General features: G+C 72.2%; 47 protein-coding genes and 1 pseudogene (2 of these 48 running past the window's edge). 26 read left to right on the forward strand and 22 right to left on the reverse strand.

The genetic code is table 11. From position 1 onward, the window contains the following. From ABFX46_RS05545 to ABFX46_RS05555, 3 genes are all read right to left on the reverse strand, one after another. A protein-coding gene (locus ABFX46_RS05545; RefSeq protein WP_346040247.1) for an SAM-dependent methyltransferase crosses the window boundary here: on the reverse strand, positions 1–89 show its 5' end (the start). The gene continues 736 nt to the left of window position 1, outside the view; only the first 89 of its 825 coding nucleotides appear in the window; its start codon is at positions 87–89; the stop codon falls past the left edge of the window. Positions 90–181: 92 nt separating this feature from the next. Next, positions 182–592, reverse strand: coding sequence for a RidA family protein (locus ABFX46_RS05550; RefSeq protein WP_346040248.1), 411 nt, complete (start codon positions 590–592; stop codon positions 182–184). Positions 593–661: 69 nt separating this feature from the next. Continuing rightward, complete coding sequence (locus ABFX46_RS05555) at positions 662–1,066, reverse strand: VOC family protein (protein ID WP_346040249.1); 405 nt, start codon at positions 1,064–1,066, stop codon at positions 662–664. 202 nt (positions 1,067–1,268) lie between these two features. Here ABFX46_RS05555 and ABFX46_RS05560 point away from each other — a divergent pair, with 202 nt between their 5' ends. Both ABFX46_RS05560 and ABFX46_RS05565 read left to right on the forward strand, forming a co-directional pair. After that, a complete protein-coding gene (locus ABFX46_RS05560; protein WP_346040250.1) occupies positions 1,269–2,747 on the forward strand; it encodes a hypothetical protein in 1,479 nt (492 codons plus the stop codon). Positions 2,748–2,815: 68 nt separating this feature from the next. Further along, on the forward strand, positions 2,816–4,711 hold the full coding sequence (locus ABFX46_RS05565) for an endonuclease/exonuclease/phosphatase family protein (RefSeq protein ID WP_346040251.1): 1,896 nt from the start codon (positions 2,816–2,818) through the stop codon (positions 4,709–4,711). Positions 4,712–4,826: 115 nt separating this feature from the next. Here the strand turns inward: ABFX46_RS05565 and ABFX46_RS05570 are convergent, their stop codons facing one another. Continuing rightward, positions 4,827–5,339, reverse strand: a complete 513-nt coding sequence (locus tag ABFX46_RS05570) for an MmcQ/YjbR family DNA-binding protein (RefSeq protein ID WP_346040252.1) — start codon at positions 5,337–5,339, stop codon at positions 4,827–4,829. Between the two features lie 68 nt (positions 5,340–5,407). On the opposite strand from ABFX46_RS05570, the gene ABFX46_RS05575 reads away from it, so the two are divergent. The 6 genes from ABFX46_RS05575 to ABFX46_RS05600 all read left to right on the forward strand — a co-directional run bounded on the left by ABFX46_RS05575 (position 5,408) and on the right by ABFX46_RS05600 (position 15,328). After that, positions 5,408–5,758, forward strand: a complete 351-nt coding sequence (locus tag ABFX46_RS05575) for a CU044_2847 family protein (RefSeq protein ID WP_346040253.1) — start codon at positions 5,408–5,410, stop codon at positions 5,756–5,758. 8 nt (positions 5,759–5,766) lie between these two features. Continuing rightward, positions 5,767–7,452 carry a VMAP-C domain-containing protein gene (locus tag ABFX46_RS05580; RefSeq protein WP_346040254.1) on the forward strand — a complete coding sequence of 562 codons (1,686 nt, stop codon included), beginning with the start codon at positions 5,767–5,769 and terminating at the stop codon, positions 7,450–7,452. Continuing rightward, a complete protein-coding gene (locus ABFX46_RS05585) occupies positions 7,453–8,424 on the forward strand; it encodes an AAA family ATPase (protein ID WP_346040255.1) in 972 nt (323 codons plus the stop codon). Continuing rightward, positions 8,414–13,444, forward strand: coding sequence for a caspase, EACC1-associated type (locus tag ABFX46_RS05590; protein ID WP_346040256.1), 5,031 nt, complete (start codon positions 8,414–8,416; stop codon positions 13,442–13,444). The genes ABFX46_RS05585 and ABFX46_RS05590 overlap by 11 nt, the downstream gene beginning before the upstream one ends. A gap of 42 nt (positions 13,445–13,486) precedes the next feature. Then, positions 13,487–14,062 (forward strand): TetR/AcrR family transcriptional regulator, encoded by a 576-nt coding sequence (locus tag ABFX46_RS05595; RefSeq protein WP_346040257.1) that lies wholly within the window; start codon positions 13,487–13,489, stop codon positions 14,060–14,062. Positions 14,063–14,140: 78 nt separating this feature from the next. After that, the gene (locus ABFX46_RS05600) at positions 14,141–15,328 is read left to right on the forward strand and encodes a Cmx/CmrA family chloramphenicol efflux MFS transporter (protein ID WP_346040258.1); all 1,188 of its coding nucleotides are present in this window, start codon (positions 14,141–14,143) and stop codon (positions 15,326–15,328) included. Between the two features lie 52 nt (positions 15,329–15,380). Here ABFX46_RS05600 and ABFX46_RS05605 read toward each other — a convergent pair whose 3' ends face one another. The 4 genes from ABFX46_RS05605 to ABFX46_RS05620 form a co-directional block, all read right to left on the reverse strand. Then, a complete protein-coding gene (locus ABFX46_RS05605; RefSeq protein ID WP_346040259.1) occupies positions 15,381–16,568 on the reverse strand; it encodes a hypothetical protein in 1,188 nt (395 codons plus the stop codon). 182 nt (positions 16,569–16,750) lie between these two features. Further along, positions 16,751–18,820, reverse strand: coding sequence for a M6 family metalloprotease domain-containing protein (locus ABFX46_RS05610; RefSeq protein WP_346040260.1), 2,070 nt, complete (start codon positions 18,818–18,820; stop codon positions 16,751–16,753). Positions 18,821–18,960: 140 nt separating this feature from the next. Continuing rightward, on the reverse strand, positions 18,961–19,443 hold the full coding sequence (gene rraA, locus ABFX46_RS05615; RefSeq protein ID WP_346040261.1) for a ribonuclease E activity regulator RraA: 483 nt from the start codon (positions 19,441–19,443) through the stop codon (positions 18,961–18,963). Between the two features lie 28 nt (positions 19,444–19,471). Next, a complete protein-coding gene (locus ABFX46_RS05620) occupies positions 19,472–19,927 on the reverse strand; it encodes an Lrp/AsnC family transcriptional regulator (RefSeq protein WP_346040262.1) in 456 nt (151 codons plus the stop codon). A gap of 207 nt (positions 19,928–20,134) precedes the next feature. Here ABFX46_RS05620 and rocD point away from each other — a divergent pair, with 207 nt between their 5' ends. The 6 genes and pseudogenes from rocD (at position 20,135) to ABFX46_RS05650 (ending at position 26,211) form a co-directional block, all read left to right on the forward strand. Next, complete coding sequence (gene rocD / locus ABFX46_RS05625; RefSeq protein ID WP_346040687.1) at positions 20,135–21,301, forward strand: ornithine--oxo-acid transaminase; 1,167 nt, start codon at positions 20,135–20,137, stop codon at positions 21,299–21,301. A 217-nt stretch (positions 21,302–21,518) separates the two neighbouring features. Further along, on the forward strand, positions 21,519–22,487 hold the full coding sequence (locus ABFX46_RS05630; RefSeq protein WP_346040263.1) for an LCP family protein: 969 nt from the start codon (positions 21,519–21,521) through the stop codon (positions 22,485–22,487). Positions 22,488–22,595: 108 nt separating this feature from the next. Beyond that, positions 22,596–23,222, forward strand: a complete 627-nt coding sequence (locus tag ABFX46_RS05635; protein ID WP_346040264.1) for a PadR family transcriptional regulator — start codon at positions 22,596–22,598, stop codon at positions 23,220–23,222. Further along, a complete protein-coding gene (locus tag ABFX46_RS05640; protein ID WP_346040265.1) occupies positions 23,219–24,835 on the forward strand; it encodes a DHA2 family efflux MFS transporter permease subunit in 1,617 nt (538 codons plus the stop codon). Before ABFX46_RS05635 ends, ABFX46_RS05640 begins: the two co-directional genes overlap by 4 nt. Positions 24,836–25,094: 259 nt before the next feature. Further along, a pseudogene (locus ABFX46_RS05645) lies at positions 25,095–25,166 on the forward strand (helix-turn-helix domain-containing protein); the annotation flags it as partial. A gap of 394 nt (positions 25,167–25,560) precedes the next feature. Next, positions 25,561–26,211 carry an RNA-guided endonuclease TnpB family protein gene (locus ABFX46_RS05650; RefSeq protein ID WP_346040266.1) on the forward strand — a complete coding sequence of 217 codons (651 nt, stop codon included), beginning with the start codon at positions 25,561–25,563 and terminating at the stop codon, positions 26,209–26,211. 195 nt (positions 26,212–26,406) lie between these two features. Here ABFX46_RS05650 and ABFX46_RS05655 read toward each other — a convergent pair whose 3' ends face one another. From ABFX46_RS05655 to ABFX46_RS05665, 3 genes are all read right to left on the reverse strand, one after another. After that, a complete protein-coding gene (locus ABFX46_RS05655) occupies positions 26,407–26,901 on the reverse strand; it encodes a DUF6113 family protein (RefSeq protein WP_346040267.1) in 495 nt (164 codons plus the stop codon). 38 nt (positions 26,902–26,939) lie between these two features. Beyond that, positions 26,940–27,845, reverse strand: a complete 906-nt coding sequence (mshB, locus tag ABFX46_RS05660) for an N-acetyl-1-D-myo-inositol-2-amino-2-deoxy-alpha-D-glucopyranoside deacetylase (RefSeq protein ID WP_346040268.1) — start codon at positions 27,843–27,845, stop codon at positions 26,940–26,942. 82 nt (positions 27,846–27,927) lie between these two features. Beyond that, positions 27,928–29,370 carry a serine/threonine-protein kinase gene (locus ABFX46_RS05665; RefSeq protein WP_346040269.1) on the reverse strand — a complete coding sequence of 481 codons (1,443 nt, stop codon included), beginning with the start codon at positions 29,368–29,370 and terminating at the stop codon, positions 27,928–27,930. 176 nt (positions 29,371–29,546) lie between these two features. Between ABFX46_RS05665 and ABFX46_RS05670 the strand changes: the two genes are divergently transcribed. Beyond that, positions 29,547–31,628 (forward strand): S9 family peptidase, encoded by a 2,082-nt coding sequence (locus ABFX46_RS05670; protein WP_346040270.1) that lies wholly within the window; start codon positions 29,547–29,549, stop codon positions 31,626–31,628. Positions 31,629–31,704: 76 nt separating this feature from the next. Here ABFX46_RS05670 and ABFX46_RS05675 read toward each other — a convergent pair whose 3' ends face one another. Together ABFX46_RS05675 and ABFX46_RS05680 are read right to left on the reverse strand one after the other, a co-directional pair. Continuing rightward, positions 31,705–33,432 carry an ABC transporter ATP-binding protein gene (locus ABFX46_RS05675; RefSeq protein ID WP_346040271.1) on the reverse strand — a complete coding sequence of 576 codons (1,728 nt, stop codon included), beginning with the start codon at positions 33,430–33,432 and terminating at the stop codon, positions 31,705–31,707. Further along, entirely contained in the window at positions 33,429–35,180 is a 1,752-nt protein-coding gene (locus ABFX46_RS05680) for an ABC transporter transmembrane domain-containing protein (RefSeq protein WP_346040272.1), read from the reverse strand. The genes ABFX46_RS05675 and ABFX46_RS05680 overlap by 4 nt, the downstream gene beginning before the upstream one ends. A 301-nt stretch (positions 35,181–35,481) precedes the next feature. Between ABFX46_RS05680 and ABFX46_RS05685 the strand changes: the two genes are divergently transcribed. The 5 genes from ABFX46_RS05685 (at position 35,482) to ABFX46_RS05705 (ending at position 40,624) form a co-directional block, all read left to right on the forward strand. Next, positions 35,482–36,744, forward strand: coding sequence for a PP2C family protein-serine/threonine phosphatase (locus ABFX46_RS05685; RefSeq protein ID WP_346040273.1), 1,263 nt, complete (start codon positions 35,482–35,484; stop codon positions 36,742–36,744). A 201-nt stretch (positions 36,745–36,945) separates the two neighbouring features. Next, positions 36,946–37,635 (forward strand): succinate dehydrogenase cytochrome b subunit, encoded by a 690-nt coding sequence (locus ABFX46_RS05690; protein ID WP_346040274.1) that lies wholly within the window; start codon positions 36,946–36,948, stop codon positions 37,633–37,635. A gap of 2 nt (positions 37,636–37,637) precedes the next feature. After that, positions 37,638–39,575 carry a fumarate reductase/succinate dehydrogenase flavoprotein subunit gene (locus ABFX46_RS05695; protein WP_346040688.1) on the forward strand — a complete coding sequence of 646 codons (1,938 nt, stop codon included), beginning with the start codon at positions 37,638–37,640 and terminating at the stop codon, positions 39,573–39,575. Positions 39,576–39,595: 20 nt separating this feature from the next. Then, the gene (locus tag ABFX46_RS05700; protein WP_346040275.1) at positions 39,596–40,348 is read left to right on the forward strand and encodes a succinate dehydrogenase/fumarate reductase iron-sulfur subunit; all 753 of its coding nucleotides are present in this window, start codon (positions 39,596–39,598) and stop codon (positions 40,346–40,348) included. Positions 40,349–40,399: 51 nt separating this feature from the next. Further along, complete coding sequence (locus ABFX46_RS05705; protein ID WP_346040276.1) at positions 40,400–40,624, forward strand: hypothetical protein; 225 nt, start codon at positions 40,400–40,402, stop codon at positions 40,622–40,624. A gap of 33 nt (positions 40,625–40,657) precedes the next feature. Here ABFX46_RS05705 and ABFX46_RS05710 read toward each other — a convergent pair whose 3' ends face one another. The 6 genes from ABFX46_RS05710 to ABFX46_RS05735 all read right to left on the reverse strand — a co-directional run bounded on the left by ABFX46_RS05710 (position 40,658) and on the right by ABFX46_RS05735 (position 47,285). Further along, positions 40,658–41,626, reverse strand: coding sequence for a LysR family transcriptional regulator (locus ABFX46_RS05710; protein WP_346040277.1), 969 nt, complete (start codon positions 41,624–41,626; stop codon positions 40,658–40,660). A 63-nt stretch (positions 41,627–41,689) separates the two neighbouring features. Continuing rightward, positions 41,690–42,376: a Crp/Fnr family transcriptional regulator gene (locus ABFX46_RS05715; protein WP_346040278.1), complete on the reverse strand. Its 687-nt coding sequence runs from the start codon at positions 42,374–42,376 to the stop codon at positions 41,690–41,692. Positions 42,377–42,700: 324 nt separating this feature from the next. Beyond that, positions 42,701–43,471 carry a succinate dehydrogenase/fumarate reductase iron-sulfur subunit gene (locus ABFX46_RS05720; RefSeq protein WP_131938264.1) on the reverse strand — a complete coding sequence of 257 codons (771 nt, stop codon included), beginning with the start codon at positions 43,469–43,471 and terminating at the stop codon, positions 42,701–42,703. Then, positions 43,468–45,471: a fumarate reductase/succinate dehydrogenase flavoprotein subunit gene (locus tag ABFX46_RS05725; protein ID WP_346040279.1), complete on the reverse strand. Its 2,004-nt coding sequence runs from the start codon at positions 45,469–45,471 to the stop codon at positions 43,468–43,470. Before ABFX46_RS05725 ends, ABFX46_RS05720 begins: the two co-directional genes overlap by 4 nt. Before the next feature lie 12 nt (positions 45,472–45,483). Further along, a complete protein-coding gene (locus ABFX46_RS05730; RefSeq protein ID WP_346040280.1) occupies positions 45,484–46,314 on the reverse strand; it encodes a hypothetical protein in 831 nt (276 codons plus the stop codon). Between the two features lie 356 nt (positions 46,315–46,670). Beyond that, entirely contained in the window at positions 46,671–47,285 is a 615-nt protein-coding gene (locus ABFX46_RS05735) for a helix-turn-helix domain-containing protein (protein WP_346040281.1), read from the reverse strand. A gap of 132 nt (positions 47,286–47,417) precedes the next feature. On the opposite strand from ABFX46_RS05735, the gene ABFX46_RS05740 reads away from it, so the two are divergent. Both ABFX46_RS05740 and ABFX46_RS05745 read left to right on the forward strand, forming a co-directional pair. Continuing rightward, positions 47,418–47,954, forward strand: coding sequence for a hypothetical protein (locus tag ABFX46_RS05740; RefSeq protein ID WP_346040282.1), 537 nt, complete (start codon positions 47,418–47,420; stop codon positions 47,952–47,954). A 5-nt stretch (positions 47,955–47,959) separates the two neighbouring features. Continuing rightward, complete coding sequence (locus tag ABFX46_RS05745; protein WP_346040283.1) at positions 47,960–48,517, forward strand: OmpA family protein; 558 nt, start codon at positions 47,960–47,962, stop codon at positions 48,515–48,517. 61 nt (positions 48,518–48,578) lie between these two features. Here ABFX46_RS05745 and ABFX46_RS05750 read toward each other — a convergent pair whose 3' ends face one another. Next, positions 48,579–49,427, reverse strand: coding sequence for a serine/threonine-protein kinase (locus ABFX46_RS05750; protein ID WP_346040284.1), 849 nt, complete (start codon positions 49,425–49,427; stop codon positions 48,579–48,581). 187 nt (positions 49,428–49,614) lie between these two features. Between ABFX46_RS05750 and ABFX46_RS05755 the strand changes: the two genes are divergently transcribed. Next, complete coding sequence (locus ABFX46_RS05755) at positions 49,615–51,504, forward strand: LCP family protein (RefSeq protein WP_346040285.1); 1,890 nt, start codon at positions 49,615–49,617, stop codon at positions 51,502–51,504. A gap of 4 nt (positions 51,505–51,508) precedes the next feature. Here ABFX46_RS05755 and ABFX46_RS05760 read toward each other — a convergent pair whose 3' ends face one another. Together ABFX46_RS05760 and ABFX46_RS05765 are read right to left on the reverse strand one after the other, a co-directional pair. Beyond that, positions 51,509–52,126, reverse strand: coding sequence for a prepilin peptidase (locus tag ABFX46_RS05760; RefSeq protein WP_346040286.1), 618 nt, complete (start codon positions 52,124–52,126; stop codon positions 51,509–51,511). 65 nt (positions 52,127–52,191) lie between these two features. Then, the gene (locus ABFX46_RS05765; protein WP_346040287.1) at positions 52,192–53,538 is read right to left on the reverse strand and encodes an OmpA family protein; all 1,347 of its coding nucleotides are present in this window, start codon (positions 53,536–53,538) and stop codon (positions 52,192–52,194) included. 835 nt (positions 53,539–54,373) lie between these two features. On the opposite strand from ABFX46_RS05765, the gene ABFX46_RS05770 reads away from it, so the two are divergent. The 3 genes in view from ABFX46_RS05770 to ABFX46_RS05780 are tightly spaced (at most 12 nt apart) and all read left to right on the forward strand, a layout consistent with a single transcriptional unit that may run on beyond the window. Continuing rightward, positions 54,374–54,664, forward strand: coding sequence for a DUF4282 domain-containing protein (locus ABFX46_RS05770; protein WP_346040288.1), 291 nt, complete (start codon positions 54,374–54,376; stop codon positions 54,662–54,664). Positions 54,665–54,676: 12 nt separating this feature from the next. After that, positions 54,677–57,022 (forward strand): protein kinase domain-containing protein, encoded by a 2,346-nt coding sequence (locus ABFX46_RS05775; protein ID WP_346040289.1) that lies wholly within the window; start codon positions 54,677–54,679, stop codon positions 57,020–57,022. Then, positions 57,019–57,671 carry the 5' portion of a response regulator receiver protein gene (locus ABFX46_RS05780; protein ID WP_346040290.1) on the forward strand. The gene runs 475 nt beyond the window's last position, so only the first 653 of its 1,128 coding nucleotides appear in the window; it begins with the start codon at positions 57,019–57,021; its stop codon lies beyond the right edge, outside the window. The genes ABFX46_RS05775 and ABFX46_RS05780 overlap by 4 nt, the downstream gene beginning before the upstream one ends.

Here is a 57,671-nt window from a genome sequence, read left to right on the forward strand (position 1 = left end):
GCGTCATAGACCCTGGCGGGATGGGGGATGCTCGTGTTGATCCGGGAGAGGGTGTCCTGACCTGATTCTTCTGGCAGATCTGATGCCACGAACGTCTCCTCAGCACCGCCATTGGCATTGCGCCGTCCAGCATAGGGCTGCCGCGCCTTTTCGAGGCCGGATCGCCTTTCTTGCCGACGTGTTAGTCGGGGAGCGCGACGGTGAGGTCCACCTCGACCAGTTGGTCCGGGAAACCGAGCTGCGCGACGCCCAGAAGGGTGCTGGCGGACGTGAACGCCGGGCCGAGGGCGGAGGCGGTGAGGCGGCTCCAGGCGGTGCTGAGGTCCTCTCTCACGTCGCTCCGCACGTAGATCACCGAGCGCACCACGTGCTGCGGCTCGGCGTTCACCGCCGCCAGGGCGGCGAGCGCGTTCGCGACGATCTGGTCGACCTGCGCCTCGATGGATCCGGTGCCGACGAGGGTGCCGCTCGGGTCGAGCGGGCACTGTCCTGCGAGGTAAGCCGTCCGACCGGTCTCGACGACGGTGATGTGGTGGTAACCGGGCGTCTCGTGCAGGGTCTCGGGGTTCATGCGGGTGATCTTGGCTGCCATGGCCGCAAGTCTGGACAGGAGGCGACGGGCGGTGCATCCCATTTTCCGCGTGGGAGCCGGGCCGGGTGCTCAGGCCATGTCGGCGGCCGTCATGCCGGGTGGGTGGCCGGGAGGCCACTGGACGAGTTCGATCTTGTAGCCGTCCGGGTCGGTCAGCCAGGACGTGCGCATCCCCGGGGCCGGGGCCGCCGGCGGCTCGGCCGGGACGCCCTCGGCGGCGAGGTCGGCGATCGTGGCGTCCAGGTCGTCGACCTGGACGACGAGGTGGTTGACGGCGCCGGTGTCCGTGACCGGTCTCGCGGGGTCGTGGACGAGTTCGAGGCTGACGAACGGGTCATCGGGCAGCTTGAGCATGGTCAGGCTGCCGAACTGGGTCTCGGGGACACTGCCGAGCCGGGTGAATCCGAGTGCGGTGTAGAAGGCGAGCGAGCGCTCCAGGTCGCTGACCCGGAGCCCGAGGTGCAGCATGCGCATGGCCCGGCAGCCTAGTGCCACCCGTGCGAACCCGGGGCGGGCCCCGGACGTCGGAGGAGGGTGACAAGTGCGCTGGTAGGATCTCGGACGATGCGTGGGCGGTAGCGGTGACGCAGCCTGGTGGCCCGCCCCGGCGTGATACGGCCGACATTCACTCGGCGCGGGATTCCGTCCGCCCGCACGTCCACAGTTAGGTTCCCCGGTGCTGCTCTCCCCTCTGGCCGATCGTCGTCCTAAGGCCGGTGCGTTGCTGGCCGCCGCCAGGGGCAACTGGTTGTTCGCCGTGGTGCTGCTCGCGGGTGTCGTGCTGCGGGTCGTCACCATGCTCGGTTTCCGGGGCGTGCTGTGGTTCAACGACAGTTACGACTTCCTGCGGATCGCCGACGATCCGTTCCCGCATCCGCTGCGGCCGTCCGGTTACGGGCTGTTCCTGTGGGCGTTGAAACCGTTCCACAGCTTGGCGCTGGTGACGCTGGTGCAGCATGCGGCGATCGTCGGGCTGGCGGTGGTCGGCTACCGGATGCTCGTCCGCGACTTCGAGGTGCGGCGGACGTGGGCGGCGCTGGCCGTCACGCCGATCCTGCTGGACTCGTACCAGATCGAACTGGAGCATCTGCTCCTGTCGGACACCTTGTTCACCGTGCTCATCTTCGGGGCGCTGCTGGTGCTGGCCAAGCCGGGGGCGGCCGGGTGGCGGCGCGCGGCGGTGGTGGGCGCGCTGCTCGGGATCGCGGCCGTCACCCGGACGGTCGGCGTGCCGCTGTTCTTGATCGTCGTCCTGTACCTGCTGGTGCGGCGGACGAGGTGGCCCGCCTATGCGGCGCTCGCGGTGACGTTCCTGCTGCCGGTGGGCGCGTACGCGACGTGGTTCCAGCAGGAGCACGGCCGGTTCGGGATGACCGGGGTGGACGGCATCTTCCTGTGGGGGCGGACGGCCGCGTTCGCCGACTGCGACGCGCACACGCCGCCCCCCGACCTGGCGAGCCTGTGCCCGTACGGGGCGAAGGGGAACCGGCCCGCGTCGTCCCACCAGATCTGGGAGGCCAATTCGCCGACCGGGTGGTCCAACGGGCGGGCGTTCGACGCGGAGACCAACGCGCGGGCGCAGCGGTTCGCGCTGTGGGCGATCCGGAACCAGCCGCTCGACTACGCGCGGGTCGTCTCGTACGACTTCTTCGTCCGGACGTTCTCCTGGCACCGGTCGCAGTACCCGACGGTCGGGACGGAGGCCAGGTACCACTTCCCGACGAAGCCGACCGCGCGCAAGCCCGACCTGCCGGTGCTCGGCGGCGGTGACCGCCGGACGGTCGTGTACGAGTACTCGCACGGCACCGGGCGCACGCACATCGTCGACCCGTACGCCGGTGTGATGCGCGGCTACCAGGAGCGCGTGAGCGTGCCCGGGACGGTGCTCGGGGTCGTCCTGCTCATCGGCGCGGCCGGGATCGTGTGGCGGCGGGCGCGCGCGCGGACCGCGCTCTTCTGGACGTCCGCGGTCGCTCTGCTGGCCATCCCGCCCATCACGGTCGATTTCGACTACCGCTACATGCTGCCCGCGCTGCCGTTCGCGTGTTTCGCCGCGGCGATGGCCTGGGGCCGCCGTGCCCCGGAGGCCGGTCCCGGACCGGAGCCGGAGCCGGCCGGGGAGGCGGAGCGGGCGGTGGAACCGGCCGACGCCTGATCCCCGCCTCTTGCGTCCGCACCCGCCATACGTGAGACTTCCTCACATTCTTGGGCGGGAGGGCGCAGATGATGTCGCGTATCCGGTGGGACGTCCTGCTGGGCGTCGTCGTGCTGGCGGACGTGCTGCACGTCTTCCTGCCGTCGCTGATCACGCTGGTCGGCAAGGCGGGCGAGACACCGGCCGAGGTCATGGGCGCGTACGCGCTGGTGTGGTTCGCGGCCGCGTTCCTGACCGTCCCGCTGGCCCGTTTCGTTCCGGGTTCGTGGCTCGTCACCGGGGGCGGGGGCCTGCTGGTCGCCGCCCGGCTGGTGCTGCAGGGCACGGACGGCGGTGACGCCCAGCTCTACGCGGCCAGCGCGGGCCTGCTCGGCGGGCTGGTGTGGCTGACCGCGACCGCGATGACCGTCCGGGACGCGGCGCCGGTCATGACGGGCTTCGCGGGCGGGCTCGCGGCGGCGACGGCGCTGCACGCGGCGATCGAGGGCATCGACCTGGTGTGGCGGGCGGGCGTCGTGCCCTGGCTGCCGCTCGCCGTCTACCTGGCCCTGTTCGCCTTCGCACTGACCCGGCGGCCGTCCGGCGGCGGCCCGGAAGCACCCGCCGAGCCAGAAGCGCCCGGCGCCGCGGAAGCACCGGGCGCGCCCCGGATCTGGCTGGCCGCGGGGCCCGCGTTCCTTCTGTGGGGCATCTACACCGGCAACGCGGCGCACGCCCAGGCCAGCGCGGGATGGTCCGGGGGCGTCGCGGCGGCGGTCGTCGTGGGCGCGGCCGTCCTGTCGGTGGCGGTCGCGGCCCGTCCCCGGTTCTGGACGCGGCATCCCCTCGTTCCGGCGGCCGGGCTCGTCCTGTCGGCGGTCGGCTTCGCCGCCGGGCGGGCCACGGTGGACGGCGTCCACGGCGTCTCCCCCGGCTGGACGGTCGGCGCCCAGGTGCTCGGGCAGTTCGCGCTCGCGGGTTGCCTCGGGTGGGCCGCGTCCGTCCCCGGCCCCGACCGGCCCGGCAGGCGCGGGACGGCGATGGCGGGCGGCTGGCTGCTCTTCGTCGTGCTGATGTTCGCCTACTACTCCGCCTACGACCTCGGCACGCCGAACCGCTGGGTGCCGGTCGCGACGGCGTTCGGGGTCGCCCTGCTGGCCGTCCGCGCCCCGGCGCCGCGGCGTGAGAACGGCCTGGAGGTCTGGGCGGCGGGCGCGGCGGCCGCCGCCGTGCTGGCGGTCGCGGCCGCCCCGCTGTGGCGCGACACCGGGCCGAGTTGGCGGCCGGTCGACGACGGCGGCCTGCGCATCGCCGCCTACAACGTGCGGATGGGCTACGGCCTGGACGGGACGATGACCGTCACCCGGCAGGCGGATGTCCTGCGCGCCATGCGCCCGCACGTGGTCGTCCTCGGCGAGGTCGACCGGGCGTGGCTGCTGAACGGGGGCCGCGACTCGCTGCGGCTGCTCTCCGAACGGCTGGGGATGCGCGCGGTCTGGGCCCCTGCCGGGGACGAGGTGTGGGGCGACGCGCTGCTCACCGATCTGCCGGTCACGTCCGTCCGGAACACGCCGCTGGTGAAGGGCGGGCCGACCGGCGCGCAGGCGCTCTCGGTCGGGCTGCGCTGGCGGGGACGCGACATCACGGTGATCGCCACCCACACGCAGCCGCCGTCGGACTGGTCGGACCTCGGGCAGGCCGAGCAGCTCGCCGGCCTCGTCCGCGACGCCGGGAAGGACGGCCGCCAGGTCGTCCTCGCCGGTGACCTCAACCTGGAGCCGGGCAGCCGGCCGTGGCACACGCTGATCGGCGCGGGGCTGACCGACGCGCTGGCGTCGTCCCGTCCGTTCGCGACGCCGGTGACGGGGTCGGCGCCGATCGACCACATCCTGGTCACGCCCGGCCTCGCGGGGCACGACGCGACGAACGAGGACGCCTCCTGCTCCGACCACCCCGCGATCGCCGTGACGCTCACCGCCGGATGAGTACATGATCTACACCGCCCGGGACGGGCCCGGCACCCGGGCCGTTCCCCGGCGCGACCGCGACCGTGCGGCGCTGCTTCCAGATGCGGTTCTCGACGACGACCGAATGGCACGACTACGAGACCCGCCTGGTGGATTGCCCGCCGGGGAGGCCCCTGGATTTCGGGCCGTGGCCGAAGACGCCGGAGATTCCGTCCGAGAAACTGGAGAAGGCGCTGCCGCGCGTCCCGGCCGGGGGCAGGGCGGACGAGGCGAAGGTCCGGGCCGCGGTCGCGTCACTACTAAGGTCGCCGAGACGGGCGGCGGCGACCTTCTTCGGAACGACCATCCGCCACGCCTCGATGACCAGTTCCCGCATTTCGGGCTCGTCGAGCGCGGACGTCCACGCGTGCACCCAGTTGAAGCGCAGATCGGATTCACGGGGAAGGTGGAACTTCTCCGGCTCGGAGGCCACCAGCGCCTCGCGCTCCTCCTTCGGGAACGCGAAGCCCATCACGGTCTCGTCCCGCGAGAAGGCGACATAGACGATGGACCCGACCCGGAACTTCACCTGGTCCCTGATGAGATGCTCCGACGTGCGCGGCAGCGTCCTCGCGAGCGCCCGCACCTGCTCAACCGTGATCACCATGTCCTCCTGTGGCCGCTCTCCCCCGAGCAAACCATTCCCCATCGCATGATCTTGATAGGTTTGCCCGCGTGAACGAACTGGTCCGCTGGCAGACCGAGCACGGCACCATCGTCGTGGAGAGCGACGATCGGGAACCGGGATTCCAGTCGGTGTCCCGCACCGGGGAGATCTTCCGCGAGGCCGCCGGCAAGTTCGAGGACGCCTTCGACAACGTCCGGGAGGCGGCCCAGTCGGCGCTCGCGGCGCTGCGCGGCGGCGACCTGAACCCCGACGCGGTCGAGCTGGAGTTCGGCGTCAAGCTCAACGCGGCGGCCGGGGCCGTCATCGCGAAGACTTCCGTCGAGGGACAACTCAAGGTCAAGATGACATGGGGGCGGCCGAGCGCGGGAGCCGGGACCGGAGCCGCGGAGGAGGCGTAGCGGGGATCGTGGACGACTGGCAGTGGCGCGCCTGGGTCGGCCACCCGTCCGGCGGCAGGCTGGGCGCGGCGTTCCTCATCACCGAGAACCGGCTGCTGACCTGCGCTCACACCGTCCGGGGGCTGGACGAGGCGCGCGTCGGATTCCCGGGCCTGCTGGAGGACCTGCCCGCCACGGTGGTCCGGTGCGGTGACTGGGAGCGCGAAGGCGACCCCGGCGACGTCGCCGTCCTCGAACTGAGCCGGCCCGTCCCGTACGAGCCGGCGCGGCTCGCCGACCCGGGCGGCCTCCACGAGCACACCGTCACCGCACGGACGTTCGCCGTCTGCGGCTTCCCCCGGCGGAGCGACCAGAACGAGCGGCACGCGACCGTGACGACGTCCCCGCACCGCGGCATGCGGCGCGAATGGTGGGAGCTGAAGACCGGGCCGGGCGACTGGCTGGAGGAGGGCTACAGCGGGTCGGCCGTGTACGACGCGGACACGGGCGAGGTCATCGGCATGGTGACGAACGCCGAGCTCCGGTACGGCGACCGCGCCGACCTCGGCTGGATGCTCCCCCTCCCGCACATCCGTACCTACTGGGAGGAACTGGACGACCTGCTGCCGCTGCGCTGGCTCACCCCGGACGCGCGCCGCGAGCTGCGCGAACTCCTGCGCGGCGTGCGCTTCACCGATCCGCTCGCCGCCGACCTCGAACGGATCACCGGGCGGCGGGCGTTCGGCGGGTTCCGGTCCGCGTGGGGGTCGGTGCGGTATGTCGCGGAAGGATGGGCTGAGGAGCGGCTCGTCCGCTATGTCGCGGCGCTCGGCCCGCACCTGCCGGATCCGGCGCGCGGGCGGCTCACCACCTGGTCGGCCCGGCATCTGCGCGGCACGGCCCCCGCTCCGGCCGCGGCTCCGGCCGCGCGGCCGGAGCCCGCGTCGGTGATCGTCCGGCTGGAGCGGGTCACGTTCGGCAACGCCTTCGACGTGACCGTGCACACCTGGGTCGACGGCGCCGCGGGCGCCTCCCTGCCCACCGAGCGGGTGCCGGAGCGCGGCGTGCGGGCGGCGGTCGAGGCGGGCGTGGCGGCGCTGGCGCCCGCGCTGTTCGACCGCGACTGGATGATCGAGTTCGCGGTGCCGGAGGGCTGGCTCGGCAAGCCGTTCGAGCAGTGGTACCTCGACCCGCGCAAGAGGATCCCGATGCGCCGGTGCCCGGTGGTCGTGCGGGACGTGGACCGGCTGCGGCCCGACTCGATCCGGCGCGGCCTGGCCCACCACCGCTGGCGGCTGCTGACCGAGCGCGGCCGCAGCGACCCGCGCCCCATCGCCTGCGACGCGCCGCGCAAGGCCCGCGAGTTCGAGGAGTGGCTGGAGGCGAACGTCGACTTCTGCGTGCTCGTCTACGGGTCGCGTCCGGTCAAGGGCTGGCTGACGGCCGCGCTGAACAACGGCATTCCGGTCATGCTGTGGACGCGCACGCCCTGCGACGCGCCGTCCCACGAGGACTGCCGCGGGCATCGCGTCCTGGACGAGTTGACCGCCGCGATCTGCGACGAGCACCCGATCGACCTGCCCCGGGTGGCGCTCGCCCTGCGCAAGGCCGCGCTCATCGCCCCCAAGGACGAGCCGCACTGCGGACGCGACCTGACGCTGCTGTGGGACGACCCGTCCCGGCTTCCCGATCCCCCGCTCGCCATGGAGGTATAGGTGCCCGACTGGCTGCTCTACACCGGGAGCCGTCGCCCGCACGACGGCATCGACCGGCTGCCTCCACCGCCGCCCTGGCGCGCGTTCGACGGCGAGCCCGTGCTGCCGTCCCCGGGCGGCTCGTCCGGGAACGAGCATCAGGCGACCACGTACCGGCCGTCGGACGATGCGGTGCAGCAGGTCAACGCGGCGCTGTATCTGCGTCGCCCGCTGCTGGTGACGGGACCGCCCGGTACGGGGAAATCGACGCTGGCCTACGCGGTGGCCCACGAACTGGGTCTCGGGCCCGTCCTCCACTGGCCCATCACCAGCCGGACCACACTGCGCGACGGCCTCTATCAGTACGACCCGCTGACCCGGTTGTACGCGGCGGGACGGGACAACGCGCCCGCCGACGAGGACATCGGCCGCTACATCCGCCTCGGACCGCTCGGAACGGCGCTCCTCCCCTATGCGCGGCCCCGCGTGCTGCTCGTGGACGAGATAGACAAAAGCGACATCGACCTGCCCAACGACCTGCTCACCATCTTCGAGAAGGGCGAGTACGAGCTGCCGGAACTGACCCGGCGCGCCGACCCGGCCGCCGAGGTCATGACCGCCGACGGGCCGGGCTCCCGGGTGACCGTCACGGCCGGGACCGTCCGCTGCAGCGCCTTCCCGCTGGTCGTCATGACCAGCAACGGCGAGCGCGAGTTCCCGCCCGCGTTCCTGCGCCGATGCGTCACCGTGGAACTGCGGCAGCCCTCGGGAAAGGCCGAGCTGGCGGCGATCGTGCGGGAGCATCTGGGCGCACTGGCCGACCAGAGCGACGACCTCGTCCACCGCTTCTTCGAGCGGTCGTCGTCGGGCACCCTGGCGACCGACCAGCTCCTCAACGCCGTCTACCTGTGCCGCCACGCCGACACCGAGGACCGCCGCGCCCTGGCCGACCGCATCATGCCCTACCTGACCGGCCCGGTCGATGACGATTGACCGGCTGCGGGAGGCGCTGTCGGCGCTCGGGCCGCCGCCGGACGCCCGCGAGCTGAGCGAGATGCTGTGGCTCGCCTGCCACATCACCCCGGCCGAGGCCGAACCCGCGCCCGCCCCGCCGGTTCCGCCGCCGGCCGCGCCGGCCTTGCCCGAGGTTCCGCGGCCGCCGGCTCCGCGCGGGCCGTCGCCGCCGCCGGCGCGCGAGCCGCTGACCGGCCTCCATCCACGTCCCGCGTCCGGCGCCGAACCGGTCGGCGAGGCGGCGGAGGTGCTCGTCCCGACGGCCCCGATGCTGGCGGACGCCCTGGGCGTGCAGCGGGCGCTGCGCCCGCTCAAGCGCCGCGTCCCGTCCCGGCACCGCCGCGAACTGGACGAGGACGCGACCGCCGCGCGCATCGCCGACACCCGCCTGTGGACGCCCGTCCTCGTCCCGTCGCCCGAACGGTGGCTCACGCTCAGCCTGGTCGTGGACACCGGGCCGACCATGCGGCTGTGGCGGCCCCTCGCCCGCGAACTGGCGGAGACGCTGATCCGGCAGGGCGCGTTCCAGGACGTGCACGTCAGCTACCTGGACAGAGCAGGCCGCATCACCTCGACACCCGGCGCGCCGCCACAGGATCCGCGCACCCTCGTGGACGCCTCGGGGCGGCACGCCGTCCTCGTCCTGAGCGACTGCTCGGGCCCGCACTGGTGGAAGGGACATGCGCCGCGCGCCGTCCGCCATTGGGCGCAGGCCGGGCCGACCGCGATCCTGCAGCCCCTCGCCGAGCGGCTCTGGCGGCGCACCGCCGCACCGACCGCACCCGGTCTCGCCGTCCTCCCCCGCCCCGGCGCCCCGAACACCGACCTGCGCTTCACCCCGTTCGACGGCGCGGCACCGACCGGCGTGCCCGTCCCCGTCCTGGAGGCGGCGCCGCGCTGGTTCGCGGCGTGGGCCCGCCTGGTGACCGGGGCGGGCCCGCAGCCCGCCGCCGTCGCGACCCTGGCGGCCCGCCCCTCCGGCCCGGCGCCGGTGCACCGCGAACGCGAACTGCCGATCGCCGAACGCGTCCGCCGCTTCCTGACCACGGCCTCGCCGGACGCCGCCGAACTCGCCGCGCACGTCGCCGTCTCCGTGCCGTCCCTGCCGGTCATGCGCCTCATCCAGCACCGCATCCTCGGCGGCTCAGGACCGGGGCAGCTCGCCGAAGTCCTGCTGAGCGGCCTGCTGCGCCCGGTCGGCGATGTCCGCTACGAGTTCGTGCCCGGCGCACGCGAGGCCCTCCTCGACACGCTTCCGCGTCCCGAGGCGCTGCACACCCGCCACGTCCTCGAAGCCGTCTCCGCCGAGATCGAACGCCGCGCCGGCACCGCCGCCGAAACCTTCCGCGCCCTCCTCCCCCGCGACGGCGGCCCGGTACGCCTCACCGCCGACACCGACCACTTCGCCCTGATCACCCCGCGAACCCGCACCCTCCTCACGCCGACTCCCGCCCGGGATCCCGCCGGGGCCCTCGATCTCCTGGAGTTGCTGGACCGACCGGTGGACGAACTCCTCGGCGACGACTGGGACCGGCCCCCTCACCCGGCCGTGATCGGCATGGACGGCCGGGTCCCGGTGATCCTGGACGTCCTCAACGCCCATCCCGACCTCCCGCACGGAGTGATCCGCGCCCCCAGAGCCACGCGCCGATGGCTGGTCCGGTCGATCGTGTGGAGTCTGGCGCTGGGGCATTCACCGAGCGTCGTCAATTTCGCCTTCGTCGCCTTCTCCACCAGGGGACGGTCCCTTGGCGATCTGCGCGACCTCCCCCATGTCGCCGCCGACGTCCATGACGGATCGGCGGACATGCCGACCAGTGCGCTTCCGCAGATCCTCGAAACCGAGTGGAGACGCCGGAAGGCCATCCTGCGATCCGCAGGAACGGACACGTGGGAGGAGTACCCGGCCGCCCTCGCCGACGGGCGGGCCACCGAGCCGCTGCCCGCTCTTGTCGTGATCATGGATAATGCCCGCCCGTGGCTGGACGCGCACCCCGACCTGTCGGATCCGCTCGTCCGGCTCTACGAGACGGGGGCTGCTCTGGGCGTCAGATTCATCATCTGCAGCCCCGACGACCTACCTCCGCCCGGCCCCCTCATGAGCCTGGCCGGCTGGAACATGGGGCCAACCGGGCACGGCGGCGACCTCGCCTTCCTCCACGTCCTCGCGCAGCGGGCCCACCCCGCCTTCCTGCCCGCGCGCGTCTCGCCCGAGCGCGGCGCCCCCATCGTCCAGCGGATGCGTCGCCGAGGCCCGCAGGCATACCGCCTCACGCCCCCCGCGGGGAACGGAGACTACGTCCGCGTCGACCCCATCACCCCCGACCTCGACGTGCTGGTCCTGAACACCGGCTGGAGCGGCGGGCTTCAGCGGGTGTGGGGGCAGCCCGCATCCGCGCCGCGCAATCCCACGATCGGCTTCAACTCCGACCGGATCATTTTCAGCCTCTCCCCTCTCGAACTCTCCTCCGGTCTCCCGCACGGCCTGGTCGTCGGCGCCCCGGAAGCCCGGCAGCGCATCGTCCGCAATATCACGCTCGCGCTGGCCTCCGGCCATTCCCCCGCGGCCCTGAACTTTGTTTTCGCGGGCCTCGGCGAGCATCCGCTCGGCGAACCGCTGCCGCTGCCGCACGTCCGCTATTCCGAGGAAGAACTGCTCGGACGGCCAGAGGGGCTCCAACACTTCGTCGACTTCCTGCTGCGCGAACTGAACGCCCGCGCCTCCGCACCGGGATCGGAGACTCACCCCCGCCTGCTCGTCGTGGCGGACGTGTCGCTGACGTTCCCGTCCAGCAGGCCCGAGATAGGAGAAACGCTGCTCTCGATGGCGCAGCGGGGCAGGGCTCTCGGCGTCCAGCTCCTGCTCACGTCGACCAGCACCGAGAACACGACGATCTGGGACCGTTTCCTCCCGCTGCTCGACTGGCGCATCGCCGCGGGCCCCCTCCCGCCCGCCGAACTCCGGCGCATCCTCGGACGGGCGCGCCTCTCGTTCCCCAACGAGCGCACCGCATATCTCCGCGCGGACGGTGGTTCCCCGTACCGGTTCACCGTCGCACTGCAGCCTCCGGCAGCCGCGGTCGAGGAGTTCGTCCAGGAAACGCACGAGCAGTGGCGGCGCGCGGCATCCGTCCGCGACGCGACTCCCGGCCCGGCCGACCCGGAGCGGTCGCGTGCCGTGCTGATCGGCATGTCCGACTACAGCTCGCTGCCGGACCTGCCCGCCGTCCGGAACAACCTGGCCGGGGTGAAGGACCTGCTATCAGATCCGCTGGTGTGGGGCCTTCCAGACCGCAACTGCGTCGTCTTGGCGCAATCGCACGACGAGAACCTCATCCTGCACACCATCGAACGCGCGGCGAGTGAGGCCGAGGACGTCCTGCTGATCTACTACGCGGGGCACGGACTGCGCAGCGGCGCGGACGGCGGACTCTTCCTCCCACTCCCCGACTCGGGCCCGGGCGGCGAGAACCGCGCGCTCTCCTTCAACGGGTTGCAGCGGGCGATCGGCAACGCCGACGGCCCGCGTCACAAGGTGATGGTCCTCGACTGCTGCTCCAGCGGTCCCGGCGCGAGGGAGGTCCAGCTCCCGAGCCCTGCCCCCGAGAGCGGCACGTTCGTGATGTCCTCAACGTCCGACAGCGCCGCCGAGCACGTGGCGCCGGACGGGGTCTTCACACCCTTCACCGGCGCGCTGATCCACGTGCTTCGGGAGGGGATCGCCGGCGGGGCCGCCGACCTCGACATGGGTGCGGTCCGGGAGGCGGTCGCAGACCGGCTCTCCGTCATGGATCTTCCGTCCGTGTCGCTCTACTCCCAGGAGGAGGGGGCCGCCATCAGCCTGTTCCGCAACCGCGCCCACGCGGCGTCGGCGGCTCCCGAGCCGTCCCGCGCGGAGGTCGGCACCGCGGTCTGGGAGCGGCTCGCGGACGAGGCGAACTCGTCCAGAGGCGATGGTCTCGGCAACCACCATCTGGCCTTCTTCGGCCGGTACGGACCCGAGATGGAGGCGGTCGCGCGGATGTACGGCACCTTGCTCGCGGACCTCGGCAAACTGCCGCACGGCGACGTCACCTCGATGTCCTGGAGAACGCTGGTCGGCCAGGCCCCGGCCGGCGAATCCGCGGAGGCCGGCGTACTGCTCATTCCGGACGCGGATGAAATGACCACGTCGTCCGGTGGGCCGATGGGCATCGCGGCCTTGGAAGAGATCTCCAGGAGGATGTCAGGGCGCCAGAACCACCCGGTGATCATCATGTGCGGCGAGGCGTCGCGGATGCGCGTGCTCCTCGCGCTGCTGCCTCCCGCGATCGCCGACCGCATCCACGTCCTCGCGCCGCCTGAGTGGGGCGCCGCCCTCCCCGAACTGCCCCGGCGCCTACCGCGGAGCCGACTCACCACGGCCTGGCCCGAACGCCTCGCGATCGGCGTCGAGGACGGGACCGGCGCTCCGGTCGCCCTGGACTTCGGTGAGCTGCCGCACCTCATGGTGATCGGCGAACGGGGCTCCGGCAGAACCGGTCTGCTGCGCCTCATCTCCGACGCGCTCAGCGGCCGGGGCGAGGAACTGTACGTCGCCGACCCGTCCGGCGAACTGATCGGCGCGGACTTCGCCCACCCGGGGCCGCCCACCGTTTCGTCCGCGACCCATGCCGCCATGCCCGCGCAGATCAGACCCATGATCGTCCGGCTGGCCGGGCGGCTGGAGACGGCACCCGGTGACGACGTGTACCTGATCATCGACGATCACCACCTCCTCGATCCGATGGCGTTCCTCCCCCTCGAACCCCACATCGGCGGCGGCCGCCTGCACCTTGTCGTCGCCCGCACGGACCCGGCTCCCGGGAACGCGGGCGATCCGCTGCTCGGTCGATGGGGGCCGCATGCGTGGGCCACCCTCCGGATGGGCGGCCCCACTCCCGGCGAACGCGTGCCGGGACGAGGGGTGCTCATCAGGAACCACGACAGCCGCCTCATACAGGTCGCCACGGCGTTCTGACCGTATTGGATCAGGTGGTCCATAACGTGTTAGCGTGGGGGTATGGGGAGGCCCAGGAAGTTCGAGGAAGGGCGGGCGGTCGAGGCCGCCATGCGGGCGTTCTGGGCGGACGGGTATGAGGCGACCTCCACGCAGGAGCTGTGCGAGGCGACCGGGCTCGGGCGCAGCAGCATCTACAACACGTTCGCCAGCAAGCGCGACCTGTTCGTCAAGGCGCTGACGCACTACATGGACGACAGGAACGCCCGGCTCGTCCAGCTGATGGAGGACGGCGGGAGGTCCGTGCGCGAGCGGCTGCGGACCGTCCTGGAGTGGGCCGTCGCGCCGGGCGAGGACGATCCGGCCGGGTGCCTGGTGGTGAACTCGACGATCGAGTTCGGCCCGCACGACGCCGACATCGCGGAGCGGCTCGAACGGCACCGGCGGCAGCGGTTCGCCGCGCTGAAGGCCGCCATCGAGGACGGGATGCGCGCCGGCGAGATCGACGCGCGCAAGGACGCCGAGGCGCTGGCGCACTTCGTGATCGCGACGGTCAGTGGCATCCAGGTCGCCGCACGCGGCGGCGCCGACCGCGCGACGCTCCAGAGCATCGCCGACACCGCCATGCTCTCGGTCTGACCGCGGGCGCGCCCGGTGCCGCCCCTTCGTCATGCGGAAATTTTGAACTGATCAATCCAATATGGAAGGGGCAGGCCGATGCCACTGGCCGTCTGGGTGCTCGGGATGGCGATCTTCGCGCAGGGGACGTCCGAGCTCATGCTCGCGGGGCTGCTGCCGGAGATGGCCGCCGACCTGGGGGTGTCCGTGCCCGACGCGGGCCTGCTCATCTCCGCGTTCGCGATCGGGATGCTCGCCGGGGCGCCCGTCCTCGCGGTCCTGACGCTCCGGTGGCCGCACCGGCGCGCGCTGCTGGCCTTCCTCGCGATCTTCGCGCTGACCCACGCGGTCAGCGCCCTCACGCCCGGCTACTGGACGCTGTTCGCGATGCGGGTCGTGGGCGCGTTCGTCTACGCGGGGTTCTGGGCGGTGGCCGCCGCGACGGCGGTGAACCTCGTCCCGCGGACCGCGCGCGGGAAGGCGATGGGGATCGTCGCGGGCGGGCTCACGGTCGCGGCGATCGTCGGGCTGCCCGCCGGGACGGTGATCGGGCAGCACCTCGGCTGGCGGGCCGCGTTCTGGACGGTGGCGGCGATGTCGGCCGTCGCGATGGCCGGCGTCGCCGCGACGATCCCGGCGGGGGCGTCGGGCGGGGAGCGGCCCCGCGTCCGGGACGAACTGCGCGCGGTGGCCGTCCCCCGGCTATGGGGGCTCTACGGGACGACGGCGCTGGCGACGAGCGGGCTCCTGGTGACGTTCGGCTACCTCGGGGCGCTGCTGACGGAGACCACCGGGATCGCGGAGCGGTGGGTGCCCGCGGTGCTCGCCCTCTACGGCGTCGGCGCGCTCATCGGGATCACCGCCGGCGGGCGGACCGCCGACCGGTGGGCCGTCCCGACCCTGTACGCGGGCTTCGCGGGCCTCACGGCCGTGTCGGTACTGCTCGCGCTGACGGCGGAGTCGCCCGTCCCCGTGGTGGCCCTGGTGTTCCTGCTGGGGCTCGTCGGGTTCGGCACGAACCCGACGCTGAACAGCCGCGCGTTCGGGATGGTGGACGGCGCGGCGACGCTGGTCGCGGCCGGGAACGTGGTCGCGTTCAACATCGGCATCACCGCGGGCCCGTGGCTCGGCGGCCTGGCGATCGACGCGGGGAAGGGCTACGCGTCCACCGCCTGGATCGGGGCGGGCCTCGGCGTCGCCGCGCTCGCCGCCGTCGCCCTCGGGCAGATCGGGCGGCGCCCGTCCCGGACGGCACGGGAGCGGTGCGAGACGGCGGTCGAGGTCTGACGCGAAGGGCCGGGACGGACAGTTCCGTGCCGGCCCTTCGCGGTGGCGGACGTCAGGAGCAGGCGGATGCGCGGAACGACCACAGGGCGCGCTGGCCCGCGTGTTCGGCGACCGTCCAGATGCGGTGCCGACCGCGGTAGCAGGAGAGGTCCTCCGGGCCGTAGGAGATCGTCCGGCGCTTCACCTTGGCCCAGCCGCGCGAGGTGGGATAGGTGGTGAGGAGGGAGCCGCGCCTGTGGCCGTGGCTCTGGGTGAACCACCAGCGGCCGTGCGTCCGGACGGCGCCCTGGATCCGGTCGGCCGGGAGGACGGCGCCCCAGCTGGGGCGGGCGTGGCCGCCGCCGGCCAGGGCGCCGAGCCGCCAGGTCACCACGCGGCCCTGCGCCCACTTCGGACGGCAGTACTCACCGGCGACGAGCGAGTGCGGCCAGGTGGTGCGGTCGATGGACATCCACGACATGCGGATCGGGCCGGTCCCCCGGCACTTCGCGCCGACCCTGCCGTTCGCCCAGTGCCAGCTGCCCGTCTGCGGCATCACGTAGCGGAAGCCGTGTCCGTAGTACTTGCCGTGGTGGAGGCCGACCCAGCCGGAGTGGGCGGTCGAGCCCGCCTTGCTCTTGGCCAGGTCGTAGATGTGGCGCATGTCGAACTCGCGGATCCCGTGGCGGGTGTCGGCGATGTAGAGCTTGTCGCCGTACCAGGCGATGCCGCCCGCGTGGATGCCGATGTCGGTGTAGCCGCTCCGCGTCGGCTCGACGAGCAGGACGTGCCGGTAGGTGCGCCGGTCCGGGTTGACGAACGTGAGCCTGACCTTGCCGCTGTCGTGCCAGGACACGAGGATCGGCCGGCCGCCGCCCGCCCACCGTTCGCCGCCGACCGCGTCCGAGACGGTCGTGACCCCCTGCGGGACCCAGCTCCGGGTGGTGGAGTCGGCCCGGTCGAAGCAGTACACGAGCGAGTGGGCGGGGACGCCGGCGGACCCGCCGCACCCGCGGCCGAGCCTGCGCTGGCCGGACGAGCGGATCAGCGCGTCGACGCCGCTCCGGCGCAGCCTGGCGTCGAGGGTGCCGACCGGCCCGCTCAGGTCGGCGCCGCGGCGGAGGACGAAATCGTCGGGGTTCAGGTCCGCCGGTGCCGTCGCGGTCACCGCCGCCGCGGGCGCCGCGTGGGCGGTGCCGGGGACGGCCACGAGCGCGGCGCCGGCCGCGAGGACGGCGGCGCCCGTTCGTCCGGCTCCCATCACTGTACGCTGCATGATCATCACGGTTCGCAACGTACCTCGGGCCGACGCTACGGACGACTCCGACATGACCTCGGGAAACGCATTTTGACTTTCGTTCGCCATGACGTGCGCAATGTGAACCCGTGGGGCCCCACGCCGGCGGGACGGCCCTCGCGGGGAGGGCCGTCCCGGGGAACGGGTCAGCGCAGCCGGCAGGTTCCGGAGTCGGACTTGGACGGGTCGCTCTCCGAGGTCCCCGTCAGCCGCAGCCGCGCGTGGCGGGACGCGCCCGGCGCGGCCTTCGCCCAGACCTCGACCTGGGTGCGGCCCCGCGCGGGAGCGGTCGCCAGCTCGTTCGGCAGCCATGTCGTCCAGCCCTCACCGGACACGGCGGCCTTCAGGCGGAAGACGTCGGACACGTGGTACCCGTCGCCGCCCCGGCCCGTGTTGGTGAGCGTCATCGTGCACTTCGCCCAGCCGGAGCCGGTCGGACGCGCCGGGCCCGAGGTCAGCCGCACGCCGCGCCGCTGCGGTCCGGCGCCGTCCAGTGAACTGATCGCGACCGTGTAGGACAGGACGCCGTGCCGGTCGCGCTTCAGGTCGAGCACGTAGAAGTGCAGCCGGTTCGCCTCGTCGACGTACTCGTACTCGCTGCCGGAGTTCGCGCCCGCGTGGTACAGGGCGTCCGAGAGCTGGCGGTAGTCGCCGATCGTCATCTTCTTCGGCGTCCCGTCCGGAAGGACGAAGTCGACCTTGTCGATGTCCTGCGGGTTCGCGTCCTTGACCCAGATGAACGGCGCGCGGTCCCGGTCCTTGGTCTTCGCCAGCAGGACGCCGGAGTCGGGCGTGAACGAGTCGGTGCCCATCCGGTCGACGACCTCGATGGTGTAGTTGTCGTAACCGCCGCCGTCGCAGAGCGGGTCGGTCCGGGTATCGCAGGCGGGGCTCTTGTCGCCGCCGTCGCCGAGCCGGAGGTTGATGCCCGCCAGCCCGTTCTCGCCCGGCTCCACGGAGCGGGCCGTCACCTTCGCGACCACCATGCCGGACGAGGCGAGGACGTCCCGGTCGAGCTGGAGCACCTTGTCCGGGTCGACCATGCCCAGCTTCATCTTGTTGCGGAGCATGTGCTGCGCGCCCATGGACCCGCCGCCCGTCGCCGGGATCGTCCAGCGGCTGTGCGGGCCGCCCGGCCCGTTGAACGTGCCGCGGCTGAGCATGTCCCACGGGCCGCTGTAGGCGCGGCGCGGCGGGTCGCTGTACGGGTTGTTGTAGTTGTCGCCGATGCCCAGGATGTGGCTGAACTCGTGGGCGTAGACCGACATGCCGGAGCTCTCCGCCTGGGTGGAGGAGACGCCGAAGATGGCGTTCGGCCAGATCGTGGAGCCCGCCTGCCACGACGTCCACGGGATGTAGCGGGTCTTCACCCAGTTCGGCAGGTTCGGGTCGCCGGGGCCCCATTCGTCCGGGACGTTCTCCGGGGTGCCGAACTTCATCTCGCCGAACTCCTGCCAGGTGGAGCTCTCGTCCTGCCCGGCGCTCAGGAAGAAGACGAAGTCGTACTTGGCGGCCTCCGCCTCGCCGATGTCGCCGACCCACGCGGCCCTGGCGTCCGCCCGCAGGTCGCGGTTGCAGGTGTCGCCGGTCGGGCACCCGGTGCCGCCCTGCATGCCGTCCACGCCGTACTCGTGGTCCTTGGCGGGCATCTTGTAGGCGCCGAACCCGGTCAGGTCGACCCCGTACCGGCCGCCGGAGTCCTCCATCCAGTACTCGTGGAGCGTGTGGCCGTGGTTCAGCTTCTGCGGCGTGTTGAGGAAGTCCTGGTAGAACTTGGCGACCTCGCCGCGCGGGACGTCCCCGACCTCGACCGGGTTGCCGAAGACGGACGAGTTCTTCGGCTGCGTCACCTCGAACGGCTGGTTCGGGTAGTCGACCAGGACCACGGCGACGTTGAAGTTCCGGACCGATCCCTTCCGGGACGGGTCCGCCCAGGACGCGCCCGGGATGGACCGGTAGTCGTCCCACGTCATCGTGTCGGGAAGCTCGTAGTTCTGCGGGTCGATCGGACGCGGCGCGCCGGCCGCGAACGGGCGGGCGGACGGCTGTTCGCGCTGCCACGGCTGCGTCTGCGGCCAGTGCCGCATCTGCCAGGGGTTCGCGGTCGGCTCCGGGATCGGCGGTCTCGGCTGCGCGGCGGCCGGGACGGCGGTCGCGAGCCCCGCGACCAGCCCCAGCGCCGCCGCGGGCACCAGCAGCATGTTCTTCGCGCGCATGTCTCCCCTCCCTCTCCGGTGGGTTGCTGAGAGGTAGGTAAGAACAGCCCGTTCCGTCCCGCTAGGGCCGACTTAGCCGATCTTGCGCCGAATGTCCTGGCAGGTCGCGCGATGGGCCCAGGTCACGGCGGCAACCGGGGTCACAGCGGGAGTTCGCGGGCGGCGACGACGATGCCGTCCTCGTCGCTGTAGAGCCAGTCGCCCGGACGGAACTCCACGCCGCCGAACGACACCGGGACGTCCACCTCGCCGGCGCCGTCCTTGGCGCTCTTGCGCGGGTTCGAGCCGAGCGCCTTCGCGCCGAGGTCGAGCCCGCGGATCGCCGCCACGTCCCGGACCGCGCCGTTGATCACCACGCCGGACCAGCCGTTCGCCACCGCCGCCGCGGCGATCATGTCGCCCATCAGCGCGGACGCCAGCGACCCGGCGCCGTCCACGACCAGCACGCGGCCCTCGCCCGGCGAGTTCAGGAGCTTCTTCACCAGGCCGTTGTCGCGGTGGCAGCGCACGGTCGACACCGGGCCGGCGAACCTCGCCCGCGCGCCGTACTGGCGGAACTGCGTCTCGCAGCTGCGCAGCTCGTCCCCGAAGTCGTCGATGAGGTCAGCGGTCGCGAAGTCCATGGCGGCAGCCTACTGAACGGTAACCGCGTCAGGTGGACGGCGCGTCGGTGGGACGGCCGATCAGCCGCGACAGCACGATCGAGGTCTTCGTCGCGGTGATGTTGTCCTCGCGGCGCAGCCGTTCGAGGGCCTGCTCCAGATGCTGGATGTCGCGCGCCCGCACGTGCACGAGCGCGCTCGCGTCGCCGCTGATCGTGTACGCCGCCACGACCTCCGGGTGGCCGCGGACGCTGGAGTAGATCTCCTCCGGGGACGTCGCGCCCGTGCAGAAGATCTCGATGAACGCCTCGGTGGTCCAGCCGAGCGCGGCCGGATCGACCACCGCGGCGAAGCCGTTGATCACGCCGTCCGAGCGGAGCCGGTCGACCCGCCGCTTCACCGCCGGGGCCGAGAGCCCGACCTTGTCGCCGATCTGCGCGTACGAGGCGCGGCCGTCCTCCAGGAGCCGCGCAACGATTCGACGGTCGAGCTCGTCAAGACGCAACAAATAACACCCCCGAAGTCGGTTTTCGTCATTGGTCGACGGTCATTTCCGAACATACGCTGGGAAGCGGACCGGCGGCCACCCGACCCGGCCGGCCCTCTCCCCTCGGCACCGGGCGCGCGCCCGGTGTCCCAGCCATGCCCCGGCCCGACCGGCCGGGCCGAGCCGCGAAGGAGCGTCGTGACGCAAACCGACCAGCTGCGAGCGATGTCCGAGGACCACAGCGCGCACAACTACCATCCCCTCCCGATCGTGGTCGCCGAGGCGGACGGCGTGTGGCTGACCGGCGTGGACGGCCGCCGCTACCTCGACATGCTGGCCGCCTACTCGGCCGTCAACTTCGGCCACCGCAACCCCCGCCTCACCGAGGCCGCGAAGCGCCAGCTCGACCGCGTCACGCTCGTCAGCCGCGCCTTCGACCACGACCAGTTCGGCCCGTTCGCCGCCGAGCTGGCCGAGCTGTGCGGCAAGGACATGGTCCTGCCGATGAACAGCGGCGCCGAGGCCGTCGAGACCGCCCTGAAGACCGCCCGCAAGTGGGGCTACGAGGTCAAGGGCGTCCCGGCCGGCCAGGCGAACATCATCACGTTCGAGGGCAACTTCCACGGCCGCACCACCACGATCATCAGCTTCTCCACCGACCCGGACGCCCGCGACTCCTACGGCCCCTACACGCCCGGCTTCCGGACCGTCCCGTACGGGGACGTCGAGGCGCTCAAGGCCGCGATGGACGGCTCCACGGTCGGCGTGCTGATCGAGCCGATCCAGGGCGAGGCCGGCGTGAACGTCCCGCCGAGCGGGTTCCTGCGCGCGGTCCGCGACCTGTGCACCGCCAACGGCTCGCTGATGATCGCGGACGAGATCCAGTCGGGCCTCGGCCGCACCGGCACCACGTTCGCCGTCGAGCACGAGGGCGTCGTCCCCGACGTCTACATCCTCGGCAAGGCCCTCGGCGGCGGCATCATGCCGGTCTCCGCCGTCGTCGCCGACCGCGACGTCCTCGGGGTCTTCAAGCCGGGCCAGCACGGCTCGACGTTCGGCGGCAACCCGCTCGCCTGCGCCATCGGCCGCGAGGTCATCGCGATGCTCAAGACCGGCGAGTTCCAGGAGCGCTCCCGCACCCTCGGCGCCCACATGCACGAGCGCCTCGGCCACCTGCCGGGCGACCTCGTCCGCGAGGTCCGCGGCCGCGGCCTGTGGGCCGGCGTCGAACTGCACGGCAAGGCCCGCCCGGTCAGCGAGCGTCTCATGGACCTCGGCGTCCTCGCCAAGGAGACCCACGAGACCACGCTCCGCCTGGCGCCTCCGCTGGTCATCGAGCGCGAGGACCTCGACTGGGCCCTGGACCAGCTCGAGATCGCCCTGAAGGGCTGAGGACCCAGCGGCGGCGGCGCCTGACGGCGCCTGAGCCGAGGCCGCCGCGCGCCGCGCGAACCGCTCCTGCGAGGTCGCGCCCGAGGCAGAGACACCGCCGGTCAATGGCGCCCGGCGGTGTTTCGCTCGTTAACACAAACCCGCGAGCGGTCAAAGACTCGGTCGCCGGGCGCGCGGCGCGGCGGCTCGGCACGGCCGCGGCGGCAGTGTGGGCGGCATGCTGCGGAACAGGGGTCGGCGCCGGGTCGTCATCGGCTGCGGAGGGCTGGCGTTGGGCGTGCTGGTGCTGCTCGCGGGCGGACTCTACCTGCTGCAACGGGCGTACAACGGGGAGGTCGAGCGGGTCGCGGGGGCGCTGCCGACCGGGGCGGGGCGGCCGTCGGACTCCGGGCGCGGGGAGAACTGGCTGCTGATCGGGTCCGACCGGCGCGCCGACATCCCGTCGATGGGCGCGCGGGCCGACACGATCATGCTGGTGCACCTGTCGGGGCGCGGCGACCGGGTGTCGCTGATCTCCATCCCGCGGGACGGCTGGGTGCCCGTCCCCGGGCACGGCACCACGAAGATCAACGCGGCCTTCGCGTACGGGGGGCCGTCGCTGCTGGTCCGCACGGTGGAGGGGCTCACGCACGTCCGGATCGACCACTACGCCAGCCTCGACTTCAGCGGGTTCGTGAAGATGACGGACGCGCTCGGCGGCGTCGACGTGACCATCACCAAGGACACCTACGACCCGATGCACGAGCGGCGGTGGAAGGCCGGGCACCAGCACCTGGACGGCACGGAGGCGCTCGACTTCGTCCGGCAGCGGTGGAACCTGCCGGCCGGCGACCTGGACCGGATCAAGCGGCAGCAGGCGTTCCTGCACGCGCTCGCGGCCAAGGCCCTCGACACCCGCAACCCCATCAAGATCGACCGGTTCATCCGGGCGGTGACCCGCTCGGTGAGCGTGGACGACTCGGTGACCGCCGGCACGCTGCGCGGCCTCGCGCACCGGCTGCTGAAGACGTCGCTGATGGAGTACCTGACCACCCCGGTCGCACGGCCGGCCGAGCGCGACGGGCAGAGTGTCGTACTCCTGGACGATGATGGCGTGCAGGCGCTCTTCACCGCCGTCCGGGACGACCGGGTGGGCGACTACGTGACCCGCAACGGCGCGGCCAACTCGGTGGAAGCGGTCAGATAACCCCCTCTGACCTGCGGTGGCATGTCCGGTATGCAAAAAAGGTGACGTGATAGGTCCGCGTGGATTAGTCTGAGTGGACTAATCCACGCCGACCCAAGGCACACCACCATGTCCCGACCACTCACACCGCTCGCGCTGACCGTGCTGCGGATGCTGTGCGACCAGCCCATGCATCCGTACGAGATGCAGCAGCGCATCCGCGACCACGCCTACGACAAAGCCGTCAAGATCACCCACGGGGCGCTGTACCACTCGGTGGAGCGGCTCGCCGCCGGCGGGCTCATCGAGCCCCTGGAGACCAGCCGGGAGGGCCGCCGGCCCGAGCGCACCACCTACGCGGTGACCGACGCCGGCCGCGACGCCGCGCAGATCCGGCTCGCCGACCTGCTCCGCGACCCGGTCGAGGAGTTCCCGCTGTTCGGCACCGGGCTGGCGTTCGTGAACCTGCTGCCCGAGGACGAGGTCGCCCGGCACCTGCGCAGCCGCGCGGTCGCGCTGGAGGCCGCGCTCGCCGGCCACCAGACGGCGCACGACTCGCTGCGCAAGCAGGGCCTCGACCGCTACAAGCTCCTCGACCAGGAATGGATGATCGCCCGGGTGCGCGGCGAACTGGAGTTCGTGCGGGGGGTGGTCGACGACCTGGAGGCCGGCCGGCTCACCTGGAAGGACGACGAGGTGCAGATCCGCTGCCACCCGCGGCCACGACCACGCCATGGCGACAAGGGGGACTCATGAGCAAATGGCGCGGAAATCCCTGGGCGATCCTGCTCACGCTCTCCCTGGGATTCTTCATGACGCTGCTCGACCTGACGATCGTGAACATCGCGATCCCGAGCATGACCGAGAAGCTGGACGCCTCGCTGGACGAGGTGCTGTGGGTCGTCAACGCCTACATCCTGGTGCTCGCGGTGCTGCTGATCACCGCCGGCCGGCTGGGCGACCTGTGGGGCAAGAAGAACCTGTTCATCGCCGGGGTGGCGCTGTTCACGCTGTCCAGCCTGGCGTGCGGCGTCGCGCAGGACCCGACGCAGCTGATCATCGCGCGCGGGGTGCAGGGGCTCGGCGCCGCGCTGCTGATGCCGCAGACCATGTCGATCATCATCGGGGTGTTCCCGGCCGAGCGGCGCGGCGCCGCGCTCGGCGTGTGGGGCGCGGTGGCCGGGGTGTCCACGATCGCCGGCCCGACCGTCGGCGGGCTGCTGGTCACCAGCCTCGACTGGCGGTGGATCTTCTTCGTGAACCTGCCGATCGGCATCCTGGTGCTGGCGATGGCCGTGCCGATCCTGCCCGGCCACACCCGCACCGTCCGGCACCGGTTCGACGTCGTCGGGGTGCTGCTGGCCTCCGCCGCCCTGTTCTGCCTCACGTTCGCGCTCACCGAGGGCCAGAAGTACGACTGGAACGAGGGCATCTGGGGCCTGATCGCCGCCGGCCTGGCGCTGTTCGCCGTCTTCGTCGTGCAGCAGCGCTCCAAGCAGGACGGTGAGCCGCTCGTCCCGTTCTCGCTGTTCCGGGACCGCAACTTCACCGTCCTGAACCTCGTCGGCGCGGCCGTCTCGGTCGGCATGATCGGCATGTTCCTGCCGATGACGATCTACCTGCAGTCGGTGCTCGGCTTCAGCGCCCTCAAGGCGGGCCTCGTCATGGCGCCGTCGTCGGTGGTGTCGATGTTCCTCGCGCCCGTCGCCGGACGGCTGTCCGACCGGATCGGCGGCAAGTTCATCCTGATGGCCGGCCTCACCCTCTACGGCCTCGGCATGGTCTGGGTCGTCCTCATCGCCGAGGTCGGGACCGACTGGAAGGCGTTCATCCCGGCGCTCGTCGTGTCCGGGCTCGGCATCGGCGGCGTGTTCGCGCCGATGGCGACCGAGGCGACCCGGAACGTCCCGACGCACCTCGCCGGCGCCGCGTCCGGCGTCAACAACACGATCCGGCAGGTCGGGTCGGTGCTGGGCAGCGCGGCGGTCGGCGCCGTGCTGCAGAACCAGCTCGCGTCCGCGCTGCGGGACGAGGCCGCGGCCCGCTCCGCCGCGCTCCCCGCGAACATCCGCCCCGGCTTCGTGCAGGGCTTCAAGGACGCGGCCAAGAGCGGCCTGGAGGTCGGCGCGGGCCAGGACGGCGCGAAGCAGCAGCTCCCGCCGGGCCTCCCGCCGAACGTCGCGCACCGCGTCCACGAGCTGGCCGGGCAGGTCTTCTCGCACGGCTTCGTGCACGCGATGAAGCCGACGATGTGGCTGCCGATCGCGGTCATCCTGCTGAGCGCCGCCGCGTGCCTCACCCTGAAGGGCCACAAGAGCAACGCGGCCCCAGCCCGGCTCGACGCGGAACCCGCCCCGCTCGCGTCCTGACCGGGCGCTACCGGTTTCGTCGGCAGGGCTCCGCCCTTCAGTGCGGGGGTGAAGCCGACCCTCCCGCGGAGCGGGACAGTGATAGCCGGATCGCCTTACGGGGCGATCCGGCGTCACCGGTCTCAGACCGGGCGGTTTGTCGCGCCCGGCGCGGTCACGAAGACCACATGCGCGTGCGGCCTGAACATGCGGCATGAGAACGCGGTGCCTGCCTGTCCACGAACCCGACAGTAGCTTAAAGTGTTGGTAACATCACGGTATGCAGTTGCGGTATGCGTTCCGTCTCTACCCCACCGCCGGGCAGCGCCGGGCCCTGGCGCGGGCGTTCGGCTGCGCCCGCGTGGTCTACAACGATGTCCTGCGGGCGCGGGAGGACGCTCGCGCGGCGGGTCTGCCGTTTCTGCGGACGGGCGAGTTGTCGGCGGCGATGACGGCCGCGAAGAAGACCCCGCAGCGCTGCTGGCTGGGCGAGGTGTCGTCGGTGGTGCTGCAGCAGTCGCTGCGGGACCTGGAGACCGCCTACCGGGCGTTCTTCGACGGCCTGGCCGGCAAACGCCCCCGGACGGGCGCACCGAAGTTCAAGTCCCGCAAAGACCGGCGCCAATCGATCCGGTTCACCGCCAACGCCCGCTGGAAGATCACCGAAGGCGGCAGACTCGCACTGCCCAAGGTCGGCGACGTGGAGGTGCGGGTGGTCGCGGCGGCTGCCGTCGGTGCCGTCGTCGGTGACGGTGATCAAGGACGCCGCCGGGCGGTTCTTCGCCTCGTTCGTCGTGGAGACCACCGACGTGCACGACCCGCCCGACACCACGGCCGAAATCGGGATCGACCTGGGGCTGGAGCACTTCGCCGTACTATCGGACGGCCGCAAGATCACCTCCCCCCGGTTCCTGCGCCGCGCCGCCAAGAAGCTCCGCAAGGCCCAGCAGGCACTGTCGCGCAAGCAGAAGGGATCGGCCAACCGGGCCAAGGCACGCCTGGACGTCGCCCGCGCGCACGCCAAGGTCGCCGACGCGCGCCGCGAGTTCCATCACCAACTGTCCACCGAACTGGCCCGCGACAACCAAGCGGTCTACGTGGAGACACTGTGCGTGAAGGGGCTGGTGCGCACCCGGCTGGCCGCATCGGTGCACGACGCGGGCTGGTCGGCGTTCGTGACCATGCTGGAGTACAAGACGGCCCGGTACGGGCGGACGTTCGCGCGGGTCGACCGGGCGTTCGCGTCCTCGCAGATCTGCTCGCACTGCGGGCACCGCGACGGCCCCAAGCCCCTGCACGTCCGGCACTGGAACTGCGGGCAGTGCGGCGCCGGGCACGACCGGGACGTCAACGCCGCCCGCAACATCCTGGACGAAGGGCGCCGCATCACCCGGTGATGCTCAGCTGGTCGCCGCCGGACGGAAACCCCCAGGCGCCCGGGGGAGGCGGAGACCTCAAACGCCTGTGGAGGGCAGGTGAGACCCCGGACCCGTCCGGGGCACAGCCCGGTGAAACAGGAAGCCACGGAAGTGACCACACCGGCGAGAGGTGCGGCACAGGCCGAATCCCCGACCTTCAGGCCGGGGAGCGCGTCAATCGCGGATGCGGCCCGCCTTGCCGAGGAGCCAGTCTCCCGGCGGGCGGGCCGGCGGCACCATCATGACGCCCGCCACGGCGGCGAGCATGCCGCCGATGATGAACAGGTACCCGGCCGTCGTGCCGGGGACGACGAGGTCCCCCTCGCTGCGGCGCATCGACATGACGAAGACGACGACGCCCCACACCACCGCGGGGATCGTCGCGCCGAGCCGCCCGCCCATCCCGAGCCCGGCCAGCCGGGCCATCGCGAAGACCAGCGCCACCAGGACGATCGCCGCGACCGGGACGGGGCCGAGGGTCCAGTCCTGGGCGAACGAGCCGACCACCCCGAACACCCCGCCGAGCAGGCCGAGGGCGGCGTAGGCGGCACCGGACACGAACGCGTCCAGCGGGCCCTCGCCCGCCCTGGTCAGACCGGGGGCGTCGTCCTCCGCCGGGAGGCCGTCCTTGGCGAGGCCGACCCGCGCCTCGTCGTCGTCCTTATGCACGGAAGTCAGGCTACCGGGGGGCATGGGCGGCCCCCACGTCATGCCGGGCCGGACGCCTCCGGCAGCCCGGCGAACAGGTCGCGCTCGCGGCGGCCGGGGCCGAGCGGCCCCAGCTCACCGGCCTGCAGGATGAAGTACTCGGTGCCGAACGCCTGCTGGCCGAGGTTGTTCGACAGCGCGAAGAACGGCCCGACCTGGTCGGGCGCGACGACGATCTGGGTGCGGTGGGCGCGCAGCGCGGCCAGCTTGGCGGGCAGGTGCGCGCGGGCGTCCACGGCCGAGGTGACCTGGCCGTCGGGGACGCCGGAGCCCAGCTCGTCCAGCCCGGCGACGCGCGCGAACGGCAGCTTCGCCTCCCGCATCACCGCGATCGCCCGCGCGAGGACGGTGCGCGGGGTCGCGTAGGCGTAGAACTTCTCGGCCCGCCACGGCTCGGCGCCGTCCTCGAAGGCCGGGTCGGCGGCCAGCTCGAACGCCCGCCACGCGACGCGGTGCGCCTGGATGTGGTCGGGGTGGCCGTAGTTGCCGCGCTCGTCGTAGGTGACGATCACCTGCGGCCGGACCTCCCGGATCACCGCGACGAGGTCGGCCGCGGCGGTGTCGAGGTCCGCCTGCCAGAAGCAGCGCGGGTCGTCGTTGGTGGGGGCGCCCATCATGCCGGAGTCGCGCCACCGCCCGGCGCCGCCGAGGAAGCGGTGGTCGCGCACGCCCAGCGCGGCGCAGGCCGCCGCGAGCTCCCCGATCCGGTACTCGCCGAGCGCGTCCTCCTTGTCGGACGCGAGGTGGCGCAGCTCCTCCGGGATGATCTCGCCCTCCTCGCCGAGCGTGCAGGTGACGAGACAGACGTGGGCGCCCTCGGCGGCGTACTTGGCCATGGTCGCCCCGGTCCCGATGGACTCGTCGTCCGGATGGGCGTGGACGAACAGGATCCGCGGCTCCTTCATAGTCAACGAGCCTACTCAGGGCCCGGCGGGACGGCGATGACCGCCCTGCCCCGCGCATTCCGCCGGGCGCCGCCGGCCCGGCTCAGCCGCCCGTGCCGCCCCCCGGGCCGCCGCCACCGCCCGCTCCGGTGCCGCCGTCGTCACCGCCGCCGCCTCCGCCGCCGCCGGTGGTCGGCGGCCCGCTGGTCGGGGGCTCGCTCGTGGGCGGCTCGCTGGTGGGGGGCTCGCTCGTCGGCGGCTCGGTCGTCGGCTCGGTCGTCCGCGGAGGCGGCGTGTTCTGCCGCGTCCGGGTGCGGGTCGGCGTCGGCTGCTCCGGCTCCTCGCTGGTCGGGGTCTCCGACACCGTCGCGGAGTCGGTGACCGACGGCGAGACCGGCGCGTTCGGGGCCTCGTTCCCGCCGCGGGTCGCCGCGTACACGCCGACGACGAGCGCCAGCACGAGGATCGCGGCGACGGCCGCGACGATCGGCATCTTGGACTTGCGCTCGGGCTCCCAGTCGTCGTACCGGGCCCGCTCGGCGCCGTACGGGGGCCGCGCGGGCGGCAGGTTCCCGGTGTAGTCGGCCGGGGAGACGCGCTGCGTCCCGCCGGCGGGGCCGCCGGGGTGGGTCGAGCCCGCCATCATCCCGGCCGCGCCGAGGCCGCCCGCGGCGAGCGTGGTGCCCTCCGCGAGCATCGTGTCGGCCTGCGCGGGGTCGTCCATGCGGGTCTGCCCGGCGCCGCCCGGGCCGCTGCCGATCAGCGCCATCATGATCTGCTGCGCGGTCGGCCGCCGCTCCGGCTCCTTGGCCAGGCACGCGCCGATCAGCCGGTGCAGGTCGGCGGGGACGCCGTCGAGCATCGGCGGCTCGTGCATCACCCGGTTGATCACGGCCATCACGGTGTCGTCGCCGAACGGCGGGTGCCCGGTCGCGGCGAACACCATCGTGGTCGCCCACGCCCACACGTCCACCGCCTCGGTGAGCGTCGCGCCCGCGACCTGCTCGGGCGCCATGTAGGACGGCGTGCCGATCGCCTTCGTCGCGTTCGTCTGCCCGGTGTCGAGGGCCCGCGCGATGCCGAAGTCGATCACCCGCGGCCCGTCCGGGGCCATGATGACGTTGTGCGGCTTGAAGTCGCGGTGCACGATCCCGGCCTGGTGGATCGCCACCAGCGCGGTCGCGGTGCCGATCGCGAGCCGGTCGAGCGCCGCCCCGCCGATCGGGCCGCCCTCGGTGACCTGCTTGTACAGCGACGGGCCCGGCACGTACTCGCTGGCGATGTAGGGCTGGTCGCCCGCGACGTCGGCCTCCAGGACCTGCGCGGTGCAGAACCGCGCGACCTGCTTGGCGGCCTGCGCCTCCCGGACGAACCGGGTGCGCGCCATCGTGTCCCCGGCCAGGTCGGCCCGCAGGAGCTTGATCGCGGCCCGGTTCCCGGAGGCGTCGACGCCGGCGTAGACGACGCCCTGGCCGCCCTCGCCGAGCCGTTCGACGATCTCGTACGAGCCAAGCCGCCGGGGATCTCCCGGCTGCAGCTCCGGCATTGACCACTCCTCAGCCCGCGACAGAAGAAATGTGCTTGGGGAAGCTTTGAGCTTACGCGAGCGCGGACCCGGGCACGGGACATTCCCCGGCCACCGATCGCGACAGCCCGTGATCATAGAGGGCAGGAGGCCGCCGTGCGCCGTACTTCCCGGGCATCCTGGCAGACTCGGGTGCCATGAGCATCAGCTATCCGCGGCAGAGCGCCCGCACCCGACGGTTCAGCCTCGGCGTCCCGCGCGCCTTCCAGATCGCGCCGGACGAGTCGCGCGTCGTCTTCCTGCGCACGAGGGCCGGCGACGACCCGGTCACCTGCCTGTGGACGCTGGACGCCGCGACCGGCGAGGAGCGGCGCGTCGCCGACCCTGCCGCGCTGGACGTCCCCGGCGAGGAGGACCTGCCCGCCGAGGAGCGCGCCCGGCGCGAGCGGGCCCGCGAGCAGGCGGGCGGCATCGTCGGGTACGCGACCGACCGGGCGATGCGGCAGGCGGTCTTCACCCTCGCCGGGCGCCTGTACGTCGTCGACCTCGACACCGCGCTCGTCCGCGAGCTGCCCGCGCAGGCACCGGTGTTCGACCCGCGCCCCGACCCGGCCGGGCGGCGGATCGCCTACGTCTCGGGCCGGACGCTGCGGCTCATCGAGATCGACGGCACCGACGACCGGGCCCTCGTCCAGCCGGAGTCCGACCAGATCTCCTACGGCCTCGCCGAGTTCGTCGCGGCCGAGGAGATGAACCGGATGCGCGGCCACTGGTGGTCACCCGACGGCGGGACGCTGCTCGCCGCCCGCGTGGACGAGACGCCGGTGCAGCGCTGGCACATCGCCGACCCCGCGAACCCGGACCGGCCGCCGTCCGAGATCGCCTACCCGGCCGCCGGGACGCCGAACGCGCTGGTGTCGCTGGTGCTGCTCAAGGTGGACGGCCGGCGCACCACCGTCGCCTGGGACCGCGGGATGTTCCCCTACTTCGTCGCGGCCTCCTGGGACCGGCACGGCCTGCTCGTCGTCGTCCAGCCCCGCGACCAGCGGGCGCAGCGGGTGCTGAGCATCGACCCGTCCAACGGCGCGACGTCGCTCGTCCACACCGAGCACGACCCGGTGTGGACCGACATCGTCCCCGGCCTGCCCGCCCGGACGAACTCCGGCGACCTCGTCTGGACCACCGAGGACCGCGGCACCGACACGCGCCGCATCACCGTCGCGGGCGAGCCGGTCACCCCGCCCGGCCTGCAGGTCCGGTCGGTGCTCGGGGTGGAGGGCGAGTCGATCCTGTTCACCGCCTCGGAGGAGCCCACCGAGGCCCACCTGTACTCCCGCGACGGCGCGGAGATCACCCGGCTGACCGAGGGGCCGGGCGTCTTCGGCGGCATCCGCTCCGGCGGCGTCACCGTGGTCACGGGCGCGCGGCTCGACCGGCCGGGCGCCGAGACCGAGGTGCGCACGCCGGCCGGGACGCACCCCGTCGCCTCGTTCGCGGAGACGCCGGTGATCACGCCGCGGGTCGAGCTGCTGCGCGCCGGCGACCGCGAGATCCGCACCGCGGTGCTGCTGCCCACCGGGTGGGAGCCCGACCAGGGCCGGCTGCCCGTCCTCATGGACCCCTACGGCGGGCCGCACGCCCAGCGCGTCCTCGCCGTGCAGCGCATGTACTGCGAGGCGCAGTGGCTCGCCGACCAGGGCTTCGCCGTCGTGATCGCCGACGGGCGCGGCACGCCCGCGCGCGGCCCGGCGTGGGAGCGGGCCGTGCACGGCGACTTCGTCGGGCCCGTCCTGGACGACCAGATCACCGCGCTGATCGAGGCGGCGCGCAGGCACCCGGCCGCGCTCGACCTCGACCGCGTCGGCATCCGCGGCTGGTCGTTCGGCGGCTGGCTCGCGGGCCTCGCCGTCCTGCACCGCCCGGACGTGTTCCACGTCGGCATCGCGGGCGCCCCGGTCACCGACTGGCGGCTCTACGACACCCACTACACCGAGCGCTACCTGGGCCACCCCGACGAGGACCCGGACAACTACGCCGCGAACTCGCTGATCGAGCGGGCAGCCGACCTGAAGCGCCCGCTGATGATCATCCACGGCCTCGCGGACGACAACGTGGTGGCGGCCCACACCCTCCGCCTGTCGTCCGCCCTGCTGGCCGCCGGCCGCCCGCACACCGTCCTGCCCCTGTCGGGAGTGACCCACATGACCCCGCAGGAGGTAGTGGCGGAAAACCTCCTCCACATCCAGGTGGACTACCTGAAGGCCGCCCTCTCCACCTGACCCCGCGTTGATCTGCGGCGTGTTGTTGTTATCCGGCAGCTGATAACAACAACACGCCGCAGGTCAACGGAGCGGGCTAGGTGGGTGGGGTGCCGTGCCAGGACGTCCACAGGGCCGCGTAGGAGCCCTTCTGGGCGAGGAGTTCCTCGTGGGTGCCCAGTTCGGTGATGCGGCCGTCCTCCACCACCGCCACGCGGTCGGCGTCGTGCGCGGTGTGGAGGCGGTGCGCGATCGCCACGACGGTCCGGCCGTCCAGGACGGCGGCGAGGGAGCGTTCGAGGCGGCGCGCCGCGCGCGGGTCGAGCAGCGACGTCGCCTCGTCCAGCACGAGCGTGTGCGGGTCGGCGAGGACGAGCCGGGCCAGCGCGAGCTGTTGCGCCTGCGCGGGCGTCAGCGTCGCGCCGCCGGAGCCGACGACCGTGTCGAGGCCGGGCCCGTCCCAGTCGACGGCCGCGAGCACCCGGCGGACGTCGTCGTCGGACGCGCCGTCCCGCGCCATGACCAGGTTCTCGCGGAGCGTGCCGCGGAACACGTGGTGCTCCTGCGTGACGAGGGCGACCTCGCGGCGCAGCCCGTCCAGCGGAAGCGCCACCAGCGGGACGCCGCCGACGGTGACGGCGCCCGAGCGCGGGCCGTCCACTCCGGCGAGCAGGCGGCCGAGCGTGGACTTGCCCGCGCCGCTCGGCCCGACCATCGCGAGGCGCTCGCCGGGCCGCAGGTCGAGGTCCACGCCGTGCAGGACGTCCCGTCCCGGCCGGTAGGAGTAGTGGACGCCGCGCGCCGTGAGCCGCTCCCCGGCGGGCCGGCCGCCGTTCGGCGAACGGTCGGGCGGGACGTTGCCGACGCCGAGCAGCCGGGCCAGCGACGCGCCGCCGAGCTGCAGCTCGTCCAGCCAGGACAGCATCGTGTCGACCGGCTCGATGAGCAGCTGCGCGTACAGGGTCGCGGCCGTCACCTGCGCGAGCGTCGCCATGTCGTGGATGTAGAGGAGCCCGCCGACGAGCAGCGTCGCCACCACGGGCAGGACGAAGCTCAGCTCGGCCACGGGGAACAGGACCATCCGCAGCCGCAGCGTGTAGCGCTCGGCCCGGTAGGACGCCGCGATGTCGGCGTCGCCGCGCTCGTGCCGGCGCTCGGCGAGGCCGAGCGCCTCGACGGTCCGCGAGCCCTGGACGGTCTCGGTGAGCCCCTCGGCGATCCGCGACCACGCCTCGTTCTCCCGCAGGTAGCCGCCGTGCGCGCGGGGCAGGTACCAGCGCATCACCGCCACCAGCAGCGGGACGGCGACGAGCGCGGGCAGCGCGACGAGCGGGCCGTTCAGCAGCAGCGCACCGAAGGTGAACCCGCCGACGACGATCGCGACGAGCGTCTCCGGCATCGCGTACCGGACGGAGGTGCTCAGCGTGTCGACGTCGCGGGACGCGCGGGTGACGAGGTCGCCGGTCCCGGCGCGCTCGACCGTGGACAGCGGCAGCGCGAGCACCCGGTCGACGAACTCCTCGCGCAGCTCGGCCAGCACCCGCTCGCCGAGCTTCGCCGACGCGAGGTAGGCGTACCGGATCAGCACGCCCTGCGCGACCACGAACCCGGCGATGGCGAGGCCGGCGGTGTCGATGGCGGCGTGCCCGTCGCGGACGTCCTCGACGAGGGCGCCGAGCAGCCGGGGCGTGACCAGGCCCGCCACGGCGGCCAGCGCGTGCAGCGCCAGCACCCCGGCCAAGGCGCGGGGATGCCGCAGGACGAGCCGCCGCGCGTACGCCCGCACCTGCGCGGGCGCCGCGACCGGCAGGATCTCGGCGCTCACGACCTCACCGGCCCCTCCACGGTCTCTCCCCGGACTCCCCCGATGCCGTTCTCAGAAGGGGTCGCGCCCTGGTCCTCGCCGCGGGTGACGGTCGCCGCATAGCGGGGCTCGGTTTCCATGAGGTCGCGGTGGGTTCCCTCTGCCACGACCAGTCCGTCCTTGACGAATGCGACGTGGTCGGCGCGGTCGAGCATCAGCGGGCTGGTCGTGCACACCACGGTGGTGCGGCCCGCGCGCGCTCGGCCGAGCCTGCCCGCGATGCGCGCCTCGGTGTGCGCGTCCACCGCGCTGGTCGGGTCCACCAGGATGAGGACGTCCGGGTCGGCGGCGAGCGCTCGTGCCAGGCGGAGCCGCTGCTGCTGGCCGCCGGAGAACTCGCGTCCGGCCTCGGCGACATGGGCGTCCAATCCCACTGAGGAGACGACGTCCTCGGCGCAGGCGGCATGGATCGCCGCACGCAGCGCGGCCTCGCCGCCGTCCGGCGCCAGGGACTCGCCCAGCGGCCCGGAGAAGAGGCGGTCCTCGTTGACGGCGACGAGGATCCGTTTCCGGACGTCCGCGACCGCGCGCAGCGGGAGCCCGCCGAAGTCGACGTCGCCCTCCGCGTACCGGCCGAGCCGGTCGGCGACGGCCTGCGCGTCGCGCGGGTCGGCCGCCGCGATCGCGGTCACCCGCCCCGGCCGCACGACCAGCCCGGACGCGATGTCCACCAGTTCGGCGTCCGCCGCCGGGCGGGCCGTCCCGGCGTCCGGCAGGTCGGGGTCGATGGCCAGCAGGGCGGTCACCCGGCCCGCCGCCACCATCCCCTTGGTGATCTTGCCGGCGGCCTCGCCGAGCGTCTTCAGCGGGACGATCAGGAACACCGCGTACCCGTAGAAGGCGACCAGCTCGCCGACGCCGATGGTCCGGTCGGCGGCGAACCGGGCGCCGACCCAGGTCACCAGCGCGATCAGCAGCCCCGGCAGCAGCACCTCGGCGCCGTTCATCCGGGTCTCGGCCCGCGCGGTCGCCACCCCGGCGGCGCGCACCCGCTGCGACTCGGCCCGGTAGCGGCCGGAGAACAGCGCCTCGCCGCCGATGCCGCGCAGCACCCGCAGGCCGCCGACCAGGTCGGTGGCGTGCGTGCTCAGCTCGCCGACCAGCTCGCGGTGCGCCAGTTCCCGGTCGCGGTAGGGGCGCAGCAGCGGTGCCGCGATCGCCAGGATCAGCGGCACGCCGACCAGCACGATGAGGCCGAGCGGCGGCGAGGTGGCCAGCAGGATGCCGGCCACGGCGACGATCGCGACGACGGCGCCCGACCCGCGCGAGATGATGTCGAGGGCGTCTCCGATGTGCGACACGTCGGACAGGCCGATGCTCACGACCTCGCCCGCGCTGAGCCGCTTCGGGAGCGTCCCGCCGAGCCGGGTCGCCTGCCGGGTGACGATCTGGACCGTCCGGTAGGCGGCGGCGAGCCAGTTGAACACGGCGAACCGGTGCCGGACGGCGCCGGTGGCGGCCTGCACGGCGCCGAGGCCGAGCAGTGCGCCGGACCACGCCAGCAGGGCGCGCTCGTCCCGCGCCGCGACGCCGTCGCCGATGGCGCGGCCGATCGCGGCGGGCATGAGGGCCTGGCTGAGCATCCAGACCACGCCGAAGAACGCGCCCGCGCCGATGCTGCGCCACTGGGCGCGCAGCAGCCAGAGCAGGTAGCGCGCGGGGGTTCGGTGGTCGGGCCTGCCAGGATCTTTCTCCGGCAACGGCTTCACCTGACGCAGGTTATGCAGCGGAACGTCCGGAGTTCGACTGGTTTTTCACCTGCACGGATCCGTTCCGGACTGGCCGGAAATGCCTATCAGGACGCACTCAGGGGGTGCACGGTGAGGTAAGGACACGCTAAGGTCAGGGACGTACGGAGCGACGCTTCCCCCGCTCCTTGAGCCGGGACCCTGGCGGCTAGGCCAATGCCGCTGCCCCGGCGCGGTCCGTCGCACCCGCCCGCAGCCGCGGGAATACGCGGTGTGCCACCGGCCGTTGCCAGTGCCGTCAGCCCGACTTCCCGGAAGCCCTGTGAGCACGCTCAGCCATCAGACGCCCAGCCATCAGACCCGCCCCTTCACGCCGGGGGCCGAGGACAGGGTCGACCTGCTCCTCATCGACGCCGACCCTTCCGACGTCCTCATGGTCGAGAAGATGCTCGCCGAGAGCGGCATGGACGCCGAGATCGCCGTCGCGGCCGACCTGGCCGCCGCCCGGCGGTCGCTGACGCGGCGCACCCAGTGCATCATCGTCGACCTGTCCACCCCCGGCATCGACCGGCTGGACGGGCTCCGGCAGGTGCTGGCGCTGTCCGGGACGGCCGCCGTCGTCGTGCTGACCGGGCTGGACGACGCGCACCTCGGCGTCCAGGCCGTCGCCGCCGGCGCGGAGGACTACCTCGTCAAGCAGGAGGTCGACGCGCCGCTGCTGGCCCGCGCCGTCCGCTACGCCATCGAGCGCAAGCGGTCGGAGGAGACCGAGCGCCGGCTCGTCGAGGCGCGCATCCTCGGCCGGGAGAACGCCCGGCTGGAGCGCGGGCTGCTGCCCGTCCCGCTGATCGACGACCCGTCGCTGAAGCACCACACCCGCTACCGGCCCGGCCGGCGGCGCGCGCTGCTCGGCGGCGACTTCTACGACACCGTGCAGACCGAGGGCGGCGCCGTCCACCTGATGATCGGGGACGTGTGCGGCCACGGCCCGGACGAGGCGGCGCTCGGCGTCCAGCTGCGGATGGCGTGGCGGACGCTCGTGCTCGCCGGGCACACCGGCGAGCAGCTGCTCGGCACCCTCGACAGCGTGCTCGGGCACGAGCGGCGCAGCGAGGAGATCTTCACCACGCTGTGCATGATCACGATCGCGCCGTCCCGGCGGACCGCCCGGATGCACCTCGCCGGCCATCCCGCGCCGCTGCTGTTCCGCGGCGCCCTCGGCGAGGACGGCGAGGTCGCGGCGCTGCCCGAGTACGCGCACGGCCCCGCGCTCGGCCTGCTGCCGGGCGCCGAGTGGCCGACGACCGAGATCGACCTCGGCGAGTCCTGGGGCCTCATGCTCTACACCGACGGCCTGATCGAGGGGAAGGTCGGCGAGGGCTCCGACCGGCTCGGCACCGACGGCCTCGTCGGCCTGGCCCGCGCGGCGCGCCGGCGGGGCGCCACCGGGCGCGCGCTCATCGACGATCTGGTGACCCAGGTGGAGCGGCTCAACGGGGACGTGCTGGCCGACGACCTCGCCGTCCTGCTGCTGTCGCGGCGGCCGGGGCACGAGCTGGAGAGCGCCCTCACCGCGGGGCTTTAACCACAGCCTCCTGACCTGCGTCAATGTCTTCTGGATCACGTGATCGGCGGGTTCCCGGACGCGCTGTGAACTCACTCACCAGGCGGAACGTCACGGAACGGCCACAACGCCCGCACTGCGTGCGTTCATAGCCTGCGGCTATCGCCATGAGTGCGCTGATGACTTGGAACTATTCATAGATCCGGACATAACGTGCAGGTCGTGGCTATAGCGATACCTGCGATCTACCGATCGACCGTCGGCAAGAAGGCCGTCATGGCGGTGACCGGCGGCGTCCTCGTGCTGTACCTGGTCGCCCACATGGTCGGGAACCTGAAGATCTTCATGGGCGCGGAGGACTTCAACCACTACGCGGACTGGCTCCGCACGATCGGTGAGCCCGCGGTACCGCGCCGGACCGTCCTGACCCTCATCGAGGTCGTGCTCGGCGCCTCGGTGATCCTGCACATGTGGTCGGCGGTGTCGCTCGCCCGCCGCGCCTCCGCGGCGCGCCCGGTCAAGTACCAGTCGAAGAAGAAGTCGCACGCGCAGGGCTACGCCGCCCGCACGATGCGGTACGGCGGCGTCATCATCGCCGTCTACATCGTCTGGCACCTGCTGGACCTCACGTTCTTCGTCGTGAACCCCAAGGGCGCCGACGCCACGCCCTACGAGCGGATGGTCGCCGACTTCGACCCGTCCCGCTGGTACATCACCGTCTGGTACGTCGTCGCCATCCTGCTCGTCGGCCTCCACCTCAACCACGGCATCTGGAGCGCGTTCCAGACGCTCGGGCTGCGCAGCCCGCGCAGCCACAACGCCCTGCGGGGCCTCGCCGCGACCACCGCCGCGCTGATCACGCTCGGCTTCATCGCGGTCCCCGTCTCCATCACGTTCGGATGGGTGAGCTGACCATGACCGACAGCTTCTACAAGTCCGGCGAGCCGATCGCCGACACCAAGGCGCCCAAGGGCCCCATCGAGGACCGCTGGACGACGCGCAAGTTCGAGGCCAAGCAGGTCAACCCGGCCAACAAGCGCAAGAAGAAGATCATCATCATCGGCACCGGGCTGGCCGGCGGCTCGGCCGGCGCGACGCTCGGCGAGGCCGGCTACCACGTCATCCAGTTCTGCTTCCAGGACTCGCCGCGCCGCGCGCACTCGATCGCCGCGCAGGGCGGCATCAACGCCGCGAAGAACTACCGCAACGACGGCGACAGCGTGTACCGGCTGTTCTACGAGACGGTGAAGGGCGGCGACTTCCGCTCCCGCGAGTCGAACGTCCACCGGCTCGCCGACATCTCCCGGAACATCATCGACCAGTGCGTCGCGCAGGGCGTCCCGTTCGCCCGCGAGTACGGCGGCCTGCTCGACAACCGCTCGTTCGGCGGCACCCAGGTCTCCCGCACCTTCTACGCCCGCGGCCAGACGGGCCAGCAGCTGCTGCTCGGCGCCTACCAGGCGCTGATGCGGCAGGTCGAGGCCGGCAACGTCGAGCTGTACCCGCGCCACGAGATGCTCGACCTGATCATGGAGGACGGGCGGGCGCGCGGCGTCGTCGTCCGGAACCTGATCAACGGCGAGATCAAGCACTACACGGCGGACGCGGTCGTGCTGGCGTCCGGCGGCTACGGCAACGTGTACTTCCTGTCCACGAACGCGATGGGCTCGAACGTCACCGCGTCCTGGCGCGCGCACCGGCACGGCGCCCTGTTCGCCAACCCCTGCTACACGCAGATCCACCCGACGTGCATCCCGGTCAGCGGCGACCACCAGTCGAAGCTGACGCTCATGTCGGAGTCGCTGCGCAACGACGGCCGGGTGTGGGTGCCGAAGAAGGCCGGCGACACCCGCAAGCCGTACGACATCCCCGAGGACGAGCGCGACTACTACCTGGAGCGCATCTACCCGTCCTTCGGCAACCTCGTCCCGCGCGACATCGCGTCCCGCGCGGCGAAGAACGTCTGCGACGAGGGACGCGGCGTCGGCCCCGGCGGCCTCGGCGTCTACCTCGACTTCGCGGACGCGATCGGGCGCCTCGGCCGCGACAAGGTCGAGGCCAAGTACGGCAACCTCTTCGAGATGTACGAGCGCATCACCGGCGAGAACCCCTACGACACGCCGATGCGCATCTACCCCGCCGTCCACTACACGATGGGCGGCCTGTGGGTGGACTACGACCTGGAGTCCTCGATCCCCGGCCTGTTCGTGATCGGCGAGGCGAACTTCTCCGACCACGGCGCGAACCGGCTCGGCGCGTCCGCGCTGATGCAGGGCCTCGCGGACGGTTACTTCGTCCTGCCGAACACCATCGGCGACTACATCGCCCGCAACGCGCTCGACCCGGTCGCCGAGACGGCGATCGGCGAGGCCGAGGAGCGGGTGAGGACCCGCATCGACAAGCTGCTGTCGATCGACGGGGACCGCTCCGTCGACTCCTTCCACCGCGAGCTCGGCCACATCATGTGGGAGTACTGCGGCATGGAGCGCACCGAGCAGGGGCTGCGCAAGGCGCTGGAGCTCATCCCGGCGCTGCGCGCGGAGTTCTGGACGCGGGTCAAGGTGACCGGCAAGGGCGAGGAGCTGAACCAGCAGCTGGAGAAGGCCGGCCGCGTCGCCGACTTCTTCGAGCTCGCCGAGCTGATGGTCATCGACGCCCTCCACCGCACCGAGTCCTGCGGCGGCCACTTCCGGGCCGAGAGCCAGGACGAGGAGGGCGAGGCCAAGCGCGACGACGAGAACTTCGGCTACGTCGCCGCCTGGGAATGGGCCGGGGAGGGCGAGCAGCCCGTCCTCCACAAGGAGGTCCTGGACTTCGAATACGTCAAGCCGACGCAGCGGTCGTACAAGTAGCAGAGGTCGGACAGGTAATCATGAAGCTCACACTGCGCGTCTGGCGACAGAGCGGCCCCGAGGACAAGGGGAGGATGGTCGAGTACAAGCTCGACGACATCTCCCCCGACGCCTCGTTCCTGGAGATGCTGGACGTCCTCAACGAGGAGCTCATCGCCGGGGGCGAGGAGCCGGTCGCCTTCGACCACGACTGCCGCGAGGGCATCTGCGGCATGTGCTCCCTCGTCATCAACGGCACCCCGCACGGCCCGGAGCGCGCCACCACCACGTGCCAGCTCCACATGCGCAAGTTCAAGGACGGCGAGGTCATCGACGTCGAGCCGTGGCGCGCCAAGGCGTTCCCGGTGGTGAAGGACCTGGTCGTCGACCGGTCCGCGTTCGACCGGATCATCCAGGCCGGCGGCTACATCACGGCGCCGACCGGCACCGCCCCGGAGGCGCACTCCACCCCGGTGCCGAAGCCGGACGCCGACCGCGCGTTCGAGGCCGCCGAGTGCATCGGCTGCGGCGCGTGCGTCGCGGCCTGCCCGAACGGCTCGGCCGCGCTGTTCCTCGGCGCCAAGATCAGCCACCTCGGGCTGATGCCGCAGGGCCAGCCGGAGCGCTACGACCGGGTCGTGTCCATGCTGGAGACGCACGACGCGGAGGGCTTCGGCGGCTGCACCAACACCGGCGAGTGCACCGCCGCGTGCCCGAAGGAGATCCCGCTGGACTTCATCGGCCGCCTGAACAGCGACTACCTCAAGGCGACCGCCGGCGGCAAGAAGCACTGACCGCCGCCCCCGATCTCGGCCCCGCCCGGAGTACCGGGCGGGGCCGTTCTAATGCGAGTCGCCGCGCTGGACATCGCCGGCCCCCGGCACCCGCCCGAGGGTGACGACACCGCCATCCGCGCCGGCGAGGTGCTCCACGACGGGCACGGCGTCGCGGGATGCTCGGTCACCACGGCGTTCCGGCTGCTGGAGGCGCCCCCGCTCAAGGACGCGCTGCGCGACTCCCCCGGCGTCGCCGACGGCGTCCTCGCCCGCCTCCGCTCCCCCGGCCCCTGATCATCGGCCCTCGCGCGGCGGGCCGCCGATGTCCTAGGCGTCGACCAGGTGCTCGACGCCCGGCGGGAGGGTGCCGGCGTCGGCGGCCTCGGCGAGGAACGCCTGCAAGGTCTCCTGGAAGGCGCGTGCGGCGTGGGTGAGTTCGACGTCCTTGCGGTGGGCGAGGGCGATGGTGCGGAGGAGGCCCGGACCATGGCGGCCTCGGCGCGCCTCCTCGTCGGCAAGGACGAGCGGGGTCCCGCGCAGGCCGGGGCGTCCGGCGAGGACCATGCTCGGGACGACCGCGATCCCGAGGCCGACCTCGACGAAGCGGAGCACGGCGTCCATCTCGCCGCCCTCCACCGCGAACCTGGGCTCGAACCCGGCCGCCCGGCAGGCGCTGATGGTCGCTTCACGCAGGTCGTAGCCGGGGCGGAACATCACCAGAGGGCGGTTCTGCAGGTCCTCGATGCGCAGGTACGAGCGGCGCGTCGGCGACCGCTGCTCCACCGGGGACGCCACCACGAGGTACTCGCGCAGTATCGGGGTCGTGTCCAGCGGCGGGTCGCCCTGGAGCGGGAGGATGACCAGGGCGAGGTCCAGGGAGCCGCGCGTCAGCTCGCGGACGAGGTCCCGCGAGCCTCCCTCTTCGACGATGAGCTGGATGCCCGGATAGGTGTCGTGGAAGCGGCGCAGGACGTCCGCCAGCAGGCCCGCGCACAGCGACGGCGTGGCGCCGAGCCGCACCCGGCCGCGTTTCAGGCCGGCGAGTTCCTGCACTTCGAGGCGGGCGGTGTCGACGTCGGCCAGGATGCGCTTGGCCAGCGGCAGCAGCGCCTCACCGGCCGGCGTCAGCGTGATGTTGCCGCGCGCGCGCCGGAACAGGGAGACGTTCAGCTCGTTCTCGAGCGCGCGGATCTGCTTGGACAGCGACGGCTGCGCCACCCGCAGGATCTCCGCGGCCTGCGTGAAGTGGCGCACCTCCGCGACCGCCACGAAGTAGGCGAGCTGCTGTAGCTGCATCCTGCACAGAGTACGGCCCGCCCCTGCGCGCGGGACGACCCGGGGCCGCCGCGCGCGGCCGGGCTAGCGGGCGTGGCGGCGGAGGGCCTGCAGGTCGTGGACGATCAGCCGGCGGCGTCCCGTCTCGATCCAGCCGTGCCGGCGCAGCGTGCGCAGCGCCTTGCTCACCGCCTCGCGGGACGCGCCCACCCAGCCGGCCAGCTCCTCCTGCGACAGGTTCAGCGTGATGCGGACGCTCTCCTCGCCCGTGCCCGTCCGGTGCGGCACCCCGAACCGCTCGGCCAGCTCGACGAGCCGCTGCGCGACCCGTCCGGTGGCGTCGAACATGCCGAACTCGACGCGCTTGCGGTCGGCGTCGCGCCAGCGCTGGCAGAGCATCCGCATGATGATGATCGAGACACGGCCGTGCGCCTGCAGGAACGCCATGAACTCGTCCGCGCTGATCGCGAGCGCCCGCACCGGTTCGAGCGCCTGCACCGACGCCGACCTGGGCAGTCCGTCGATCGCGGCGACCTCGCCGAGCACCGCGCCCGCCCCGCGCACCGCCAGCAGGGCCTCGCCGCCCTGCTCGTGGTAGGAGAACGCCTTCACCCGGCCGCGCAGCAGCACCGCGACCCAGCCGGGCTCCTCCCCCTCGCTGAAGAGCGTGTCCCCCCGCGCGAACTCCCGGACGCGGCCGCGTGATTCCAGGTCGTCGCGTTCCGCCGGCGTGAGTTCGGCAAGGAACGAGCCCGGTTCGAGGGCGCTCATGCCCACCACGCTAAAGGGATCCGGGCCCGCCCGCCTCCCGGGAAAGAATCACGGTTCAATCACGCGTTGTGTGCACTTATCCCTATTGCCGCGGGCCGGCGTGCGTCAAGGTGGGTCCCGGCGTGCGCGACCGGACGGCCTTCCAGCGACCACGGCGTCCACGGGGAACGGCGGGGACGGCGGGCGGCGGTCCGGGGGCACGCCGCCCGCCGTGTTTCGGGAGCGCCGCCTGCCAGAGCGCCGCTCCCGCAGCGGAGGACGGCGGAAACGCGAACGCCCCCCGTCGCGCGGGGCGGCGGGGGACGTTCGCGAGAGCCGAACGGGTCAGGCGGACGGGGTGTCCTGGCCCTTCTTCACGATGCCGAGCTTGCTGCCGAGCCATACCACCGGGTCGTACCTGCGGCCCACGACCCGCTCCTTCATCGGGATCAGGGCGTTGTCGGTGATCTTGATGTGCTCGGGGCAGACCTCGGTGCAGCACTTGGTGATGTTGCAGAAGCCGAGCCCGTGGTCGTCCTGCGCGATGTTGCGCCGGTCGGCCTGGTCCGCCGGGTGCATCTCCAGCTCCGCGATCCGCATCAGGAAGCGGGGGCCGGCGTACTCCTTCTTGTTCTCGTCGTGGTCACGGATGACGTGGCACACGTTCTGGCACATGTAGCACTCGATGCACTTGCGGAACTCCTGCGAGCGCTCGACGTCCACCTGCTGCATGCGCAGCTCGCCGGGCTTGGCGTCGCCGGGGTCGAACGACGGGATCTCCCGCGCCTTCTCGTAGTTGTACGAGACGTCCGTCACCAGGTCGCGGATGACCGGGAACGTCCGCATCGGGGTGACGGTGATCGTCTCCTCCGGGTCGAAGGTCGACATCCGCGTCATGCACATCAGCTTCGGCATGCCGTTGATCTCGGCCGAGCAGGAGCCGCACTTGCCGGCCTTGCAGTTCCACCGGACGGCGAGGTCGGGCGCCTGCGTGGCCTGCAACCGGTGGATGATGTCGAGGACGACCTCGCCCTCGTTCACCTCGACCGTGTAGTCGGTGAGCTCGCCGGAGCCGTCGTCCCCGCGCCAGACCTTGAACTTGGCCTCGTAGCTCATCGGTCGCCCTCCTCGTCGTCCGCGGCGCCGGCGGCGGTCGCGCCGGACCCGGCCGCGGCCTCCGCCGCCTCGGTCTCGACCTCCTCGGCCAGGCCCTTCGGCAGCTCGTCGGCGGTCAGGTACTTCTTCAGCTCGTCGTTCTCGAACAGGTCGAGCAGGTCCTCGCGCATCGGCACGAGCGGCTGCCGGGTCAGCTCGACGTGGGGGGACGCGGGGTCGCCGGCCAGCTTGCAGACCAGGTTGACCTTCCGCCACTCCGCCGACATCGCCGGGTAGTCGTCGCGGGTGTGGCCGCCGCGGCTCTCCTGCCGCTCCAGCGCCGCCTTCGCGACCGCCTCCGACACCAGCAGCATGTTGCGCAGGTCCAGCGCGAGGTGCCAGCCCGGGTGGTAGCCGCGCCCGTCGTTGACCGCGACCGGCTCGACGCTGACGTTCGCGACCCGCTCGCGGAGCTTGCCGAGCGCCTCGACGGCCTGCTCCAGCTCCTCTTCCTTGCGGATGATGCCGACCAGCGTGTTCATCGTCTGCTGCAGTTCGGCGTGGACCTCGTACGGGTTCTCGCCGCCCTCCCGCTCGAACGGGGCGAGGGCCTCCGCCGCGGCCGCCTCGACCTCGGCGTCGGGGACGGCCGGGCGCGCGGCCAGGGCGTCCACGTACTCGGACGCGCCGAGCCCGGCCCGGCGCCCGAACACCAGCAGGTCCGACAGCGAGTTGCCGCCGAGCCGGTTGGAGCCGTGCATGCCGCCGGACACCTCGCCCGCCGCGAACAGGCCGGGGACCTTCGCCGCACCGGTGTCGGGGTCGACCTCCACGCCGCCCATCACGTAGTGGCAGGTCGGGCCGACCTCCATCGCCTCCTTGGTGATGTCGACGTCCGCCAGCTCCTTGAACTGGTGGTACATCGACGGCAGCCGCCGGACGATCTCGGCGGCGCCGCCCGGCATCCGGTCGACGACGGTGAGGAACACCCCGCCGTGCGGAGATCCCCGTCCCGCCTTGACCTCGGAGTTGATGGCGCGCGCCACCTCGTCGCGGGGCAGCAGCTCGGGGGGCCGCTTGTTGTTGTCGGGGTCGTCGTACCAGCGGTCGCCCTCCTCCTCGGAGGTGGCGTACTGGTCCTTGAAGACCTCGGGGATGTAGTCGAACATGAACCGCTTGCCCTCGGAGTTCCGCAGGACGCCGCGGTCGCCGCGGACCGACTCGGTCACGAGGATGCCCTTGACCGACGGCGGCCAGACCATCCCGGTCGGGTGGAACTGCACGAACTCCATGTTCAGCAGCGTCCCGCCGGCGAGCAGCGCCAGCGCGTGCCCGTCCCCGGTGTACTCCCAGGAGTTGGACGTGACCTTGAACGCCTTGCCGATGCCGCCGGTCGCCAGCACCACCGCGGGCGCCTCGAACACGACGAACCTGCCGGTCTCGCGGACGTAGCCGAACGCGCCGCAGATCTTCCCGTCGGCGTCCGTCAGCAGCCGGGTGACCGTCGTCTCGGCCCACACCTTGAGGTTGGCCTCGTAGTCGCCGTGCTCGGCGTGGTCCTCCTGCTGGAGGGCGACGATCTTCTGCTGGGCGGTGCGGATCAGCTCCAGGCCCGTCCGGTCGCCGACGTGCGCCAGCCGCGGGTACTCGTGCCCGCCGAAGTTGCGCTGGCTGATCTTGCCGTCCTTGGTGCGGTCGAACAGCGCGCCCCACAGCTCCAGCTCCCAGATGCGCTCCGGGGCCTCCTTGGCGTGCAGCTCCGCCATCCGCCAGCTGTTCATGAACTTGCCGCCGCGCATGGTGTCGCGGAAGTGGACCATCCAGTTGTCGTTGGCGTTGACGTTGCCCATCGCGGCGGCGGCGCCGCCCTCGGCCATCACCGTGTGGGCCTTGCCGAACAGCGACTTGGAGATGATCGCGGTCTTCTTGCCCTGGAGGCGAGCCTCGATGGCCGCGCGCAGCCCGGCGCCGCCGGCGCCGATCACCACGACGTCGTACGAGTGCCTCTCGATCTCAGTCATGATTCCTTGGCCTCAGTTGAAGATACGAGGGTCGCTGAAGACGCCGCCGGCGACGAACGCGATATAGGCGTCGGCCACCACCAGCGAGCAGAGCGTGATCAGCGCGTACGTGCCGTGCTGCTGGTTGATGCGGGAGACCCAGCCCCACATCCGGTACCGGAACGGGTGCTTGGAGAAGTTCTTCAGCCGCCCGCCGACGATGTGCCGGCACGAGTGGCACGACAGCGTGTACATCCACAGCAGGATCACGTTCACCACCAGGATGATGGTGCCGAGCCCGACGCCGATGCCGCCGTCCTTGCCGTGGAAGGCGCGGATCGCGTCGTAGGTGTTGATGAGCGAGATGACGACCGCCGCCATCCAGAAGTAGCGGTGCAGGTTCTGCCCGATCAGCGGGAAGCGCCGCTCGCCAGTGTACTTGCCGTGCGGCTCCTTGACCGCGCACGCGGACGGCGACAGCCAGAACGACCGGTAGTACGCCTTGCGGTAGTAGTAGCAGGTCAGCCGGAACAGCAGCAGGAACGGCAGCGTGATCGCCGCGAACGGGATCCAGCCGCGGGTGCCCGCCGGGAGGAACGTCCCGAACTCCGCCGCGGTGCCGGTGTGCCCGTTCACCGTGACGCTGTCGCAGATCTCGTTCAGGCACGGCGAGTAGAACGGCGTCAGGTAGTGGTACTCCGGCACGTAGAACGCGGCCCCCCAGAACGCGCGGACCGTCGCGTACACCACCCAGACCGTGAAGAACACGAAGATGGAGACGGGATACAGCCGCCAGTTGTCCTTGCGGAGGGTTCTTTCCTTGATCTGGGCGCGCGTCTTGGCCGGCGCCTCCACAATGCTCATCGATCGCTCTCCTGAGCTCGGGTCGTCGTGTCCCCGTACCACGGTCCGCGCGCACCATGCGGCCGCCGCCGCCCGGCGGTCGGCATCATCGCGCGCGCTCGCGCCATGAGCCGCCGGCCATGCCTCCCGGCCGGGGCAGCGCTCGGGCGGCCGCGGCCGTCGACGCATGCGGGCGGTGACGCCTCGTGTGCGCTTCCAGCGGTGCGACCCTACGCCACCCACCGGGAGCTGTGACATACATAACAGCCAGACCCGTATGTGAGCCTGACCACAGACTTTAGCCCGCTCGCGGGCGCTCGGCAGCGTCCTCCGTCCATAACCACTCGTTATGGCGCAGCGGAATCGAGACGAGTGCGCTACGGAATGACCGAGCGGTCGCCGAGCACCCTGCCGAGCACGGTACGGGCGAAGTGCGCCTCGGCCTCGCTCGTCCTGCCGGTCCCGTACACGCGGAGGACTTCGGCGAGCTCGGGGAAGCGACCCGCGATCAGATCGGCGGCGGCGTCGATCTCGGCGGCGGACGCGACCTCGCGCAGCAGCGCCTGCACCAGCCGCGCCGGCTCCCCCGCCCGCCCGGCTCCGCCCTTCTCGGCCTCGGCCGCCCGCTCCCCTGCGGCGGCATGTCCGGACTCGGCCATCCGGAGCCCGGACGTGGTGGCCGCCGTCTCGCCGCGGATCTCCTCCAGGCGCGCCTTGACGTCGGCGGCGGGGAGCGCGGCGAACCCCGGATCGGCGACGAGGTCCTCGACGGCCATCAGCCGGTGCAGGACGGCCGGGTTGCTGATCTTCGCCCGCTGGCCGGACATGAGCTGCGACAGCATCGGCGCGGACAGCCCCAGCACGCCGGCGAGCCCGGACTGCGACAGGCCGAGCCGGCCGAGCAGCGGGCGGACGCGGTCGCCGAGCGGCTCGCCGTACCACTCGGTCTGCAGCGCGCGGTTCCGGGCGACCGTGTCCTCGGCGACGCTCACCTCTCCAGCCCCCTTGACGATTAGCAAATGCAAACGCTAGATTCGCGTCCGCACACAGAGATGCGGTTCCGTGAGCCATGCTGCCACGAACACCGCTGTTTGCATATGCGACGAACCGTGGAGGACCGACCAATGCGCCTTGCGGCCGCCATCACGGCGACCCTGCTCCTCGCGGCCGGGCTGTCCGGCTGCTCGATGCTCGGGGACCGGTCCTCGGGCAGCGGCTCGGCGGCCTCGGCCGGCCGGGCGAGCTACGACAACGCGACGAAGCCGGTGGTGAAGGGCACCTTCGACAGCCCGATGGCGAAGGGCGCCACGGTCGACATCGCGATCATGGGCCTGAAGGTGAAGGGGGAACTGGCGACGCTGACCGTCCGGCTCACCCCGCACGTCCCCGCCACCGACACGCGCCGGATCAACGCCTACGGCCTCAACGGCGAGCGCGGGCTCGGCACCTCGCTCATCGACCCGGTGAACCTCAAGCGCTACCTCGTCGTCCAGGACTCCGGCGGCCAGGAACTGGAGACCGACGACATCTTCACGAAGATGGCGAACGACCAGGCCACGCCCTTCTACTTCACGTTCGCCGCCCCGCCGGAGAGCGTGAAGTCCATCGACGTGCAGATCGGGTCGTGGCCGATGTTCCGCGACATCCCGGTCGAGCGGTGAGCCGCATGCGCCGACCGGCGATCATCGCGGGCGTCCTGGCGCTGGCCCTGACCGTCCCCGCCACCGCCGGCGCCGACCCGGGAGTGCCGCACGAGAACCTGGCCAAGAGCGTCCGCTCCATCGACACGGGAAGAGCCGTACGCGGCATCGACCTGTCGAAGGCGGTCGTCGCGCTGGAGGAGGAGCACACCGACGGCGAGCAGGTCACCGTCCGCCTCTCGGCGGACGTCCTGTTCGACTTCGGCAAGGCCGTCCTCACCCCCGCCGCCCGCCGCCGGATCGCCGACCTCGCCCCCCGCCTGCGCGATGCCAAGGGCACCGTCCGGGTCGCCGGGCACTCCGACTCCATCGGCGACGAGGCCTACAACCTGTCCCTGTCCGAGCGGCGCGCCAAGGCGGTCGAGTCCGAACTACGGCAGGCCCTCAAGGGCACCCCCCTGCAGATCGAGGCCAAGGGCTACGGCGAGACCAAGCCCCTCACCCCCGAGGAGAAGAACGGCAAGGACGACCCCGAGGCCCGCGCCAAGAACCGCCGCGTAGAGATCACCTACGACAAACCCTGACCCCGCCTCTCCCCCGCGCCCGATGATCGGCACGGCTCCCCGCGATTGACGATGAACGCGGTCAGCGGGGCGGAGGGCCGAGGTGGTCGAAGATCTGCAGGGGCTCGCCGTCCAGGGTGCGGACGGGGAAGCGCAGCTCCAGGCGGCAGGCGGCCAGGGCATGGCGGGCCATGGCGGCGTTCTCGGGGCGCTGGGCGGGGTCGTCCGCGCACAGCCGGGCGACCACCGCCCAGAGCGTCGGCGGCACCCCGGCGGGCGGAGGGCCGACGCGCTGCCGGGGCGCGGGGTCGCCCGCGCCGGTCAGCATCCGCCAGCCGACCATGCCGGCCGCGTACAGGTCCTGGCGCGGCCCGGGGCGGTTCCAGTCGAGCACCTCCGGTGCCAGGTATCCGGGCGTGCCCACGGTGAAGCCGGTCGTGGTGAAGCGCATCCCGTCGTCCCCCAGCGCGATCCCGAAGTCGGCCAGCCGCACGTGCGGCGCCCCGACCGGGCTCGGCTCCAGCAGCAGGTTGGCTGGCTTCACGTCCCGGTGGACGACCCCCGCACCGTGGATGTGGCTCAACGCGGCGAGCAGCTGATCGAGCACCTCCGCCGCGTAGGCCGCCGGGAGCCTGCCGTAATCGCCGAGGAGGGTCTCCAGCGAGCCGCCGCGCATCAGGTCCATCGCCAGGAGGACGTCGTCGTCCGTCATGCACCACGCGTAGGGCGTCACCACGTGCGGATGCGCCAGCCGCAGCGCCCGTTCGCGCACGACCCGCAGCATCGACGTGGGCCCCCGCCGCCGGACCAGCTTGGCCGCGCAGTACCGCCCCTCCGCGCCGTCATGGGCACGCCAGACCCGGCTCGTCCCTCCGATGCCGATCCGGTCCAGCATGGTGAACCGACCGCCGATCACCCACCCCGCGTCCACGGGCACCGATCGTACGGAAGACGACCTGATCCGGCCGCCCCGGATCTCACACTTCTGTCAACAGAACGGGCACTCCGGGCATCCAACAGAGGGAGGCGCGCGCTCCCCGCACATCCCGCCGCCTCCATACAATGATCAACCGCCCCGAACCGCCCGCCCTCACCAGGGCCCTCCCGAGACGTGACCTATGAGCGACGAAGCCCCCGGCCGCGACGACCTCGCACGGGACAAGGCCGCCCACACCCCTCCCAGCGACCGTCCCGACGAGGACAACGCACCACAGCCCCCCGGCCCGAGCGACAGCGCCACCACCAACCGGGAACCGGCGAACACGGTCGGCGAGGGCGTCGCGGCAAAGCCTACGAACACAGCCGCGTCCGACCAAAGCAACAAGAGCGCGAACCTCGAAGAGGCCGCGAACACGGTCAGCGAGGGCGCCGAGGCCAAGGCTGCAGACACAGCCGGGTCCGACCTGAGCAGCGAGAGCGCGACCGCCGAAGAGGCGGACACCACCCGCAGCGAGGGTGACACAGCGACGGCCACGGGCACGGGCGCCTCCGACCGGAGTAACGAGAGCGCAACCGCGGAAGAAGCGGACACCACCGGCAGCGAAAGCCTCCCGGCTAAGGCTGCGGGGACGGGGGCGGCGTCCGGGCGGAGTGGCGAGAGCTCGGGGGGTGGAGAGGTAGATGGCACCGGCAGTGAGGGCATTGGGAAGGGGCGCGGTCGGCGGCGGAAGGTTTTGCGGCGGGTCGCGCTCGGGGTTGTCGTGGTCATGCTGCTTGCGGGTGGCGGGGCGGCCTGGCTGTATCACGACATCGTCGGAGGGATCGAGCAGAAGCATGTGAGCGACAAGCTCGGGACTGACCGGCCTAAGAAGCTGAACAAATCGCTCAACATCCTGCTGATCGGGTCGGATACGAGGGAGGGCGACAACGCGCGGTACGCGGCGGACGGGATAGCGGGGGCGCGGTCGGACACGACGATCCTGCTGCATCTGTCGCCGAACCGGGACCAGGCCGTCGGGATCAGCTTTCCGCGCGACTCGATGGTGAAGATCCCCGAGTGCGACAAGGAGAAGGGCGCGCCCGTCCGGGCGCGGTTCGGGATGCTGAACACGGCGTTCGCATTCGCCGGCCCGACGTGCACGTGGAAGACGCTGGAGTCGCTCACCGGAATCCACATCGACCATTTCGTCCAGGTGGACTTCGCCGGGTTCAAGCGGATGGTCGACGCGCTCGGCGGTGTCGAGATCTGCGTCGACAAACCCGTCAACGACCCGCGGGCGGAGCTGTATCTCAAGGCCGGCAAGCAGACCGTGAAGGGTGAGCAGGCGCTGGGTTATGTCCGTGCCCGCTACTCGCTCGGAAATGGTTCCGACCTCGAGCGGATCGAGCGGCAGCAGAAGTTCATGGCGTCGGTCGTCGACAAGGCCACCAGCGGTTCGGTCCTCAGCGATCCGGCCAAGACGTACAAGTTCCTCAAGGCCGCGACGAAGTCGATGACGACCGATGACGATCTCGACCTGGCGGCCATGCGGAAGCTGGCGGACGGCCTCAAGGGGATGAGCGCCGGGCAGGTGCGGTTCGTGACCGTCCCGGTGGAGCGGTACGCGCCGGACCCGAACCGCGTCCAGTGGAACCAGGAGCTGGCGAAGCCGATGTTCGACGCGATCCGGCACGACAGCGAGCTGCCCGCCGAGCCCGCGAAGCCGGTGAAGGCCCAGCCGGCGCCCCCCGCGCCCGGCAAAGTGCACGTCACCGTCGTCGACGCGGGCGGCAAGAGCGAGCTGATCAAGCGTGTCGTCAAGCAGCTCAAGCGGCGCGGTTACAAGGTCGAGAAGAAGGTGGAGAAGGGCGCCGAATCGGCCGAGAGCCGCCTCGTCTACGCACCGGCCGCGGAACCGCAGGCGTCGGCACTCGCACGGGACGCCCCCGACGCGATGCTCACCGCCGACGCGAAGGCCCCGCAGGACGGGGTGCGACTCATCATCGGCACGAGCGGCCTCCACCTCGCACCGCCCGCCATCAACAAGATCGGCGGCGGGGTAAAGGCGGGCCAGAACCTCTGCAAGTGAGCCCTCAGGTGGACGAGAGGACGGCGATGAGCGTGCCCGCGAGCATGTACGGGCTGAACGGGAACTCGCCCTTCCGCGTCCTGCGGACGATCATGATGCCGACGGCGGCGAGGCCGCCGAGCAGGTAGGTCGCGAGGAGGCCGAGGACCCAGGCGTCCAGCCCGAACCAGCCGAGGCAGAGGCCGAGCACGCCGGAGAGCTTGACATCGCCCATCCCGATCCCCGACGGGACGAGGAACGCCTGGAGGAAGTACAGGGCGAACAGCGCCGCCATGCCGATGAGCGCGTGCTCGAACCGCCGCAACCCGTCGTCGGTGAACGGCGCGCCCGCCGCCAGCAGCGCCGCCGCCAGCCCGTAGGACGGGAGCGTGAACCGGTCCGGCAGCCGCTTGACCTCGACGTCGATGAACCCGAGCAGGGTCCCGACCGCCGCCAGGTAGAGCAGCGCCGGCAGGACGGGCTCCGCTCCGACGCGCCAGCCCAGCACGCCGAACAGGACCGCGGTGACCAGGCCGAGCACGATGCGGTCGCGGCGCGTGACCTCACCGGTGTAGCGGGTCGCCAGCGGCGCCGCGAGCAGGCCGGCGGCGAGCCCGGCGGGCACCACCACGAACGCGACCATCGCTCCTCGCCCCGATCCCGCATCGACTCTCGGCCACCGGCACCCTAACCGGGCGAACACCGCACCTATCTGATGGGCACGTTCTTGATGACGGCCTTGCGGTCGTCGTAGGGGATCTCCACGTCCACGGTCGTCGCGGACGGGGCGGGCTTGAACAGGTTGGCGTACGTACCGCTCTCGCCGGGATTGAGTTCGCGCTTCTCGGCGAACGCGAACGAGGTGCACAGGCACACGCCCTGATCGTCCCGCAGCGTGCGGTAGGCGAGCTTCGCCGAGTTGTCGAGGAGCGAGATGCCACCGGTGGTCCTGCCGTCGTACTGGAGCAGGCCGGCGTCGAAGGCGCCGGCCACGTCGACCAGCTCGGCGCCGTTGTTCGTGAGCGTCCACACGAGCGACACGAGGCCGCCGGAGTCGCGGTGGAGGCCGTTGACGGTGACGGTCAGTTTCTGAGCGTCGGGCAGTTGCCCCTGCGAGACGGCGGGCAGCCTGCCGCCCGGCGACCATGTCACCGGCGGGCCGGCCGCGGTGCCGCCGGACGGTGCCGCCGGACCCTTCACCGGCCGGGCGAAGGTGACGGCCACCCGCCGGTTCCTCCGCCGTCCCTCATCGGTGTCGTTGCTCTCCACGGGGTCCGCCGAACCGTGGCCGACCGATTGGTAGGTCAGACCGGTCTTGGTCACCAGGCTCTTCAGCTTGGCCTCGACCGCCTGAGCCCGGCGCTCCGACAGCGGCTGGTTGATCGCGTCGTCGCCGGTGTTGTCGGTGTACCCGTCGATCTTGACCGTGGCGCCCGGCGACCGGTCGATCTGCCGGGCCAGATCCTGGAGGAGCGCCTGCGCCCGCGGGCTGAGGTCCGCCTTGTTCAAGGCGAACAGCACGTCCGCCGACAGCCGGACGCGCTTGTCACCGGCGATCTCGTCCTCGGACAGCGCGACGCCGTCGGCCTTGCTGACGATCGGCCGGATGATCGGCTGCCCGAGCGAGAGCTTGCCGATGTCGGGCTGCTGGCTGGGGCCCGGGGCGACATCGCCCTTGCCGATGGGCAGGTCCACCATCGGCGCCGTGTGCGGCACCTGGACGGTGACCTTGGAGACCTCCGCCGGCAGCGCGGGGAAGACGGCGTAGATCTCCAGCGACCGCCCGGCCGCGAGGTCGCCGAGCTCACTGCACAGGCACTCCCCGTCGGCGGTGCGCAGCGGGTAGTACGCCTTCCCGTCCGCTGCGTCCAGCAGCGCCAGGCCGTGCGCGAAGAAGCCGCTGCCGGTGGGGTTCTTCTCGTCGGAGAGGGCCTCGCGCATGTCGACCGTCTGCCGGCCCTGGTTGACCACCCGGAAGCGGCTGGTGATCTTGTCCCCGGCGATCCGGTTCAGGACCTGGGCCTGGACGAGCACCGGCCCGTTCTCATGCGTCATCAGCTGCGATTGCAGGACGGGAAAATCCGCCGCCTTACTGGACGGATTTCCGGACGTCTTTGAAGCGGTTTTCGGATCGTCCCCCGTTCCACTGCATCCCAGCACGGCCAGCGCCGCCACCGACAGGACGACCATTACCCGGCCGGCCGCCAGAGTACTCCGAGGCGAATTCACGAGCCCACTCCCTCTTCCGGCCACCAAGCCAGGGGCGAACGTAGCAAACGACAACAGAGAGAGCAACCAGCGGTCATCATTCTTGTCGAAGTCACTTTTTGCCGCTGTTAGGGCTGTGAGATGACGCTGAACTGCCGACCACAATGATGCCCAACACGTTCCGTGCCCGATGAGGTGCGGCCATCAAGGAGTTCCCGCCGCCGTCGGGGCGTACCCTCTCGGCGACAGCCCTACAGGAGAAGCGCCGACACTACATATGTAGCGGAATTAGCACAGTCGATTACTGCGCTCCGGCCCCTCCACACCGTTCCATGTAATAAGAACGGCAGGAGTCAGGGACGTCCTTCGGTGACCGCGAGCATGGGGCCTGCCGGTGGGGTGACAGGTTGTGCGCGGCAGGCCGCCGGACCGGGTGCGGGGCGGGTGCAGGCTCTAGAGTCTGGGTGTAGGCCCCACACTGGAGACGACGGCGATGACGAATCCTTCGGACCCCGGTCACCCACCGCGCCCGCAGGCGCCCGATCCGATGGGGGGCCCGTACGGTCAACCGCCCGGTCCGCCGCAGCCGGGTCCCGTCCCCGGCCCCCGCGGGCCCGGTCTGGGCGGTCCGGCGGTTCCGCGGGAGCAGGGGTGGGTTCCGCCCGAGCGCACCGAGAAGGGGTTGCTCGCCGCTCTGCTGGACGCCAATTTCGACTCGCTGGTGACGCCGCGGCTGCTCAGGCTCTTCTACGCCCTGTCGATGGTCATGGTCACGCTCGAGTGCCTCGCCATCGTCGGGTTCGCCATCTGGGTCATCTCGGTGGACTTCTACTGGGCCGTCGCGGTCCTGCTGATCCTCGCCACCCCGCTGATCTGGTTCTTCCAGATGCTGTTCGTCCGGATCCTCATGGAGGCCGTGGTGGTGCGGTTCAAGCAGGCGGAGTATCTGCGGGTCATCAAGGACAAGAGCTAGACGAGGCTGCTGGTGGGCGAGTTCGACGGCACGCCGCCGCGGGAGACGCGGCGGGACGCCGGGGCGACGCGGCGCGACGGGGCGCGGGTGCCCGGGCCCCGGGCTGCCTCGGAGACGGCGCGGGACGGGGCGGTGGGCGGCGGCGATCCGCTGATGCGGCTGCCGGCGGCGCTCGCCGAGCGGTACGCGACGGTCGCGGAGCTGCCGGTGCAGGGCGCCGAGTCGGACCTGCTGCTGGTGCGGGACGCGGCCGGCGGCGAGTACGTGGTGAAGATCTTCCGCCGCGGCTACCGCGCCGACCGGGACGTGTGGGCGAAGCTCCCCGCGCTCGACTCGCCGCACGTCCTGCGGATCCTGGAGACCGGGCACGCGGACGGGCGCGACTACGAGGTCACCCCGTACGTGCCGGACGGCAACCTGCGGGCGCTGATGCAGGAGGGGCCGCTCGGCGACGAGGCGGCCGGCGAGGTCGCGGCGCAGCTCGCGGCGGGGCTCGGCGCGCTGCACCGGGCCGGGATCGTCCACCGGGACCTCAAACCGGAGAACGTGCTGGTGATGGCGGCCGCGCCGCTGCGGCTGGCGATCGCCGACTTCGGGCTGAGCAAGGTGCTCGACCAGAGCGTGGTGTTCGCGTCGTCGTCGCGGACGCTGGCGTACGCGGCGCCGGAGTCGCTGTCGGGGCAGGTGTCGCCGGCGCGCGACTGGTGGTCGCTCGGCATGATCGTCCGCGAGCTGGCGACGGGGCGGGCGCCGTTCCAGGGGCTGAGCGAGACCGTGGTCGTCGACCATCTGGCGACACGCGCGGTCAGCGCCGACGACGTCGCCGACCCGAGGCTGCGGACGCTGTGCCGCGGGCTGCTCACCCGTGATCCGCGCAAGAGGTGGACGGGCGAGCAGGTCCGGGAATGGCTGGACGGAGGCTCGCCGCCGGTCGCGGAGGAGAGCCCGCAAGCCGAAGCGGGTAATGGACTCCCTTTCAAGGGACGGCGCTATGCGCGAAGGGACGAGTTGGCGCGGGCGCTCGTCGAGAACTGGGATCACGCCGCGCAGTACTTCTTCGGACGAGGCGAGTCGGGCGAGGCATGGCGGAGTCTGCGCGAATGGCTCGCCGACGTCCCGGACGACAGCCGAATAGGACTCATCGACGGCTACCTCATGACGAGGCTGCCGCCGGATGTGAAGCTGCTGCATCTGATCCGCTGGCTGGATCCGGCGCTTCCACCGCATTTCCTCGGCCGCCGCGTCACCGCCGACGATCTGCCGGGGCTTGCCGCACTCGCCGGTGATCACCGGCATCCCGATCACCGCACCGCCGTCCTCATCGGGCGGGCGTTGTGGGAGCACCATCTGCTGCGGGTACTCGCCGGTTTCGAGGATGCCGAGGAATTGGCCCGGATCGATGACCGGTGGCGCGCCCATGCGGCGGCCTGGGACGACCTCGTCCGCTGGCTGCGCGAGCAGGACGCCATGCCGCCGGGCGTCGCACGGCGGCTGCCGGACGCCGGGGCCGAGGAGCCGCCCGCGGTGCTGCTGGCGCTGCTCGCGCTGGCGGCGCGTCCGGCGGAGGCGCACCGGCTGATCGAGGAGGGCGCGGCGCGGGCGCGCGAGGCGGTGTCGGACGCGGTTCCGTGGTTCGCCTGGATGGCGGACGGGGCGGGCGACGATCCGCTGCGGCTCCTCGCGGTGACGCGCGCCGCGCCGGAGGCCGTCGCGGAGAGCGAGTCCCGGGCCCGCGACCGGCATGCGGCCGAGCAGCGCGGCGAGGCGTTGAAGGCGCAGTGGGCGGAGCGGGAGCGGCAGCGGCTCGCCGGGCGCGGCGCCGCCGCGGTCAGGGCCGTCCTGTGGACGCTGCCGCTGCTGTTCTTCTGGCTCGCCGGCAGCTGGGTGGTCGGATCCCTGTTCGGAGGCGGCGGCGACGAGGGGACCGCATCCGTCGGCCTGCACAGCTCCGCGTCGGGTTTCTCGTTCGGTGCGCTGGCCGTCGTGTCCGTGCTCGCCTGGGCGGTGCAGTGCGGCAGTGAGGTGCTGCTCGCGCGCGCGCAAGGCAAGGACTATCTCCCCTACGGCCCGTGGTCGATGCTCTCGGGAGTTCTGAACGCGAGCGGTCGCGGGTTCTCGAAGGCGTCCCAGACGATGTCGGGCGCCGCGCAGCGGACGGGGCGGCGCGGCTGCGGCCTCGTGCTGCTGGCCGTGACGGTCCCCCTGCTGCTCCTTCTTCTTCTGCTCGCGGCGCTGACGTCCATCGCGAGCGTGCTGTGGGTCCTCGTCCTCATCGCCGCCTCCGCCGCGCACGCCGTCGCGGCGGGCGTGCGGCTGCACCGCTGGCGGCAGGCGCGCACGATCGGAGGCACTTCTTGAGCAGCGGGATCGACGCGGACATCGCGCTGGACGCGGCGGTCGTCCTCAGCCTCGGCATGAACCGGGTGCTCGGACGCGGCGCCGGGCTGGCCGGCCGGGGCGCGGAGGCCCTCGCGGCGCTCGCCGCCGGGCGGGCCGAGGCGCGGGCGGCGGCGCTCGCCGAGGTCGAGTCGCAGGAGCGCGCCCTGCGCGAGGTCGTGGAGCGCAACGCGCGCATCGCCGCGCTCGCCGAGACCCGCGCGAAGATCGGCGCGGAGGTCGCGCTGCCCGAGCAGTGGACGCCGGGCGAGCAGCCCCCCGAGGAGCTGACCGCCTGGTGCGCCGCCGCCGACCGGGCCCTGGACGAGGCCGAGCGGCGGCTGTCCGAGCACCTCGCCTCCCAGGTCAGCACGCAGATCTTCGGCGTCCCCACCGAGGGCCTCACGGCGGACACGGCGGCTCGGAGCACGCCCCCGCCCGCCGGCGACGACGTCCAGCGGAACCTGGAAAGGATCATGACGCGGCTGCTGCCGGACGCGGCGGACGCCGAGCGGCGGGCCGTGGCGGAGGCGGCCGGGCTGCTCGCGGGCGCCGGGACGCCGGAGGAGGCCGAGGGCGTCCTGCAGGAGGTGCGGCTGCGGATCCAGGCCGCCAACCGCCGCACCGAGGA

The sequence above is a fragment of the Actinomadura chokoriensis genome (assembly GCF_039529475.1).
GTDB lineage: Bacteria > Actinomycetota > Actinomycetes > Streptosporangiales > Streptosporangiaceae > Spirillospora > Spirillospora bangladeshensis.

Excerpts from the sequence above, each read along its gene's own strand:
- ABFX46_RS05565 (WP_346040251.1), top strand. The coding sequence starts at position 2,816 with ATGATGTCGCGTATCCGGTGGGACGTCCTGCTGGGCGTCGTCGTGCTG.
- ABFX46_RS05765 (WP_346040287.1), bottom strand. The coding sequence starts at position 53,538 with ATGACGCATGAGAACGGGCCGGTGCTCGTCCAGGCCCAGGTCCTGAAC.
- ABFX46_RS05720 (WP_131938264.1), bottom strand. The coding sequence starts at position 43,471 with ATGAGCTACGAGGCCAAGTTCAAGGTCTGGCGCGGGGACGACGGCTCC.
- ABFX46_RS05640 (WP_346040265.1), top strand. The coding sequence starts at position 23,219 with ATGAGCAAATGGCGCGGAAATCCCTGGGCGATCCTGCTCACGCTCTCC.
- ABFX46_RS05670 (WP_346040270.1), top strand. The coding sequence starts at position 29,547 with ATGAGCATCAGCTATCCGCGGCAGAGCGCCCGCACCCGACGGTTCAGC.
- ABFX46_RS05555 (WP_346040249.1), bottom strand. The coding sequence starts at position 1,066 with ATGCGCATGCTGCACCTCGGGCTCCGGGTCAGCGACCTGGAGCGCTCG.
- ABFX46_RS05570 (WP_346040252.1), bottom strand. The coding sequence starts at position 5,339 with ATGGTGATCACGGTTGAGCAGGTGCGGGCGCTCGCGAGGACGCTGCCG.
- ABFX46_RS05630 (WP_346040263.1), top strand. The coding sequence starts at position 21,519 with ATGCTGCGGAACAGGGGTCGGCGCCGGGTCGTCATCGGCTGCGGAGGG.
- ABFX46_RS05700 (WP_346040275.1), top strand. The coding sequence starts at position 39,596 with ATGAAGCTCACACTGCGCGTCTGGCGACAGAGCGGCCCCGAGGACAAG.
- ABFX46_RS05595 (WP_346040257.1), top strand. The coding sequence starts at position 13,487 with ATGGGGAGGCCCAGGAAGTTCGAGGAAGGGCGGGCGGTCGAGGCCGCC.
- ABFX46_RS05600 (WP_346040258.1), top strand. The coding sequence starts at position 14,141 with ATGCCACTGGCCGTCTGGGTGCTCGGGATGGCGATCTTCGCGCAGGGG.
- ABFX46_RS05705 (WP_346040276.1), top strand. The coding sequence starts at position 40,400 with ATGCGAGTCGCCGCGCTGGACATCGCCGGCCCCCGGCACCCGCCCGAG.
- ABFX46_RS05715 (WP_346040278.1), bottom strand. The coding sequence starts at position 42,376 with ATGAGCGCCCTCGAACCGGGCTCGTTCCTTGCCGAACTCACGCCGGCG.
- rraA (WP_346040261.1), bottom strand. The coding sequence starts at position 19,443 with ATGGACTTCGCGACCGCTGACCTCATCGACGACTTCGGGGACGAGCTG.
- ABFX46_RS05665 (WP_346040269.1), bottom strand. The coding sequence starts at position 29,370 with ATGCCGGAGCTGCAGCCGGGAGATCCCCGGCGGCTTGGCTCGTACGAG.
- ABFX46_RS05760 (WP_346040286.1), bottom strand. The coding sequence starts at position 52,126 with ATGGTCGCGTTCGTGGTGGTGCCCGCCGGGCTCGCCGCCGGCCTGCTC.
- ABFX46_RS05740 (WP_346040282.1), top strand. The coding sequence starts at position 47,418 with ATGCGCCTTGCGGCCGCCATCACGGCGACCCTGCTCCTCGCGGCCGGG.
- ABFX46_RS05725 (WP_346040279.1), bottom strand. The coding sequence starts at position 45,471 with ATGACTGAGATCGAGAGGCACTCGTACGACGTCGTGGTGATCGGCGCC.
- ABFX46_RS05550 (WP_346040248.1), bottom strand. The coding sequence starts at position 592 with ATGGCAGCCAAGATCACCCGCATGAACCCCGAGACCCTGCACGAGACG.
- ABFX46_RS05605 (WP_346040259.1), bottom strand. The coding sequence starts at position 16,568 with ATGGGAGCCGGACGAACGGGCGCCGCCGTCCTCGCGGCCGGCGCCGCG.
- ABFX46_RS05635 (WP_346040264.1), top strand. The coding sequence starts at position 22,596 with ATGTCCCGACCACTCACACCGCTCGCGCTGACCGTGCTGCGGATGCTG.
- ABFX46_RS05755 (WP_346040285.1), top strand. The coding sequence starts at position 49,615 with ATGAGCGACGAAGCCCCCGGCCGCGACGACCTCGCACGGGACAAGGCC.
- ABFX46_RS05730 (WP_346040280.1), bottom strand. The coding sequence starts at position 46,314 with ATGAGCATTGTGGAGGCGCCGGCCAAGACGCGCGCCCAGATCAAGGAA.
- ABFX46_RS05590 (WP_346040256.1), top strand. The coding sequence starts at position 8,414 with ATGACGATTGACCGGCTGCGGGAGGCGCTGTCGGCGCTCGGGCCGCCG.
- ABFX46_RS05710 (WP_346040277.1), bottom strand. The coding sequence starts at position 41,626 with ATGCAGCTACAGCAGCTCGCCTACTTCGTGGCGGTCGCGGAGGTGCGC.
- mshB (WP_346040268.1), bottom strand. The coding sequence starts at position 27,845 with ATGAAGGAGCCGCGGATCCTGTTCGTCCACGCCCATCCGGACGACGAG.
- ABFX46_RS05695 (WP_346040688.1), top strand. The coding sequence starts at position 37,638 with ATGACCGACAGCTTCTACAAGTCCGGCGAGCCGATCGCCGACACCAAG.
- ABFX46_RS05610 (WP_346040260.1), bottom strand. The coding sequence starts at position 18,820 with ATGCGCGCGAAGAACATGCTGCTGGTGCCCGCGGCGGCGCTGGGGCTG.
- rocD (WP_346040687.1), top strand. The coding sequence starts at position 20,135 with ATGTCCGAGGACCACAGCGCGCACAACTACCATCCCCTCCCGATCGTG.
- ABFX46_RS05745 (WP_346040283.1), top strand. The coding sequence starts at position 47,960 with ATGCGCCGACCGGCGATCATCGCGGGCGTCCTGGCGCTGGCCCTGACC.